The organism is Pseudomonas sp. NFPP02, from assembly GCF_900119355.1.
Classification (GTDB): Bacteria; Pseudomonadota; Gammaproteobacteria; order Pseudomonadales; family Pseudomonadaceae; genus Aquipseudomonas; species Aquipseudomonas paracarnis.
This window is the reverse complement of the sequence record NZ_FPJI01000008.1, coordinates 112,545-170,215: the sequence shown is the minus strand read 5'-3', so window position 1 is coordinate 170,215 and position 57,671 is coordinate 112,545. Positions and strand designations below refer to the sequence as shown.

General features: G+C 61.1%; 48 protein-coding genes, 1 other RNA gene and 1 pseudogene (2 of these 50 cut by a window edge). 25 read left to right on the top strand and 25 right to left on the bottom strand.

What is annotated here, in order from left to right; genetic code table 11:
* The 9 genes from ccoP to hemN all read left to right on the top strand — a co-directional run.
* Positions 1-579 carry the 3' portion of a cytochrome-c oxidase, cbb3-type subunit III gene (ccoP, locus tag BT204_RS15855; RefSeq protein ID WP_014719444.1) on the top strand. Its footprint begins 399 nt before the window's first position, so only the last 579 of its 978 coding nucleotides appear in the window; the start codon falls outside the window, past its left edge; its stop codon occupies positions 577-579.
* A 169-nt stretch (positions 580-748) separates the two neighbouring features.
* Positions 749-1,003, top strand: a complete 255-nt coding sequence (locus tag BT204_RS15850) for a type II toxin-antitoxin system Phd/YefM family antitoxin (RefSeq protein WP_057976223.1) — start codon at positions 749-751, stop codon at positions 1,001-1,003.
* Positions 1,003-1,413 (top strand): type II toxin-antitoxin system VapC family toxin, encoded by a 411-nt coding sequence (locus BT204_RS15845; protein WP_057976224.1) that lies wholly within the window; start codon positions 1,003-1,005, stop codon positions 1,411-1,413. Before BT204_RS15850 ends, BT204_RS15845 begins: the two co-directional genes overlap by 1 nt.
* Positions 1,414-1,620: 207 nt before the next feature.
* Positions 1,621-3,024 carry a cytochrome c oxidase accessory protein CcoG gene (gene ccoG / locus BT204_RS15840; RefSeq protein ID WP_057976226.1) on the top strand — a complete coding sequence of 468 codons (1,404 nt, stop codon included), beginning with the start codon at positions 1,621-1,623 and terminating at the stop codon, positions 3,022-3,024.
* Between the two features lie 14 nt (positions 3,025-3,038).
* On the top strand, positions 3,039-3,578 hold the full coding sequence (locus BT204_RS15835) for a FixH family protein (RefSeq protein ID WP_014719446.1): 540 nt from the start codon (positions 3,039-3,041) through the stop codon (positions 3,576-3,578).
* 125 nt (positions 3,579-3,703) lie between these two features.
* Positions 3,704-6,154 (top strand): heavy metal translocating P-type ATPase, encoded by a 2,451-nt coding sequence (locus BT204_RS15830; RefSeq protein WP_072447437.1) that lies wholly within the window; start codon positions 3,704-3,706, stop codon positions 6,152-6,154.
* Positions 6,155-6,176: 22 nt separating this feature from the next.
* Complete coding sequence (ccoS, locus tag BT204_RS15825) at positions 6,177-6,389, top strand: cbb3-type cytochrome oxidase assembly protein CcoS (protein ID WP_054898601.1); 213 nt, start codon at positions 6,177-6,179, stop codon at positions 6,387-6,389.
* A complete protein-coding gene (locus tag BT204_RS15820) occupies positions 6,382-7,065 on the top strand; it encodes a sulfite exporter TauE/SafE family protein (RefSeq protein WP_034128395.1) in 684 nt (227 codons plus the stop codon). Before ccoS ends, BT204_RS15820 begins: the two co-directional genes overlap by 8 nt.
* 103 nt (positions 7,066-7,168) lie before the next feature.
* Entirely contained in the window at positions 7,169-8,551 is a 1,383-nt protein-coding gene (gene hemN, locus BT204_RS15815) for an oxygen-independent coproporphyrinogen III oxidase (RefSeq protein ID WP_034128394.1), read from the top strand.
* On the opposite strand, the gene BT204_RS15810 is transcribed toward hemN, so the two are convergent.
* Positions 8,552-9,019 carry a FlxA-like family protein gene (locus BT204_RS15810; RefSeq protein WP_080757733.1) on the bottom strand — a complete coding sequence of 156 codons (468 nt, stop codon included), beginning with the start codon at positions 9,017-9,019 and terminating at the stop codon, positions 8,552-8,554.
* A gap of 152 nt (positions 9,020-9,171) precedes the next feature.
* Between BT204_RS15810 and fnr the strand changes: the two genes are divergently transcribed.
* Positions 9,172-9,906, top strand: coding sequence for a fumarate/nitrate reduction transcriptional regulator Fnr (gene fnr / locus BT204_RS15805; protein WP_005790290.1), 735 nt, complete (start codon positions 9,172-9,174; stop codon positions 9,904-9,906).
* 76 nt (positions 9,907-9,982) lie between these two features.
* Positions 9,983-10,531: an adenine phosphoribosyltransferase gene (locus BT204_RS15800; protein ID WP_034128393.1), complete on the top strand. Its 549-nt coding sequence runs from the start codon at positions 9,983-9,985 to the stop codon at positions 10,529-10,531.
* Between the two features lie 108 nt (positions 10,532-10,639).
* Here the strand turns inward: BT204_RS15800 and BT204_RS15795 are convergent, their stop codons facing one another.
* From BT204_RS15795 to BT204_RS15770, 6 genes are all read right to left on the bottom strand, one after another.
* On the bottom strand, positions 10,640-11,788 hold the full coding sequence (locus BT204_RS15795; protein WP_072447435.1) for an acyl-CoA dehydrogenase family protein: 1,149 nt from the start codon (positions 11,786-11,788) through the stop codon (positions 10,640-10,642).
* A 218-nt stretch (positions 11,789-12,006) separates the two neighbouring features.
* Entirely contained in the window at positions 12,007-12,609 is a 603-nt protein-coding gene (recR, locus tag BT204_RS15790; protein ID WP_014719453.1) for a recombination mediator RecR, read from the bottom strand.
* Positions 12,610-12,675: 66 nt separating this feature from the next.
* The gene (locus BT204_RS15785) at positions 12,676-13,710 is read right to left on the bottom strand and encodes an NADP-dependent oxidoreductase (protein ID WP_034128391.1); all 1,035 of its coding nucleotides are present in this window, start codon (positions 13,708-13,710) and stop codon (positions 12,676-12,678) included.
* Positions 13,711-13,850: 140 nt separating this feature from the next.
* A complete protein-coding gene (locus BT204_RS15780; protein WP_003193199.1) occupies positions 13,851-14,189 on the bottom strand; it encodes a YbaB/EbfC family nucleoid-associated protein in 339 nt (112 codons plus the stop codon).
* 43 nt (positions 14,190-14,232) lie between these two features.
* A complete protein-coding gene (gene dnaX / locus BT204_RS15775; RefSeq protein ID WP_054898606.1) occupies positions 14,233-16,308 on the bottom strand; it encodes a DNA polymerase III subunit gamma/tau in 2,076 nt (691 codons plus the stop codon).
* Between the two features lie 77 nt (positions 16,309-16,385).
* Positions 16,386-17,327 (bottom strand): DMT family transporter, encoded by a 942-nt coding sequence (locus BT204_RS15770; RefSeq protein WP_072447433.1) that lies wholly within the window; start codon positions 17,325-17,327, stop codon positions 16,386-16,388.
* Positions 17,328-17,425: 98 nt separating this feature from the next.
* Between BT204_RS15770 and BT204_RS15765 the strand changes: the two genes are divergently transcribed.
* The gene (locus BT204_RS15765; RefSeq protein ID WP_060772981.1) at positions 17,426-18,289 is read left to right on the top strand and encodes a LysR family transcriptional regulator; all 864 of its coding nucleotides are present in this window, start codon (positions 17,426-17,428) and stop codon (positions 18,287-18,289) included.
* A gap of 141 nt (positions 18,290-18,430) precedes the next feature.
* Here the strand turns inward: BT204_RS15765 and BT204_RS15760 are convergent, their stop codons facing one another.
* From BT204_RS15760 to BT204_RS15740, 5 genes are all read right to left on the bottom strand, one after another.
* Positions 18,431-19,021 carry a hypothetical protein gene (locus tag BT204_RS15760; protein WP_034128387.1) on the bottom strand — a complete coding sequence of 197 codons (591 nt, stop codon included), beginning with the start codon at positions 19,019-19,021 and terminating at the stop codon, positions 18,431-18,433.
* A gap of 1 nt (position 19,022) precedes the next feature.
* Positions 19,023-20,069, bottom strand: coding sequence for an N-acetylmuramidase family protein (locus BT204_RS15755; protein ID WP_034128386.1), 1,047 nt, complete (start codon positions 20,067-20,069; stop codon positions 19,023-19,025).
* Positions 20,070-20,227: 158 nt separating this feature from the next.
* The gene (locus BT204_RS15750; protein WP_072447431.1) at positions 20,228-22,189 is read right to left on the bottom strand and encodes a hypothetical protein; all 1,962 of its coding nucleotides are present in this window, start codon (positions 22,187-22,189) and stop codon (positions 20,228-20,230) included.
* 150 nt (positions 22,190-22,339) lie between these two features.
* Positions 22,340-22,436: signal recognition particle sRNA small type (gene ffs, locus BT204_RS15745), an RNA gene on the bottom strand.
* A 98-nt stretch (positions 22,437-22,534) separates the two neighbouring features.
* Positions 22,535-23,701, bottom strand: a complete 1,167-nt coding sequence (locus BT204_RS15740; protein ID WP_034128384.1) for a zinc-binding metallopeptidase family protein — start codon at positions 23,699-23,701, stop codon at positions 22,535-22,537.
* 77 nt (positions 23,702-23,778) lie between these two features.
* Here BT204_RS15740 and BT204_RS28165 point away from each other — a divergent pair.
* A pseudogene (locus BT204_RS28165) lies at positions 23,779-23,868 on the top strand (outer membrane lipoprotein carrier protein LolA); the annotation flags it as partial.
* A 120-nt stretch (positions 23,869-23,988) separates the two neighbouring features.
* Here BT204_RS28165 and ligA read toward each other — a convergent pair.
* From ligA to BT204_RS15715, 4 genes are all read right to left on the bottom strand, one after another.
* On the bottom strand, positions 23,989-26,355 hold the full coding sequence (gene ligA, locus BT204_RS15730; RefSeq protein WP_072447429.1) for an NAD-dependent DNA ligase LigA: 2,367 nt from the start codon (positions 26,353-26,355) through the stop codon (positions 23,989-23,991).
* An 87-nt stretch (positions 26,356-26,442) separates the two neighbouring features.
* A complete protein-coding gene (gene zipA, locus BT204_RS15725; RefSeq protein ID WP_054898611.1) occupies positions 26,443-27,306 on the bottom strand; it encodes a cell division protein ZipA in 864 nt (287 codons plus the stop codon).
* Between the two features lie 259 nt (positions 27,307-27,565).
* A complete protein-coding gene (gene smc, locus BT204_RS15720) occupies positions 27,566-31,054 on the bottom strand; it encodes a chromosome segregation protein SMC (protein WP_072447427.1) in 3,489 nt (1,162 codons plus the stop codon).
* A 2-nt stretch (positions 31,055-31,056) separates the two neighbouring features.
* The gene (locus BT204_RS15715) at positions 31,057-31,716 is read right to left on the bottom strand and encodes a GntR family transcriptional regulator (protein ID WP_034128379.1); all 660 of its coding nucleotides are present in this window, start codon (positions 31,714-31,716) and stop codon (positions 31,057-31,059) included.
* A gap of 280 nt (positions 31,717-31,996) precedes the next feature.
* On the opposite strand from BT204_RS15715, the gene xdhA reads away from it, so the two are divergent.
* The 4 genes from xdhA (at position 31,997) to guaD (ending at position 38,086) form a co-directional block, all read left to right on the top strand.
* On the top strand, positions 31,997-33,445 hold the full coding sequence (gene xdhA / locus BT204_RS15710) for a xanthine dehydrogenase small subunit (RefSeq protein ID WP_072447425.1): 1,449 nt from the start codon (positions 31,997-31,999) through the stop codon (positions 33,443-33,445).
* Positions 33,438-35,864: a xanthine dehydrogenase molybdopterin binding subunit gene (gene xdhB, locus BT204_RS15705; protein WP_072447422.1), complete on the top strand. Its 2,427-nt coding sequence runs from the start codon at positions 33,438-33,440 to the stop codon at positions 35,862-35,864. The genes xdhA and xdhB overlap by 8 nt, the downstream gene beginning before the upstream one ends.
* Positions 35,865-35,929: 65 nt before the next feature.
* The gene (xdhC, locus tag BT204_RS15700) at positions 35,930-36,769 is read left to right on the top strand and encodes a xanthine dehydrogenase accessory protein XdhC (RefSeq protein WP_072447419.1); all 840 of its coding nucleotides are present in this window, start codon (positions 35,930-35,932) and stop codon (positions 36,767-36,769) included.
* 12 nt (positions 36,770-36,781) lie between these two features.
* Positions 36,782-38,086 (top strand): guanine deaminase, encoded by a 1,305-nt coding sequence (gene guaD, locus BT204_RS15695; protein WP_034128375.1) that lies wholly within the window; start codon positions 36,782-36,784, stop codon positions 38,084-38,086.
* A gap of 151 nt (positions 38,087-38,237) precedes the next feature.
* On the opposite strand, the gene BT204_RS15690 is transcribed toward guaD, so the two are convergent.
* Positions 38,238-39,002, bottom strand: a complete 765-nt coding sequence (locus BT204_RS15690) for a GntR family transcriptional regulator (RefSeq protein ID WP_014719469.1) — start codon at positions 39,000-39,002, stop codon at positions 38,238-38,240.
* 222 nt (positions 39,003-39,224) lie between these two features.
* Here BT204_RS15690 and BT204_RS15685 point away from each other — a divergent pair, with 222 nt between their 5' ends.
* Entirely contained in the window at positions 39,225-40,415 is a 1,191-nt protein-coding gene (locus tag BT204_RS15685) for a benzoate/H(+) symporter BenE family transporter (protein ID WP_019820510.1), read from the top strand.
* A gap of 37 nt (positions 40,416-40,452) precedes the next feature.
* Here the strand turns inward: BT204_RS15685 and BT204_RS15680 are convergent, their stop codons facing one another.
* Positions 40,453-40,797: a YggL family protein gene (locus BT204_RS15680; protein ID WP_003193255.1), complete on the bottom strand. Its 345-nt coding sequence runs from the start codon at positions 40,795-40,797 to the stop codon at positions 40,453-40,455.
* Between the two features lie 236 nt (positions 40,798-41,033).
* Here BT204_RS15680 and dacB point away from each other — a divergent pair, with 236 nt between their 5' ends.
* A complete protein-coding gene (gene dacB, locus BT204_RS15675) occupies positions 41,034-42,494 on the top strand; it encodes a D-alanyl-D-alanine carboxypeptidase/D-alanyl-D-alanine endopeptidase (protein ID WP_034128373.1) in 1,461 nt (486 codons plus the stop codon).
* Positions 42,495-42,615: 121 nt separating this feature from the next.
* On the opposite strand, the gene BT204_RS15670 is transcribed toward dacB, so the two are convergent.
* Positions 42,616-45,000 carry a sensor domain-containing diguanylate cyclase gene (locus BT204_RS15670; RefSeq protein WP_072447417.1) on the bottom strand — a complete coding sequence of 795 codons (2,385 nt, stop codon included), beginning with the start codon at positions 44,998-45,000 and terminating at the stop codon, positions 42,616-42,618.
* 225 nt (positions 45,001-45,225) lie between these two features.
* Positions 45,226-47,490 carry a bifunctional 23S rRNA (guanine(2069)-N(7))-methyltransferase RlmK/23S rRNA (guanine(2445)-N(2))-methyltransferase RlmL gene (gene rlmKL, locus BT204_RS15660; RefSeq protein WP_034128371.1) on the bottom strand — a complete coding sequence of 755 codons (2,265 nt, stop codon included), beginning with the start codon at positions 47,488-47,490 and terminating at the stop codon, positions 45,226-45,228.
* A gap of 532 nt (positions 47,491-48,022) precedes the next feature.
* Here rlmKL and BT204_RS15655 point away from each other — a divergent pair.
* Complete coding sequence (locus tag BT204_RS15655) at positions 48,023-48,238, top strand: ribosome modulation factor (protein WP_002553055.1); 216 nt, start codon at positions 48,023-48,025, stop codon at positions 48,236-48,238.
* Positions 48,239-48,365: 127 nt separating this feature from the next.
* Here the strand turns inward: BT204_RS15655 and BT204_RS15650 are convergent, their stop codons facing one another.
* From BT204_RS15650 to BT204_RS15630, 5 genes are all read right to left on the bottom strand, one after another.
* On the bottom strand, positions 48,366-49,385 hold the full coding sequence (locus tag BT204_RS15650) for a quinone-dependent dihydroorotate dehydrogenase (RefSeq protein WP_072447413.1): 1,020 nt from the start codon (positions 49,383-49,385) through the stop codon (positions 48,366-48,368).
* 85 nt (positions 49,386-49,470) lie between these two features.
* Positions 49,471-49,890 (bottom strand): transglycosylase SLT domain-containing protein, encoded by a 420-nt coding sequence (locus BT204_RS15645; protein WP_096143572.1) that lies wholly within the window; start codon positions 49,888-49,890, stop codon positions 49,471-49,473.
* 34 nt (positions 49,891-49,924) lie between these two features.
* On the bottom strand, positions 49,925-50,314 hold the full coding sequence (locus BT204_RS15640; RefSeq protein ID WP_072447526.1) for a winged helix-turn-helix domain-containing protein: 390 nt from the start codon (positions 50,312-50,314) through the stop codon (positions 49,925-49,927).
* Between the two features lie 163 nt (positions 50,315-50,477).
* On the bottom strand, positions 50,478-50,693 hold the full coding sequence (locus BT204_RS15635; protein WP_054897186.1) for a FliM/FliN family flagellar motor switch protein: 216 nt from the start codon (positions 50,691-50,693) through the stop codon (positions 50,478-50,480).
* 14 nt (positions 50,694-50,707) lie between these two features.
* Entirely contained in the window at positions 50,708-51,628 is a 921-nt protein-coding gene (locus BT204_RS15630) for a secretin N-terminal domain-containing protein (protein ID WP_229999634.1), read from the bottom strand.
* A 246-nt stretch (positions 51,629-51,874) separates the two neighbouring features.
* On the opposite strand from BT204_RS15630, the gene BT204_RS15625 reads away from it, so the two are divergent.
* The 5 genes from BT204_RS15625 to nirB form a co-directional block, all read left to right on the top strand.
* The gene (locus BT204_RS15625; RefSeq protein WP_054897187.1) at positions 51,875-53,074 is read left to right on the top strand and encodes a CmpA/NrtA family ABC transporter substrate-binding protein; all 1,200 of its coding nucleotides are present in this window, start codon (positions 51,875-51,877) and stop codon (positions 53,072-53,074) included.
* A gap of 13 nt (positions 53,075-53,087) precedes the next feature.
* Positions 53,088-53,663 (top strand): ANTAR domain-containing response regulator, encoded by a 576-nt coding sequence (locus tag BT204_RS15620; RefSeq protein WP_003193274.1) that lies wholly within the window; start codon positions 53,088-53,090, stop codon positions 53,661-53,663.
* A 146-nt stretch (positions 53,664-53,809) separates the two neighbouring features.
* A complete protein-coding gene (locus tag BT204_RS15615; RefSeq protein WP_032903097.1) occupies positions 53,810-55,021 on the top strand; it encodes a nitrate/nitrite transporter in 1,212 nt (403 codons plus the stop codon).
* Entirely contained in the window at positions 55,021-56,688 is a 1,668-nt protein-coding gene (locus BT204_RS15610) for a bifunctional protein-serine/threonine kinase/phosphatase (protein ID WP_072447411.1), read from the top strand. The genes BT204_RS15615 and BT204_RS15610 overlap by 1 nt, the downstream gene beginning before the upstream one ends.
* 232 nt (positions 56,689-56,920) lie before the next feature.
* Positions 56,921-57,671 carry the start of a nitrite reductase large subunit NirB gene (gene nirB / locus BT204_RS15605; protein WP_072447409.1) on the top strand. The gene runs 1,703 nt beyond the window's last position, so 751 of the gene's 2,454 nt are visible here — the first part of the coding sequence; its start codon is at positions 56,921-56,923; its stop codon lies beyond the right edge, outside the window.

The window sequence follows — 57,671 nt, the reverse complement described above, 5'->3', positions numbered from 1 at the left end:
ATGCCCATTGAAGAAGTCGCCAAGGACCCGCAAGCCTTGAAGATGGGCGGTCGGCTGTTTGCCTCCAACTGCTCGGTGTGCCACGGCTCCGACGCCAAGGGCGCCTACGGCTTTCCCAACCTGACCGACGCCGACTGGCGCTGGGGTGGCGAACCCAACACCATCAAGGAAACCATCATGAAGGGCCGCCACGCGGTGATGCCAGGCTGGGCCGAAGTCATCGGCGAGCAAGGCGTGGCTGACGTAGCAGGCTTTGTGGTGACCCAACTCGATGGTCGCAAACTGCCGGAAGGTGCCAAGGCCGATGTGGCCAACGGTGAGAAACTCTTCGCCGCCAACTGCGTGGCCTGCCACGGCCCGGCCGGTAAAGGCACCCCCGCCATGGGCGCGCCGGACCTGACGCATCCGGGGGCGTTCATCTACGGTTCAAGCTTTGCGCAACTGCAGCAGACCATCCGTTATGGCCGCCAGGGCCAGATGCCCGCGCAGGAGCAGTTGCAGGGCAATGACAAGGTGCACTTGCTTGCGGCGTATGTGTATAGCTTGTCGCATGGGGATAAGAAGGCTGAGGAGCAGTAAGACCTCTGAAACAATAATGGAGCCCCGCGCAGCGAATGCTGGCGGGGCTTTTTTGTTTTAGCTGCGAAACTTTCAAAGCCAAATCTACCGTTCGTAGCCTCAACCTTGCCGCGCGCACTCGCCAAGTAGTAACGTAACTACATTCACTCCAGCGAAGGGGACCTACCCCATGACCATCACGACCATTTCCAGCCGCGAATTCAACCAAGACACAAGTGGTGCCAAAAAAGCCGCCCGCAAAGGGCCGGTTTTTATCACTGATCGCGGCAAGCCTGCCCATGTACTGCTAAGCATTGAGGACTACCAGAAGCTGACAGGTCTGAATGCCGACATCGTTGACCTGTTGGTGATGCCGGAAGCGGCCGCTATCGACTTCGAAACCGAACGTGCCGTGATCATTCATCGACCCGTGGACTTTTCTTGATGTATTTACTCGACACGAATGTGATCTCTGAACTGCGTAAACCTCAGGCTGATTCAAATGTCGTGGCGTGGGCAAAAAGTGTGGTGGCTCCACGTATGTTTATTTCGGCGATCACGCTGAAGGAATTGGAAACCGGAGTCCTGCGAATTGAGCGGCGAGACCCGGCGCAGGGGAAGGTGCTGAGAGCCTGGCTCAAGCGTCATGTGATGCCCGCCTTTGATGCCAGAATCCTGCCCGTCGATGCAGCGGTCGCGTTGCGTTGCGCACACTTGCATGTACCCGACCGAGCCAACGAAAGTGATTCATTGATTGCCGCAACTGCGCTGGTTCATGGGCTCACCGTCGTCACGCGCAACATCAGCGACTTCCAATCGAGCGGCGTTGCACTGATCAATCCATGGGACGAATGACCGGCTTACCGACAAAAACCGTCCATACTTGCCAAGTCAATTGATCCAGGTCACGTACACCATCAATTGATTTCCCCCAACGCGACCAAAGGTCGCACCCTTTGCGCACCATCGGGGGCGTATCATTAGGCCACTGCAACACCCTTAATTTGACCCCGGCTGGCACGTACTGGCCGAGGCAAATCTCCACCGCCGTGGGATGCAATGATGAGCGACCAGATACCGGTACATGACGTTACCCCGCCTGCCAAGACCGTCGACCTTTACGCTTCGAGAGAGAAGATCTACACCCGCGCCTTCACTGGCTTGTTCCGCAACTTGCGCATGGTCGGCGGTGCCGCTCTGTTCCTGTTGTACTTCGGCACGGTGTGGCTGAATTGGGGCGGTCACCAGGCGGTGTGGTGGAACCTGCCGGAGCGTAAATTCTTTATTTTCGGCGCAACGTTCTGGCCCCAGGATTTCATCCTGCTGTCGGGCATTCTCATTGTCGCGGCATTTGGCCTGTTCTTTATCACCGTATACGCCGGGCGCGTGTGGTGCGGCTATACCTGCCCACAGAGCGTGTGGACATGGATCTTCATGTGGTGCGAAAAGGTCACCGAAGGCGACCGCAACCAGCGCATCAAGCTCGACAAAGCGCCCATGAGCGCCAACAAATTCCTGCGCAAGTTCAGCAAGCACAGCCTGTGGCTGCTGATCGGCTTTGCCACCGGCATCACCTTCGTCGGCTACTTCTCGCCGATTCGCGAACTGGTGTTCGACTTTTTCACTGGCCAGGCCGATGGCTGGTCGTATTTCTGGGTGGGTTTCTTCACCCTCGCCACCTACGGCAACGCCGGCTGGCTGCGTGAGCAGGTGTGCATCTACATGTGCCCCTATGCGCGCTTCCAGAGCGTGATGTTCGACAAGGACACCTTGATCGTGTCCTATGACCCGCGCCGTGGCGAAGTGCGTGGCCCACGTAAAAAGGGTACCGACTACAAGGCCCAGGGCCTGGGCGACTGCATCGACTGCACGATGTGCGTGCAGGTGTGCCCTACCGGTATCGATATCCGCGACGGGCTGCAAATCGAGTGCATCGGTTGCGCCGCCTGTATCGATGCCTGCGACAACATCATGGACAAGATGGAGTACCCACGCGGCCTGATCAGCTACACCACCGAACACAACCTTTCGGGGCAGAAAACCCATAAGCTGCGCCCGCGCCTGATCGGTTACGCCCTGGTGTTGCTGGCGATGATCAGCCTGTTGGTGTCGGCCTTCTTCATGCGCTCGCTGGTAGGTTTCGACGTCAGCAAAGACCGCGTGCTGTATCGCGAGAACGCCGAAGGGCGCATCGAAAACGTCTACAGCCTGAAGATCATGAACAAAGACCAGCGCGACCACACCTACGTGCTCGACGCCGCTGGCCTGCCAGACCTCAAGCTGCAAGGCCGGCGCGAAATCAAAGTGGCCGCCGGCGATATCGTCAGCATGCCGGTGGAGTTGTCGAGTGCGCCCGAGCAGTTGCCGTCGAGCACCAACGAGGTGACCTTCATCCTCGAAGACGCCGATGACACCAGCGTCCATATTGAAGCCAAGAGCCGATTCATCGGCCCACAAGTCCGTTAACAGGGAACATACGCATGCCCGCAACTACTGCCGCCAGCCCTTGGTACAAGCACCTCTGGCCCTGGATCATCATCGCGATTCTGGCCTGCTCGGTGACCCTGACCTTGTCCATGGTGACCATCGCAGTGAACAACCCGGACAATCTGGTCAACGACAACTACTACGAGGCCGGCAAAGGCATCAACCGTTCCCTGGACCGCGAACGCCTGGCCCAGACCCTGCAACTGCGCGGCAAGCTGCACCTGGACGAACTGACCGGCGAGGTCGAGCTGCAACTGACTGGCTACAGCAATCCAAATACCCTGGAGCTGAACCTGATCTCCCCGACCCAGCCAGAGAAGGATCGCAAGATTAACCTCACCCGCAGCGACAGCGAGCCCGGCCGCTACATCGGCCAGGTCACCGACAAGGTCGAAGGTCGCCGTTTCGTGGAACTGCTTGGCGTGGAAGGCGGCAACACCTGGCGCCTGTTCGAAGAGGAAGAGGTCAGCCATGACAAGGATTTGTTGCTGGGTGACGAACCGTTGCAGGGCGCTGAAGACTTGAAGAAGTAGACGATGATCGTTCCCACGCTCTGCGTGGTAACGCCTTGCTGGACGCTCTGCGTCCGCTTTGTGACGCAGAGCGTCACGGGCAACATTCCCACGCAAAGCGTGGGAACGATCTGCGGAACCGAGCAATGACCCAACCCACCCCCTGCTACCACTGCGCCCTACCCGTCCCCTCCGGCAGTCGGTTCACCGCCCAGATCCTCGGCGAACGCCGTGAACTCTGCTGCCCGGGCTGCCAGGCCGTGGCCGAGGCGATAGTGGCCGGCGGGCTGGAAAGCTATTACCAACACCGCAGCGAAGCCTCGGCCAACCCCGAGGCGCTGCCCGTGCAATTGGTGGACGAGCTGGCGCTGTACGATCGCGCCGATGTGCAAAAACCCTTTGTCCGCCATCAAGGCGACCTGGCCGAAACCACCTTGCTGATGGAAGGCATCAGTTGCGCCGCCTGCGGCTGGTTGATCGAGAAACACCTGCGCAGCCTGCCTGCGGTGGCCGAAGCGCGATTGAACCTGTCCAACCACCGCCTGCACGTGCGCTGGGCCGATGGGCAATTGCCGTTGAGCCAACTGCTCAGCGAGCTGCGCCATATCGGTTACGCCGCCCACCCTTACCAGGCCGACCGCGCCGCCGAACAATTGGCCAGCGAGAATCGCCTGGCCCTGCGACAACTGGGGGTCGCCGGCTTGCTGTGGTTCCAGGCCATGATGGCAACCATGGCCACCTGGCCGGAATTCAATATTGACCTGAGCCCGGAGCTGCACATCATCCTGCGCTGGGTCGCAATGTTTCTCACCACGCCCATCGTGTTCTACAGCTGCGCGCCCTTCTTCAAAGGCGCCCTGCGTGACCTGCGCACGCGCCACCTGACCATGGACGTGTCGGTGTCCCTGGCGATTGGCGGCGCGTACCTGGCCGGCATCTGGACGGCGATCACTGGCGTAGGCGAGTTGTATTTCGATGCCGTGGGCATGTTTGCCCTGTTCCTGCTGGCCGGACGCTACCTTGAGCGCCGCGCCCGGGAGCGTACTGCCGCAGCCACCGCCCAACTGGTCAACCTGTTGCCCGCCTCCTGCCTGCGCCTCAAGGACAATGGCCAGAGCGAACGCATCCTGCTCAGCGAGTTGGCACTGGGTGATCGTGTGCTGGTGCATCCCGGTGCGGTGCTGCCGGCGGATGGGGTGATTCTCGACGGCCAATCCAGCATTGATGAATCCCTGCTGACCGGCGAGTACCTGCCGCAACCTCGGCGCACGGGTGAGAGCGTCACGGCCGGCACGCTGAATGTCGAAGGCGCGCTGACCGTCCAAGTACGCGCCCTGGGGCATGACACGCGCCTGTCCGCCATCGTGCGCCTGCTGGAGCGCGCCCAGGCCGAGAAGCCGCGCCTGGCGCAGATCGCCGACCGCGCTGCACAGTGGTTCTTGTTGTGCTCGCTGATCGCCGCCGCACTGATCGGCCTGCTGTGGTGGGAGCTGGACCCCACCCGGGCGTTCTGGATTGTGCTGGCGATGCTGGTGGCGACCTGTCCGTGCGCCCTGTCGCTGGCCACGCCCACCGCCCTTACCGCAGCCACCGGTACCTTGCACAGTCTCGGGTTACTGCTGACCCGCGGCCATGTGCTGGAGGGCCTAAACCAGATCGACACGGTGATTTTCGACAAGACCGGCACCCTCACCGAAGGGCGCCTGGCGTTGCGCGCCATCCGGCCCCTCGGCGCGCTGGACAGCGACCAATGCCTGGGCCTTGCCGCCGCCCTGGAGAACCGCTCCGAACACCCGATTGCCCGTGCCTTCGGCCGTGCGCCGCTGGCCGCCGATGAAGTGCTGAGCACGCAAGGCCTGGGCCTGGAGGGTCGTGTGGGAGAATGTCTGTTGCGCATCGGCCAGCCGGGTTTTGTCTGTGAACTCAGTGGCTGCGCGATTCCCGCCTCGCCGGACGAAGCCGGGCAATGGCTGCTGCTGGGCGACCGCAGCGGGGCGCTGGCCTGGTTCGTACTCGACGACCGTCTGCGCAGCGACGCCCCCGCCTTGCTGGCCGCATGCAAGGCGCGGGGCTGGCGCACGCTGTTGCTCTCCGGCGACAGTTCGCCGATGGTAGCCAGTGTCGCCTCTGAGCTGGGTATCGACGAGGCCCACGGCAGCCTGCGCCCTGACGACAAGCTGCAGGTACTGCAAAACCTGCACAAGGAAGGTCGCAAAGTGCTAATGCTGGGCGATGGGGTCAATGATGTGCCGGTGTTGGCTGCTGCCGATATCAGTGTGGCGATGGGCTCGGCCACCGACCTGGCAAAAACCAGCGCCGATGCGGTGCTGTTGTCCAACCGCCTGGATGCGCTGGTGCAGGCCTTCAGCCTCGCGCGGCGCACCCGCCGAGTGATCATCGAGAACCTGTTGTGGGCCGGGTTGTACAATGGCCTTATGCTGCCGTTCGCCGCCCTGGGTTGGATCACTCCGATCTGGGCGGCCATCGGCATGTCCCTCAGTTCGTTGACCGTGGTACTCAACGCGTTGCGCCTGACTCGCCTGCCGAGCGCGCAAGCCCCGGGTACCGCCCCAGCAACCCGCCCGCTGCCGGCCTGAGCCGCGTGGGCATGGAGTACAGATGCCAGCTCTCTATGTGATGATTCCGGCAGCACTGCTGTTAGTGGGCGTGGCCATCTACATCTTCTTCTGGGCCGTGGACAGCGGCCAGTACGAAGACCTCGATGGCCCGGCCCATAGCGTGCTGTTCGATGACCAGGACCCGAACCACCTGGCCGCCATCGATGAAGCCAACAACCCCGAGCAACCGCCCAAAGAGCCCCCTCATGCTTGAGCTGATGCCCTTGCTGGTCTCGGCGCTGATCCTCGGCCTGCTCGGTGGTGGCCACTGCCTGGGCATGTGCGGTGGGTTGATGGGCGCGCTGACCCTGGCGATTCCCAAGGAACAACGCAGCCGCCGTTTTCGCCTGCTGCTGGCGTACAACCTGGGGCGCATCCTCAGCTATGCCACCGCCGGTTTATTGATCGGCCTGGCCGGCTGGGCGGTGGCCAACAGCCCGGCAGCGATGTTCATGCGTGTGCTCGCCGGCCTGCTGTTGGTCTGCATGGGCCTGTACCTGGCCGGCTGGTGGAGCGGCCTCACCCGTATCGAAAGCCTGGGGCGCGGCCTGTGGCGGCATCTGCAGCCAGTGGCCAACCGTTTGCTGCCGGTGTCCAGCCTGCCCCGCGCCTTGTTGCTGGGTGCGCTGTGGGGCTGGTTGCCGTGCGGGCTCGTCTACAGCACCCTGCTATGGGCGGCGAGCCAGGGCAATGCACTGGACAGCGCCTTGCTGATGCTGGCGTTCGGGCTGGGCACCTGGCCGGTGCTGCTGGCCACCGGGCTGGCCGCCGAACGGGTGACGGCGTTGTTGCGCAAGCGCAGCGTGCGGGTGGCCGGCGGGGTGCTGGTGATGATCTTCGGCCTCTGGACCTTGCCCGGCCCCCATCAGCACTGGCTAATGGGGCATTAACAGGCCCTGTGGCATAGCGCCGCTCCCCGTTGATGCAAATCAACATGCCTTGCCTGCCCTGCCCCTAGACTCGGCCCACTAGCCAATCCGGGGGACCGCCCGCATGCTCGACGCCATTCGTTGGGACACAGATCTGATTCACCGCTACGACTTGGCGGGGCCGCGCTACACGTCCTACCCCACCGCCGTACAATTTGACAGCCAGGTCGGCACCTTCGACCTGCTCCACGCCCTGCGTGACAGCCGAAAGGCAGTGCGGCCACTGTCGCTGTACGTGCATGTACCCTTCTGCGCCAACATTTGCTACTACTGCGCCTGCAACAAGGTGATCACCAAGGACCGGGGGCGCGCCCAGGCCTACCTGCAGCGCCTGGAGCAGGAGATCCAATTGGTGGCCTGCCACCTCGACCCGCAGCAACCCGTTGAGCAACTGCATTTCGGCGGCGGTACGCCAACGTTTCTCAGCCACGATGAACTGCGCCAGGTGATGACACGCCTGCGCCAGCATTTCAATTTGCTGGATGATGACTCGGGCGACTACGGCATCGAAATCGACCCGCGCGAAGCCGACTGGGCCACCATGGGGCTGCTACGCGAACTGGGCTTCAACCGCGTGAGCATCGGCCTGCAAGACCTCGACCCCGAGGTGCAACGGGCGGTCAACCGCCTGCAAAGCCTGGAGGAAACCCGCGCCGTGATCGATGCAGCGCGCACCTTGCAATTTCGCTCGATCAATATCGACCTGATCTACGGCCTGCCCAAGCAGTCGCCGTTGAACTTTGCGCGCACCGTGGAGGAAGTTATCCGCTTGCAGCCTGACCGCCTGTCGGTATTCAACTACGCGCACCTGCCGGAACGCTTCATGCCCCAGCGGCGGATCAACACCGACGACCTGCCCTCGCCGGCAGAAAAACTGCTGATGCTGCAAACCACCATCGAACAACTGACCCAGGCCGGTTACCGCTACATAGGCATGGACCACTTTGCGCTGCCGGACGACGAACTGGCGGTGGCCCAGGAAGAAGGCAAGCTGCAGCGCAACTTCCAGGGTTACACCACCCACGGGCACTGCGACCTGATTGGGCTGGGGGTGTCGGCGATCAGCCAGATCGGCGACCTGTATTGCCAGAACAGCAGTGACCTGAACCAGTACCAGAATGCCTTGGCGGGCGCGCAACTGGCGACGAGCCGCGGCCTGGTCTGCACTACGGACGACCGGTTGCGACGGGACGTGATCCAGCAGTTGATCTGCAATTTCAGCCTGGCATTCGAGGGAATCGAACAGGCGTACAACATCGATTTTCGCGGCTATTTTGCCGAGTCATGGCCGCAATTGCAGACAATGGCCGATGATGGCTTGATCGAACTGGACGCTCAGGGCATTCGCGTGCTGCCAGCCGGGCGCTTGTTGGTGCGCTCGGTGTGCATGGTGTTCGATGCCTACCTGGAGCACCAGAACAGGCAACGGTTTTCGCGGGTGATTTGATTACATCGCCAGGGAGGCAGCTTTCATCGAATCCTCGGCACTCATGCCTTTCATCGCCTTGGCCAGCGACGTCTGAGCCGACATCAGGCCAGCCTGCAGCGAACCGATCTCGGTCTGCAGCGCGCTGGCCTTGGCACGCGCCTCTTCAGGGGAAAGATTACTGTCCGCGGCCACCGCCGCCAGTTCGGCCTGTTTTTCGGCGATCTGTTGCTTCAGTTGGCGGATCATTTTCAATACCTGTTTGACGTTGTCTTCCAGGCCACTGTCATCGATGTCCGCATTGCTGCGCTGCTCCACGCCTGCCGCTTTGAATGCCGCAGCGGAAATAGTCACTGTCACACCTTCCACGACCTTGGTTTCAGAAGATTTTTCAAGGGTGGGACCTTCGTCCTTGAGCGCAGTAACCGGCTTCGCGTCAGGCACAACAGGGATGCGAATAGCCGGGTTGTAGGCCGCTATAACAGACATGATCCGAGCTCCGTCTAAGAGATGTGCTCTTTGTATCGACCTCAAGCAACAAATCTTTATACCTGTGCAGGTTTTCTGTACACGCTGGCCTCGCTGCCCCCCAGTGCGTTACCCTTACGTCTTATGTGTGTTTTCCCACAAGGATTTAAGAAATGTCCGAGCCAGTCAAACTGCGCGCTCACAGCCAGGCCCATTGCAAGGATTGCAGCCTGGCCCCCCTCTGCCTGCCACTTTCGTTGAATCTGGAAGACATGGATGCGCTGGACGACATCGTCAAACGCGGCCGCCCACTGAAAAAAGGCGAGTTTCTGTTTCGCCAGGGCGACAAGTTTGATTCCGTCTATGCAGTACGCTCGGGCGCGTTGAAGACCTTCAGCCTCAGCGACGGCGGCGAAGAGCAAATCACCGGTTTCCACCTGCCAAGCGAGTTGGTCGGGCTGTCGGGGATGGACACCGAGATTCATCCGGTATCGGCCCAGGCCCTGGAAACCACGTCGGTGTGCGAAATTCCTTTCGAGCGCCTGGATGAACTGGCCCTGCAACTGCCGCAATTGCGCCGCCAGTTGATGCGCGTGATGAGCCGCGAGATTCGTGACGACCAGCAAATGATGCTGCTGCTGTCGAAGAAAACCGCCGACGAGCGTATCGCCACGTTCCTGGTCAACCTGTCGGCGCGCTTTCGCGCCCGTGGGTTCTCGGCCAACCAGTTCCGCCTGAGCATGTCGCGCAATGAGATCGGTAATTACCTGGGCCTGGCAGTGGAGACCGTGTCCCGCGTGTTTACCCGTTTCCAGCAGAACCAGTTGATTGCCGCCGAGGGTAAAGAAGTGCATATCCTCGACCCGATCCAGCTGTGTGCATTGGCTGGCGGTTCGCTGGAGGTCTGATCCAGGCTGCGGCCGCGCCAATCGGCGAGGCCGCAGGTATACTTCGAGTCCGTTTTCCGCTCTGGACTCCTCGACGATGACTTTTGATTCGTTCGACATCAAATCCCTGATTCGCCCCGTTATCGACTTCCCCAAGCCGGGTGTGATCTTTCGTGACATCACGCCGCTGTTTCAATCGCCCCGCGCCCTGCGCCTGGTGGCCGACAGCTTTGCCCAACGCTATGTCGAAGCCGATTTCACCCATATCGGTGCAATGGATGCCCGTGGCTTCCTGATCGGCTCGATCATCGCCTACCAACTCAACAAGCCGCTCATCCTGTTCCGCAAGCAAGGCAAGCTGCCGGCGGACGTGCTGGCTGAGGGTTACCAGACCGAGTACGGCGAAGCGTTCCTGGAAGTGCACGCCGACAGCCTGTGCGAAGGCGACTCCGTGCTGATGTTCGATGACCTGATCGCCACCGGCGGCACCCTGATTGCGGCGGCGAACCTGGTGCGGCGCATGGGGGCAAAGATCTTTGAAGCCGCGGCGATTATTGATTTGCCGGAGCTGGGTGGCTCGCAGCGCTTGGCAGACATGGGGATTCCGACGTATTGCCTGACGCAGTTCGGGCTGACTGAGAGATAAGCGTCGTCAGTACTGACGCCATCGCGGGCAAGCCCGGCTCCCACCTTGGAATGCATTCTCCTGTGGGAGCCGGGCTTGCCCGCGATGAGGCCGAAAGAACACCCCGGTTTACAACCCCATCTGCTTACAGATGATTTCATTCATCACTTCGCGCGTCCCGCCACCAATCGACAAAATCCGGTTATCGCGATACAGCCGCTCCACCAGACTGCCACGCATATATCCCTGCCCGCCCAATATCTGCACCGCGTCATACGTCACCCGATCAGCGGTATCGGTAGCCAGATTCTTGGCCATGGAAATCTCTTTGATTACGCTCTTGCCGGCGGCCATCTTCGCGGCCTGGCGATAGGTGAACTCGCGGGAAACCTCCACGGCGGTAGCCATTTCCGCCAGGCGATGCTTGAGCACCTGAAATTTGCCGATGGGTTTGCCGAATGCTTCGCGCTGGGCGGCCCACTGGAGGCTTTCCTCCAAGGCCAGTTGCGCGGTCATGTTGGCCATGAGGGCCAAGGCCAGGCGCTCGCTCTGGAAGTTGCCCATGATGCAGGCAAAGCCCATGTTCTCGACACCGACGAGATTGCCCACAGGCACGCGGCAGTCATCGAAGAATAACTCGGCGGTGTCCGACGCCCACCAGCCCATCTTCTTCAGTGGCTGGCCGACGGTAAAACCGGGCGTGTCTTTTTCAATCAGCAGCAGGCTGATGCCACCAAAGCCCGGCCCACCCGTGCGCACGGCCACGGTGTAGAAATCAGCGCGAATGCCGCCGGTGATAAAGGTCTTGGCACCGCTCACGCGGTAATGCTCGCCTTCACGTACGGCGCGGGTTTGCAGGTTGGCTACATCCGAGCCGCCGCTGGGCTCGGTGACCGCCAGGGCGATGATCTTCTCGCCGGCGAGCACCAGAGGCGCTATGCGCTCACGCACGTCGGGCCGGGCCCATTTGACGATGGGCGGCAGGCCGATATCCAGGGAGCCGAGCCCTGCCACCACGCCGCCGGAGCCGCAGCGCATCAGCTCTTCGCTGGCGGCGACCTTGGCGAACAGATCGCCTTCGTGGCTGCCACCCAGCGCCTCGGGGTAGCCGATGCCCAGAATGCCCGCCGCACCGGCCTTGAGGTAAAGCTCACGGGGAAAGCTCTCAGCTTCCTCCCAGTGCTCGATGCCCGGCAGCATCTCGCGCTCGACGAAGCGGCGCACGCTGTCGCGGACCAATTGGTGGCTGGGATCGAAGTATTCCTGATAGGCAGACATCGGCAAGCTCCATGGCGAGATGGAGCGAACTTACCAAGCGCTTGCTTGGTTATCAAGTCATACACAGGGACTGTGTCTGCGCTAATCCTGTAGGAGCGAGCTTGCTCGCGAAAAACGTCAACGATAACGCGTGCTTCCTGAGTGAACGCGGCGCCTATTAGTTTTTCGCGAGCAAGCTCGCTCCTACAGGGTTAGGAAGCTCCAGATTGCAGTGGCTTTTAGAGGGCGATGGGTTTGCGGCCTGCGAACGAGTGCGCCAGGGTGCCGCCGTCCACCAATTCCAGCTCGCCCCCCAACGGTACGCCATGGGCGATCCGTGAAGTAATCAAACCTTTATTGGTCAGCAACTGGGCGATGTAGTGCGCGGTGGCTTCACCTTCCACCGTCGGGTTGGTTGCCAGGATCACTTCGGTAAAGGTGCCCTGCTCTTCGATTCGCGCCACCAGTTGTGGAATACCGATGGCTTCCGGCCCCAAACCGTCGAGCGGCGACAGGTGGCCCTTGAGCACAAAGTAACGCCCGCGGTAACCGGTTTGCTCCACGGCGTACACATCCATCGGCCCTTCCACCACGCACAGCAACGTGTCGTCGCGACGCGGGTCGGCGCATTGCGGGCAGAGTTCTTCTTCGGTGAGGGTGCGGCACTGGCGGCAGTGGCCCACGCCCTCCATGGCCTGGCTCAGGGCCTGGGCCAGGCGAGTGCCGCCGCTGCGGTCACGCTCCAGCAGTTGCAGCGCCATGCGCTGGGCAGTTTTCTGGCCAACGCCGGGCAAGGTGCGCAAGGCGTCGATCAGTTGGCGAATCAGGGGGCTGAAGCTCATGGGCGAAGGGTCCGACAAAACAACGAGACGCGGTTTATACCCGCGCCCCGGATTAGCGTCAAATACTCAATCCTGCGCGACGCGCACCACCAACTTGCCGAAGTTGCGCCCTTCGAGCAGGCCGATAAAGGCTTCGGGCGCCTGCTCCAGGCCGTCGACCACGTCCTCGCGGAACTTGATCTTGCCCTCGCGCACCCAAGGCGCCATGGCACTGAGGAACTCCGGCTGGCGGTCGCCGTAGTCATCGAACACGATAAAGCCCTGGATGCGCACCCGCTTGGTCAGCAAGGTGCGTTGCAGGGCCGGCAAACGGTCAGGGCCGCTGGGCGCTTCATGGGTGTTATAGCCGGCAATCAACCCGCACAGCGGCACGCGCGCTTTGGGGTTGAGCAAAGGCAGCACGGCATCGAAGACTTTACCGCCGACGTTTTCGAAATAAATGTCCACGCCTTTGAAACAGGCCAGGGCCAGCTCATGGGCAAAATCTTCGCTCTTGTGGTCGATACAGGCGTCAAAGCCCAACTCATCCACCACGTAGCGGCACTTGTCTGCGCCACCGGCAATGCCCACCACGCGCAAGCCCTTGAGCTTGGCCACTTGGCCCACCACCGACCCCACTGCGCCAGACGCAGCCGCCACCACCAGGGTTTCCCCGGCCTTGGGCTGGCCGATATCCATCAAGCCCATATAGGCCGTCATGCCCGGCATACCCAGTACGCCCAAGGCCATCGACGGACTCGGCAACCCCTTGGGCAGCGGGATCAGGTTATGGCCTTCGCAAATGCAGTGGCTTTGCCAGCCGGTGGCGCCGACCACCAGGTCGCCCACTTCGAATTTCGGGTTGCGCGATTGCTCGACACGGCTGACAGCCCCACCGGTCATCACCTCGCCGATTTCCACGGGCGCGGCGTAGGACGGCGCGTCACTCATGCGTCCACGCATGTAAGGGTCCAGGGACAGGTACAGGGTCTTGAGCAACACCTGACCGTCTGCCAGGTCCGGCAGGCTCACACGTTCCAGGCGAAAGTTTTCCGGCGTGGGTGCGCCTTGAGGGCGTGAGACCAGAACGATGCGTTGGTTGAGCGTCATTTCTTGAGGCATCAGCGGGGCTCCTTTATCGGTGAGTGGTTTCAACGGTATAGGGTGCAGACCATCGGTGAAGGCCTGGGGTTCGATGTTTCGACCGGCCAAAAAAAATGCCAGGCGCGATGCCTGGCATTTGAGTCTAGCTAAAACCTGTATCAGAACGGCAGTTTCATGCCCGGTGGCAGTTGCATACCAGCGGTCACGCCGGACATTTTGTCCTGGCTGTTGGCTTCGATCTTGCGCACAGCGTCGTTGACGGCTGCGGCGAACAGCGCTTCGAGCATTTCCAGGTCATCTTCACCCACGCCTGGCAATACGCTTGGATCGATGCTGACACGCTTGATGTCGTGACGACCGGTCATCACCACGCTGACCATATCGCCACCGGCTTTACCGGTGACTTCGGCGTTGGCCAGCTCTTCCTGCATCTTGGCCATTTTTTCCTGCATCTGCTGCGCCTGCTTCATCAGGCCGGCCATGCCACCTTTCATCATGGGAATCACCTCAAAAGTACGTGGATCAATGAGTAGCCCGGTGTCATGACGCTTGGGGCACCGGGGCTTCGACAGGTTCAATAGTATCGTGGCGGACGACCGCACCGAACTGTTGCATCATTTGTTGGATAAGCGGATCTGCGTGGATCGAGTCCTCGGCCTCGCGCTGGCGGTTAAGGCGCCGACGGGTCGCTGCCTGGGCCGGGGTTTCCTGCTCGGGCTTGATCAGCTCGATGGCGATGGTCAGCGTGCGCCCATGGTACTGGTTGAGTGCGTCGTTGAGCCGGCGCTGCTGGGTGGCGTTGAACAAGGCGCTATGGGCCGGGTCCAGGTGCAGCAGCCAGTGGTCGCCTTCGATGGAAATCAGGGTGCAGTTGGCGGCGATACTGCCGGTCATGCCGGAGATCGGCAATTTCGGAAACAATTCCAGCCATTGCAGGGCCAGGCCGGTAGCCGGGGCCGCGGCAGGTTCTGCCTCGGGCTCGGGCGCAGGTTCCGCGGTGTGCTCACTGGCCAAATCATCCAGGTAGCTGTAGGCCGAATCCATGTCCGGCTCGATGTAGTCTTCATCCAGCGGCGGTTCGTCGTCCAGGTCAATGCCGGGAGTGGCCGCGTCGACCTGGGCGACCGTCGGTTCAGGAACGGGGGCCGATACCCACTCAGGGGCATCCGGCACCACGCTGTCCGGAGTCGGCGCAGGCATCGGCGTCAGCTCGGGTTGCTCGCCGGTGGTTTCCAGCACGGGCTCCACGGCGGGCTGTTGCTCGGGCTCTACTTGCGCTTCGACCGGGTCATTCCAAGGCAAGTCGACCACGGGCTCGGGCTCGATGACCGGCTCGGGCTCGACCACCGGTGCGACGGCAACCGGCGCAGGTTCGGGCTCAGGTGCCGGCGCAACCGGCTCAGGCACAGCAACCGCAGGCGCAGTAACTACTGGCGCGACAACGGCCGCGCCAGCCACTGGTTTGGCGGAATCAACTGTGGCCTGGCTGATCCCCACTGGCTTTAGCGGCTGTCTCGGTGCGTCTGCCGAATCTGCCGGCCGGAATGCCAGCATGCGCAGCAGCACCATTTCAAAGCCACCCCGAGGGTCGGGTGCCAGGGGCAGGTCGCGGCGACCGATGAGGCCCATCTGGTAGTAGAACTGTACGTCTTCGGCCGGCAAGGCCTGGGCCAGGGCCAATACGCGATCTCGGTCGCCATGGCCGTTGTCCACGCCTTCCGGCAGGGCCTGGGCGATGGCGACGCGATGCAATACGTTGAGGATTTCCGAAAGCACGCCATTCCAGTCCGGGCCTTGCTCCGACAGGTGGCGCACCGCTTCGAGCAACGCCTTGGCGTCTCCTTCGATCAGCGCGTGCAGCACGTCGAACACCTGGCCGTGGTCCAGGGTACCGAGCATGGCGCGCACGTCGGCGGCCATGACCTTGCCTTCACCAAACGCGATGGCCTGGTCGGTGAGGCTCATGGCATCGCGCATCGAACCGTCGGCGGCGCGGCCCAGCAACCACAGCGCGTCGTCTTCGAACGGTACGTTCTCGACGCCCAGCACATGGGTCAAATGCTCGACCACACGCTCGGGGGTCATGTTTTTCAGGGAGAACTGCAGGCACCGCGACAAAATCGTTGCCGGAAGTTTCTGCGGGTCGGTGGTGGCCAGGATGAACTTGACGTAGGGCGGCGGCTCTTCCAGGGTTTTCAACAAGGCGTTGAAGGAGTGGCTGGACAGCATGTGCACTTCGTCGATCAGGTAGACCTTGAAGCGGCCACGGCTCGGCGCGTACTGCACGTTGTCCAGCAGCTCGCGGGTGTCTTCGACCTTGGTTCGGCTCGCGGCATCGATCTCGATCAGGTCGACGAAACGCCCCTCGTCGATCTCACGGCACACCGAACAGGTGCCACACGGCGTCGAGGTAATACCGGTCTCACAATTCAGGCACTTGGCGATGATGCGCGCAATCGTGGTCTTGCCCACCCCACGCGTACCGGTGAACAGGTAGGCGTGGTGCAGCCGTTGGCTGTCCAAGGCATTGATCAGAGCCTTGAGCACATGGGTCTGGCCGACCATTTCGCGGAACGAGCGCGGGCGCCATTTACGTGCAAGAACCTGATAACTCATCGAAAACCGTCGCAACTGGGAAGCAGAAGCCGGTAATGCTAGCGGAGCAAGGGGGAAATTGCATCCGGCACGCTCGTCTAATCTGACGAAGCTTGTTCGATTGGCCTCCCGGAGGGCACCTGCGGGCGTTTTGCTGGCAGCTTGGAGCGCCAATGCCCTTCCAGGCTGATAGCGGCGACACTTGCCAGCACGATCACCGCGCCCAGCATCACCTGCAGGGTGACGTGTTCGCCAAGCAGCGTGGCGGCCATCAGCATGGCAACCGGTGGAATCAGGTACATCGCCACCGACGCACGACTGACCTCGACGTGCTTCAACACGTAACCCCAGGCCAGATAGGCCAAGGCACTGGGAAAAATGCCCAGCACCAGCACGGCAAGATTCTCCACCATCGGTGCCTGCACGATGGCGACGGGCAGGCCCGGCAGGTTCACGCACAGCATCAGGGTGCCGGACCACACCATGTAGCACGCCATCGTCAACGGGCTGTAGCGATGGGCGTAATGTCGCTGAATGGCGAAGTACACACTCCATGAGCAGGCCGCCAACAAGATCAGCAAACCCCGTGGGTTGATATCGCCTATGCCCCGGTCGCCCCAGATCACCACCACTACGCCGGCCAACCCCAACAGCACGCAGCCCCAGCGCCAGGCGCTGACCTGCTCCTTCAAGCACAAAAACGCAATCAACACACTGAACAACGGCGCCGACTGTGCCAACACACTCGACGCAGCCGCCGTCACCCATTGCTGCCCGTAATTGAGACTGGTGTGGTGCAGGAACACCCCGAAAAAGCCCAGCACCAACAACCACGGCAGGTCGCGCAATGGTGGCCGTCCAATTCCCACCACCGAGGCCACGCCGCCCATGAATACCGACGCGATCAAAAACCGCAGCAGCGCCAATTGGCCGGGGCTGTAACTGTGCAGCCCCATGTGCACGCCGATGGGGGAATACGCCCAACAGAGGATGACGCTGGCAATGACTAGCGTAAGCTTCAGAGGTGACGGAGTATTCATCGACAGCATCCACGCAAAAGGAATGCTGCCAGTCTTGGCCCAGGCAAGGCATAGGACAATTAAGCGTTTCTGACTTCTGAAATCATTGGAACTGAGCAATGGAACTGGCCCAACTGAAAATGGTGCGAGCCGTGGCGCAAACCGGCAGCGTGGCCCAGGCTGCGCTGCAATTGCACTGCGTGCCGTCCAATATCACCACGCGCATCAAGCAGCTGGAAAGCGAGTTGGGCACACCGCTGTTTATCCGTGCTGGCCGAGGGCTGGCGATCAGCGCCGCGGGAGAGATCTTCCTGGATTACTGCGAACGTATCCTGGCCTTGGTGGATGAATCCAAACGCGCCGTGGATGCCAGCGCCATTCCCCGTGGCACCTTGCGCATCGGTGCGGTGGAATCCAGCGCCAGCGGGCGCTTGCCGCCGCTACTGGCGGAATACCACCGGCGTTATCCCGATGTCAGCCTGGAACTGGTCACCGGTGCCTGGGCGCAACTGCTGGACGACCTGCAGCACCACCGCCTGGATGTGGCGCTGGTGGCTGCCGGCGGCAAACGCACGAAGCTGGAACAGAGCGTGGTCTACAGCGAGCGCCTGGTGCTGATCGCCAGCGCGTGCAGCGCACCTATCAACAGTGCCGAGGACCTGGCCGGCCGAACCCTGCTGGTGTGGCCGCCGGGCTGCCCTTATCGCGCCGCCCTGGAAAACTGGCTCAAGCCCCATGACATCAAGCCAGCAATCGCCAGCTACGCCAGTTGGGGCACGATCATCGGATGCGTGAGCGCGGGGATTGGCGTGGCGTTGGCGCCCGAGGGGATCCTGGCGCGCTATGAACAGGCCAATCAGCTGGCATCGTATCGCTTTGAAGCACTGGCGCCCGTGGACAACCTGTTGTTCTGGCACACGGACACCCAGCGGCACCTGGCGCGAGATGCGTTTGCCGGGCTACTGCGCGAGACCTTTGGCTGACACAGTCCTAAATGTGCGACGAAAATCGCCCTGATACCAAGTAGGAGCGAGCTTGCTCGCGAAAAACTCACAAGCGCCGCGTTTATTCAGGAGGCACGCGTTATCGTTGACGTTTTTCGCGAGCAAGCTCGCTCCTACAATTCAGGGCTTCGGCGCAGCCAACCGTGCGTACTGGCCCTGGCTGATCCAGCCCGTGAACGAACGGTCGTCAGCGTTGATGAACTCCACCTGCGCCCAACCGTCCTTGAACGCCAGTACGCCCACCACGTCATGCTTGACGATGTAGGGCCGCTTTGCCGCTTTGGCGCCCGGCGTTTTCAGCAAGTAAGCCTTGTCGGCAGACACCGTCACCAAGCCTATCCATTGTTTGCTGGCCGTCTGGCTCAGCTCCAGGCCGGTGGCGATTTCCGGCATCAGCACATTGATGCAGCCGGGGTGTTGACGGCCCTGCGCCACGGTCAGGGTCACCCCGTCGGACGCCGCTGCCACACTGCCTGGGTAGGCAGCGTCCAGCCAGGTGGTGAGCGCTTCGGGTTTGCCTTGCAAGTAGAACGTGCAACCACGGGCCACACCCTCGCCCATCGACTCCTGGTAGAAACCCTCCACCTGATGCCCCGGCGTCACCGCCAGCATCAGCCCTTCATATTTGCCTGAATGCAACGCCGCCGAGCCGGCCAACGCAGGCGCCACGGCGCACCACGACAACACTCCCATCGCCAGATAACGAATCATCTTATTTCTTCCCTTCAAAGGCTTCGTAGGCTTGTTTCATCAGGACGTCATAGTTGCCGTAATCATCGCCGTTATAGTTTCGGGCCATGGCGGTAAAATCCTTGTTTTTCATGGCACTCAATAATGCCGAGTTGTGGCTGCAAAGGCTGAGATAGGCTTTGAGTTGGTTACCGGCATTGATCTTTAATGACGCCACGAACTCAAACACCGTCTTGAATCCGCACGCAGCAAAATTGAACCCCATGATTTGAAACATGCCCCAGGAGGCCGACATCAAGGCGGCTTCCTGGTCCAGCGCAAAGGCAGTGGCCATGGTCTCCCAGGCCTTGACCTGATCCTTATTGTTCGTCTGCCATTGCGGGCCGGCTTTTTTCTTGTAGATATACGACAGCAACGGCTGCGACTGGTCGTAGATGTGCTTGGTGTACTTGCGAAAGTGGTGCCCTTCAAAAGCGATGATCGGCAACTTGGCGGGCCCGAACCCCACCTTCCCGCCCGACTCCACCGTGGCGAACGCCTTGACCACATTCACCGAAATGCCGTTGCCCAATTGCTTGGCGGCGTTCTGGAAATCCGTGTCGCTCAATGTCGTCCCGCCATCGCAGGTGGACTGCATCATCAACTGCCGGTTACGCCGCTCGGCCTCGATCACCGCACGCACGCGGTCCAGGTACACATTGACCGTGGCCTGTACCGCATCGACGTTGTTATTGCCGAAAATGTTGAGAAACGTCGGAATGCGCGTATTGGGAAAAGCCCGCACCGGTACCTTCAGCGCCTCTTCGATCAGACTGTTGAACGTCCGCCCGGTGGGGTCGATCACGCCATCGGGATGGGCGTACTTGAGATGGCGAAACTGATACTGGCTGATGCATTGCACCAACTGGCCGTCGCACTTGCCGTTTTCCAGCAAGGCAAACCCCATCTTGGGAATGATCAAATTGAATAAATACTGGATGCACTGAACATCGGCGGGCAAGTTGCGGGCTTTGCCGGGCGTCCCTACCGACGCGCTGATAAGACGAGGCAACCCTTGCAGGCTTTTCATGACAGACATCCTTGTGAGTGAAAGAAGTGATAGCACTTCAATATCAAATCCATGCCCTTGTCATATTCTGAAACAAGTGGCCGGCGCAAGCTAACAAGGCGGTCTGCGGATTGTCCAGAGGGCTTTATGAAAGTTGTGAAACAGCCGGATTAAATCCGTCAGTAACCGTGGGATTCACGGGTCTTTTGATACTTGTGGTAGTCGAGCCACTCGACCACATCGTAGGGCAGGTACAACTGCACCCTGGCCCGTGAAATCGCGATATACACCGCACAGAGTCGTTGATCGAACGCGTAAGCGTCCTGGAACTTCACATTGGTCAACAATTCCGGGGTGAGCAGTACCCGGTCGAACTCCATGCCGCCCGCATCCTGCGCCAGCATCAACAGGACGCGCTCGTCCGGATGGCCAATCAACCTGTTCAAACGCGTGACATCCGCCACGTTAAAGCCTTTTTCCAGCTCGGCCTCGACCCACAGAAACGCCTCATCGAACTGGCAGGCTTCGCGCACCTGCTGCCAATCGGCCATGTCGCTGAAAAACGCATGGGGGCCGAGGTCATTGAACTCATTGCTATAGAAATCGGGTTTGAACAACGCGATAACCGTGTCCATGAAATGCTTGAGCGACTGCTGGGCCTCTTTGCTCGCGAGGCCGAACGCACAGCGGGCGTGGCTCAACTGGATCGCCCACTGCATGGTGTCCCAATGGGAAGCGGTCAACACCACGCAACCTTGCGGGGGCACGAAACCCTGCGGATAAAACTCAATGCCGACATCGGCATCGCGCGCGCCCTCGAAAAGCGATTTGCTTTTTTCCGAGTGCAAGCTGATCAACGGGTTGACCAGGCGCTCGACATTGCGCCCGGAACGCACGGAGTAGCACACGTCGGTATGGCGAACCTCACGGGCACGCTTGACCACGCCGCCACTGGCCTGCTGATATTCATCCCCCAAAGTGATCAGCACCTGGCGCCCGCGCTCGATGATTTGCAACAGCGGCGCCGGGATGTCCTGGCTCTCATCGATGAGCACGTGGGTATAGCGCTCGGGCACCACGCAGCCTGCAAGGCTGGCGCGCTTGATCATCAACAAGGCTTCAAACCCGGTATGCCGGCCCCAGGCCGGGTTAGCCTCTAGGTAGCCCCATAACCGGCTGGCATATTCGAGCAGCGCCCTGGCATCGACGTCGGCGAGCGGTTGCTTGAAATGCGGCAAATGCTGGGCCGACAAGCTGTACTCCCAGGAGCGGCAGTAGGCCTCAAGCACCTTGAGGCACACCTCCACCACCGCTTGCCCTTCCAGGCGGCGGAAACCAAAGATATTCAGTTCTTGAGCGAGCGCCTGCTTGGTCGGCACCCTCACCGGCGTATTCAGCGGCTTTGGCCTCGGGCCATGCAATAGAGCATGGGCGAAGTCCTGGAAGGTATGCCCGGCCTTACGCTCCCGCGCTCCCACCATGCGCGCACGCAGGGTTTCGAGTTTTGCCGGGGTGCGTGCCAACAGTAAGGTCTTTTCCGGGCGCAGGTGCTCCAGCAAGGCCACCAGCAGGTGACTCTTGCCAATGCCTGCATAGCCTTGAACATGCAGGTCTTCGTTCAGGTTGGCGCGGAAGGTTCTGAGCAGCTTGTCTTGCTCGGCGCTCAACCAGCGCTCGCGATGCCTGGGCGTGATTACCTGCTGGCTGAACGGATCATTGGCCTTGAGGTGGCGGACTTTATACTCGACGTCCCATTTGCCACTGGGCAACAGATAGTCCCGAGCCTGTACTTCCTCCTCCAGCAGAAAGCGCAGCTTCAGGCTTTTGACCACATTGAGGCCGAAATACAGCTTCCTCTGATCGAACAGCCGCTGCGCTTCAGAGAGCAGGGACACACTGGCCGAATGGCTGGCATCGACTGCCCAGTCAACCAGTTTGGCCAACACTTTTTCAGCACCATTGGCGCTCAGCTCGCTTTCGGGCACCTGCGCCAGGTTCTGGATCACCAACACCGCCGCCAATTCGGGCTCACTCAGGGCTACAAGCGCATCGATACCCTCGCCGCCCAACAAACCCGCACAGGTGTGCTCGGTGATCGGCAAGAATACGGGGCTGGATAAGTCGAAATGTTCCGAGTGCATAGAGCCTCGTAGCCAGGGAAAGAGACGCTTGGGAGTATGCCACTAGACGCGAAATGACCGTCATGCACTGTGCAAGAAGCATCACAGATGACTGGCTGAAAATAACTTGAGTTTTAGAAGGGACTGCAGGAGGGAGCGTTATGGAGGCAACCCCACCAGCCACACCCCGGCACACAATGTTCCCGCTGTGGCTGCTGCCTTCCGGCTCTGACCAGGTTCACGGGTAATCGTTGCGGGGGGACCGATGGGGTCACCATAACGACGCTGCCTCTCGGCAAGCCGCGCCATTGTACCCATCTCATCGGAAGTTACAACCGTTGGTTCCGGATTAAAAAATGAGAAGGCTCAAGCACTTGCCATAACCCCATCGGCCCTGCCGCCCTCTTCCTGGATGACCAGGTGAATAAAGTGCAGCTTGGCAATCACCGCGGGCGGCAGCACGAAGGGGTAGAAATCCGGCTGGCCCATGGCGCGGGACAGTTCGTTGAGCATGCCGGCCAGTTCGATCCAGGCATTGACGAAGCAGAGGAATGCCGGGCCGCCAGGGTGTTGAGGGTCGTAGAGCGTGGTCAGGGGGAATGGCTGGTAATCCAGGTCCATCTCGCGGGCGCTCATACCAAAGCCCAGGGCCGTGTCCACGGCGTCCATCATGTGCAGGTAGTGAGCCCAGGTTTCGGCCCAGTCTTCCCAGGGGTGCATGGTGGCGTAGGCGCTCACGCAGGTGAGTTGCCAGTCCGGGCGCGGGCCGTTCTGGTAGTGCCGGTCGAGGGCCTCGGCATAACTGGCGCGTTCGTCGCCGAACAGGTTGCGAAAAGGTGTGAGCCAGTGACTGTTGGCGATCAGGCGATCCCAGTAGTAATGGCCGACTTCATGGCGAAAATGGCCAAGCAAGGTCCGGTATGGCTCGCGCATCTGTACACGGACTTTTTCGCGGTGGGCGTCGTCGGCTTCCTTGATGTCCAGGGTGATCAGCCCATTGGCGTGGCCGGTGGTGGGCGCGTTGCCTTCCAGGTCGATACCGATGAAGTCGAAGGCCAGGCCAGCCTCTTCGTCAACGCTTTTGGGCACCACTTGCAGGCCTAGACTGATCAGTTGCGCCACCAAGCGGCGCTTGGCGGTTTCAACCTTGCGCCAGCGTTCGGGGTTTTCCGGAACCGAGAGATCAGGAATGGTGCGGTTCAGGCTACAGGCCACGCACAACGGCGCGGTGCTGTGGGCAGGAATCAGCCAGTTGCAGGCGGCGGGTGAATCGAGGTTTGCACAGCGCCGGAATGCGCCGGCATCGAGATTATCGTCCGCCAGCCAAGTACCGACCGCCGGCCCAGGTTGCAAGGACGACAGGCGGCTTTGCTGCGGCTGGTAACCCAATGCCGCCTGGCAGGCCAGGCACTGGCTGTTGCGAAAAAACAGCGACTGGCCACACCGGCATTGCCACACCTTGCTGTTGCGCGAGGTTTCGGCCATGAACGGAGCGGCGATGCGCGTGCTGAGTTGCTCGAAGTAGCGGAACATGGCGATCTCTCCCTGGGTGACAGAGACTAGATCATTTCTCGCTCGGGATCGTTCAACTGCTCCCTGTAGGAGCGAGCTTGCTCGCGAAGATCATCAACGATAACGCGGGCTGCCTGGTTCACAGCGGCGTCCTCCGGTTCTTCGCGAGCAAGCTCGCTCCTACAGTGTTGAGAGATCGTTCCCACGCTCCGCGTGGGAATGCCGCCTTGGACGCTCTGCGTCTGCGCGAAGGCCGTGACGCGGAGTGTCACAGGATGCGTTCCCACGCGGAGCGTGGGGACGATCAATCAGACGGTGATGTTGTGCTTGGCCAGGAAGGCGACGAAGGCCTCTTCGTCCAGTACTTTCAGGCCCAGCTCATTGGCCTTGGCCAGTTTCGAGCCAGCGCCCGGTCCCGCCACCACACAGTGGGTTTTCGCCGAAACGGAACCGGCCACCTTGGCCCCCAGGCTTTCGAGCTTGTCCTTGGCCACATCGCGGCTCATCAGCTCCAGGGAGCCCGTGAGTACCCAGGTGTGCCCGGCTTCGGGCAAGCCTTCAACGACCTTTTTCTCGCTCTGCCAATGCATACCAAAGTCCTTGAGCTGCTGCTCGATGGCCAAGGCATGGCTGGCGTTGTCGGCATTATCGAAAAAGTCCCGCACAGCCTTGGCTTGCTTCTCGGGCAGCGCCTGGCGCATATCGAGCCAGTCAGCCTTGATGACGCCTTCCAGCGAACCGAACTTGTCCGCGAGTTTCTGCGCAGCACCTGGCCCCACCGACGGCACGTGCAGCTTGTCGAGCAAACCGCCCAAGGTGGTGCTGGCGGCGAATTCCGCGCTGAGTTCGCCTTCCTCCTGCAATTGCAGGCCGCATTCGTCCGGTGACAATAGCGCGCCAATCACCTGCTGATTGTGCCCGTCTTCAAAGAAGCTATGGATCTCATGGGCCACTTCCAGACCTACATCCGGCAAGTACGTCAGCACCTCTGGCAACGCCTTTTGAACGCGCTCCAGGGACGCCAGCGAGCGCGCCAGGACCTTGGCCGTCTCCTCGCCCACATCGGGAATGCCCAAGGCGTAGATAAAGCGTGCCAGGGTCGGGGTTTTGCTGTTTTCGATGGCACTGATCAGCTTCTTGCTGGAGATATCGGCAAAGCCTTCCAGGTCGATGATCTGTTCATATTTGAGTTTGTAGAGATCGGCCGGCGAACCAATGAGCTGTTCATCCACCAGTTGCTCGATGGTCTTGTCGCCCAGGCCGTCGATGTCCATGGCCCGGCGCGAGACGAAATGAATGATTGCCTGCTTGAGTTGCGCACCGCAGGCCAGGCGCCCGACGCAACGGTACACCGCGCCTTCGCTGACGGTTTCCTTGCCCTTGCTACGCTTGACCAGTTGCGTGCGCTCCACATGGGAACCGCACACCGGGCAATTTTGCGGGATCTGCACGGCGCGGGCGTTTTCCGGGCGGCGCTCGGTGACCACCGAGACCACCTGCGGAATCACATCACCGGCGCGGCGGATGATCACGGTGTCGCCAATCATCAGCCCCAGGCGTGCCACTTCGTCCATGTTATGCAGGGTGGCATTGGACACGGTCACGCCGGCCACCTTGACCGGCTTGAGGCGCGCCACCGGCGTGACCGCACCGGTACGACCGACCTGGAACTCCACGTCGAGCAGCTCGGTGAGTTCTTCCATGGCCGGGAATTTGTGCGCGATCGCCCAGCGCGGCTCGCGGGCACGGAAGCCCAGTTCACGCTGGTAGGCAATGCTGTTGACCTTGAACACCACGCCGTCGATTTCATAGCCCAGCGCATTGCGGCGCTCGCCGATGTCGCGGTAGTAGTCCAGACATTCCTGGATACCCTTGGCCAGCTTCAATTCGTGGCTGATCGGCATACCCCACTTCTGCAACTGCTTGAGGTTGCCGATATGGGTGTCGCTGATATCCGCGGTCACCTGGCCGATGCCATAGCAGCAGAATTCCAGCGGGCGACTGGCGGTGATCTTCGAATCCAGTTGGCGCAGGCTGCCCGCCGCGGCGTTGCGCGGGTTGGCGAAGGTCTTGCCGCCCACTTCCAGTTGCGAGGCGTTCAACCGCTCGAAACCGGCCTTGGACATGAACACTTCACCGCGCACTTCCAGGGTGGCTGGCCAGCCCGTGCCGTGCAGTTTCAGGGGGATATTGCGCACGGTGCGCACATTGACGCTGATGTCCTCGCCGGTGGTGCCGTCGCCCCGGGTGGCACCGCGCACCAGCTCGCCATCCTGGTACAGCAGGCTGACCGCCAGGCCATCCAGCTTCGGCTCGCAGCTGTATTCCACCGCCGCGCCAGCGCCAAATAGATCGCCCACCGGCAGATCAAGGCCCTCGGTGACCCGGCGATCAAACTCCAGCATGGTGGTTTCATCGAAGGCGTTGCCCAGGCTGAGCATCGGGATCTCGTGCTTGACCTGGGTGAACGCCGACAATGCCGCACTGCCGACCCGCTGCGTCGGTGAGTCACGCGTCACCAGTTCCGGGTGCTCGGCCTCCAGGGCCTTGAGCTCGTGGAACAGGCGGTCGTATTCGGCGTCCGGAATGCTCGGCTCGTCGAGGACGTGGTAGCGATAGTTGTGCTGATCCAGCTCAGCGCGCAGTTCGAGGATGCGGGTTTGGGCGGCGGTCATGGGTGTTCTCTCATAAAGCAAAAGAGCAGCCGAAGCTGCTCAATATGTTAGTGCACGGATTCTACAGACAACGCTTAAGATCGATCCTCAGCGTTTCTGTGTCAGGGCGCGACGCTCGAACTCGACGATGCGCTGACGGTAGTGTTCGATGGTCTGGGCGGTGAGCACGCTGCGCTGGTCGTCCTTGAGCTCGCCGTTGAGCTCCTGGGACAGCTTGCGGGCAGCGGCCACCATCACGTCGAACGCTTGTTTCGGGTGACGCGGGCCTGGCAGGCCAAGGAAGAAACTCACCGCCGGGGTGCTGAACAGGTCAATATCGTCCAGATCGAACGTGCCCGGCTTGACCGCGTTGGCCATGGAGAACAGCACTTCGCCGTTACCGGCCATGCTTTCGTGACGATGGAAGATATCCATCTCGCCAAAACGCAGGCCGCTTTCGAGGATGTTCTGCAACAGCGCAGGGCCCTTGAAGCCACCGGCATCGCGGCAGATCACGCTGATGACCAGGACTTCTTCGGCAGCCGGCTGATCGTTGACCGATTGGCGAGCCGCACTCTTGGCGGACGTCTCGTCCGGGAAATCGTCATCGCGGCTGCTGAAACTCGGGCCATCATCGACGTCGAGGTTCAGGTCGCCCTGGTGCGGCTCGGCAACCGCCGCGCTACCGCGCTTGCCACGCTTGGACGACGGCTCGCGGGCTTCACGCAGCGGGGCGCTCATCGACGGCAGGTCGTGCTCGTCCAGTTGCGGCTCTTTATGGGTATCCAGCACACGGGGCGGCCCCAGCAGCTCGGCGGCGCCATCGTCATCAGGCAAGTTGGACAGGTTTCGGTCCAGCCGGAACTTGAGCTTGCCCTTGCCACCGCGCATGCGGCGCCAGCCATCAAAAAGAATACCGGCAATGACAATAATGCCGATGACGATCAGCCACTCGCGCAGACCGATTTCCATGTAATCCCGTGCCTCTAATAAAAAATGCTGAAAAATAAGGGGTTTAGCACCGTGCAAACCGCTTTAAAACGTGGCGCCAACTCTATGTTCTGACTGACGTTTTGCCCACGCACACGAAAAATTGACATTAAACTAGCACGACCAAAGATAACTTTACACCGTCTGTCAAAATGCCTTGAACAAATATGTCCATTTGCCACTTTCCCCAGACCGGTAAATCGCCCTACAGCGTGCTGTAAATTCTCTCTCCCGGCGTGGCTCAGGATTCCACCATCGCCATCGCCTCTTCCACATCCACCGCTACCAATCGCGAACATCCAGGCTCATGCATCGTCACCCCCATCAACTGGTCGGCCATTTCCATGGCGATCTTGTTGTGGGTGATATAGATGAACTGCACGGTCTGGGACATCTCTTTGACCAACCGAGCGTAGCGTCCAACGTTAGCGTCATCCAGCGGCGCGTCAACTTCGTCGAGCATGCAGAACGGCGCCGGGTTCAACTTGAAGATGGCAAATACCAGGGCCAATGCGGTCAGGGCTTTTTCGCCGCCAGACAATAAATGGATGGTGCTGTTCTTCTTGCCCGGAGGCCGCGCCATGATCGTTACCCCTGTATCGAGTAGATCTTCGCCCGTCAGTTCCAAGTAGGCGCTGCCACCACCGAAAACTTTTGGGAATAACGCCTGTAAACCGCCATTAATCTGATCAAAGGTATCTTTGAAGCGGTTGCGGGTTTCCTTGTCGATCTTGCGGATCACGTTTTCGAGGGTGTCCAGGGCTTCAACCAGATCGGCGTCCTGGGCATCCAGATAACGTTTACGCTCGGACTGCTGCTGGTACTCATCGATAGCGGCGAGGTTGATCGCGCCCAGGCGTTGAATACGTGCGGCAATCCGTTCAAGTTCTTCTTCGGCGTCTTTCTCGTTGGCCTGGGCGGTCAGGGTGTTGAGCACGCCGTGCAGGTCATAGCCGTCTTCCAGCAATTGGTCTTGCAAGGTCTTGCGGCGCACGGTGAGGGCTTGCCATTCCATACGCTGTTGTTCGAGCTGGCCGCGGATCAACTGCGATTGCTGCTCGGCCATGGTGCGACGCTTTTCGGCGTCGCGCAGTTCACGGTCGGCGTCTTCCAGGGCGATCTGGGCGGTCTTGAGTTCGACATCGACGGTCATGCGCTTGTCGAGCAATTCCTCAAGCTTGAGGCGCAGCTCTTCCAGCGGCGCCTCGCCCTCCTCCAGGTTGAGGCTCAGTTGCTCGCGCTTTTCGGTCAGGCGTTCGGACTGCATCTCCAGGCGCTCAAGGGCCTGGCGCGTGGAATCATGCTGGGCGCGCAACGAGCCCAGGCGTACGGCCAACTGATGGGCGTGGTCCTTGTGCTGCCGGGCTTCCTGGCGCACGCGGTCAAGGCGCTCGCGCAGGCTGTCGCGCTGGGCCAGCAGCAACTCGCGCTGTTCGGTGTCCAGGGCCATGCTGTCGAGGGCCTCCTGCAAGTGCAGGCGCGCTTCACCGATCTGTTCGTGTTCCAGGGCGCGCTGTTCGCCCATTTCGGCCACTTCTTCGTCAAGACGGGTGCGGCGCAGGGTCAATTGCTCCACCTTGGCTCTGCTCGCGGAAAGTTGGGCTTTCAACTCGCCTTGCTGGCGCGCTTCGTCCTGCAACAGCCGACGCAGGTGTTCGCGGCCGGTTTCCTGCTGGCGCTGGGTAGCGCGCAGGGTTTGCAGTTCGGTTTCCAGGCTTTCCAGTGTGGCTTCGCGTTCTTCACGCTCGGCGCTCAGGTTGACGATTTCCTGGCCACGGGCCAATACGCCACTTTCCGCCTCACTGGCGCGGCGCACGCGCAGGAAGTGGCGGCCGACCCAATAACCATCGCGGCTGATCAGGCTTTCACCGGCCGCCAATTGGCCGCGTTGGGCCAAGGCTTGCTCGAGGGTCTCCACGGGCCTGACCTGGCCCAGCCATGGCGACAGATCCATCGCCGCCTCGACCTTGTCCAGCAAGCTGCCCGGCACCCGTGCACCCTCAGGCGCCGGGCTGAGCAGGCGCAAATCGCCCTGGGCAAACCCGGCCAGGTCGAAACCCGCAAAATCATCCACCAGCACCGCTTGCAGATCGGCACCCAACACGGTTTCCACCGCCAGTTCCCAGCCGGCTTCGACTTTCAAGCCTTCAGCCAGGCGCGGGCGCTCGGCCAAATGCTGGTCGCGCAGCCATTCGGCGGTGCCGGTGCCTGGGTCGAGCGCGGCTTGCTGCAAGGCTTCCAACGAAGCCAACCGACCATTGAGCCGCTGCAAGTCGCCCTGGGCTTGCTGCTGCGCCTGGGTCGCGGTGTGCAATTGCTGACGCAGTTGCTCCAGGCGCTCCACTTGCTGTTCTTCGCTGGCCTCCAGCTCTTCCAGGGTCATTTCGCTTTCGGCCAGTTGTTCGCTCAGCGCCATGATCGCCGCGTCTTCCGGATCGGCAGCGAGCAATACGCGCTCCTCCTGCAACCGACGCTGGCGCTCGGCCAGGCGTTCCATGCTGGTTTCCAACTGCTGGATGCGCGACTGCTGCACCTCGGCCTGGCGGCGTGGCTCGGCGGATCGCAGGTTGAAGGCGTCCCACTGTTCCTGCCAGCCGTGCATGGTGGCTTCGGATTCTTCCAGGGCGGCGGCGGCTTCTTCGGCGGCGGCGCTGGTGATTTCCTGCTCGGGGGTGAGCATGTCCAGCTCTTCGCCCAGGGTCAGCAGCAAGGTACGGTCATGGCCCAGGTGCGATTCGGTTTCCAGGCGCGCGCGTTCAGCTTCCTTCAAGTCATCCTGCAACTGGCGCAAACGCTGCTGGCCGTGCTGGATACTCTGCTCGACCCGGGCAATGTCACCGCCCACCGAATAGAAGCGGCCTTGCACCAGATTGAAGCGCTCGGACAACTCATGGTGGCCGTCACGCAAGCGCTCAATGCTGGCGTCGGCATTACGCTGCTCGGCCACCAGCGCTTCAAAACTGACTTCCTGGGTGCCAATAATCGCTTCGCGCTGGCCCACCTGGTCATTCAATGCTTGCCAGCGCAGGGCCGACAATTGCGCCTTGAGCTGGCGCTCTTCACCCTTGTATTCCTGATACTTCTCGGCGGCCTGGGCCTGGCGGTGCAGGCGTTCGAGCTGGCGCTCCAGCTCTTCGCGCAGGTCGGTCAGCCGGGCGAGGTTTTCGTGGGTGCGGCGGATACGGTTTTCAGTCTCGCGGCGGCGCTCCTTGTATTTGGAGATGCCAGCCGCTTCTTCGATAAAGTTGCGCAGGTCTTCGGGCTTGGCTTCGATCAGCTTGGAGATCATGCCCTGCTCGATGATCGAGTAGCTGCGCGGGCCCAGGCCAGTGCCAAGGAAGATATCGGTGATATCGCGACGGCGACACTTGGTGCCGTTGAGGAAGTAACTGTTCTGGCTGTCGCGGGTGACTTTACGACGGATGGAAATTTCCGCGTAGGCTGCGTATTCGCCGATCAGGGTGCCGTCGGAATTATCGAATACCAGTTCGATACTGGCCTGGCTCACCGGCTTGCGGCTGGTGGAGCCGTTGAAGATGACGTCGGTCATCGACTCGCCGCGCAGGTTTTTCGCCGAGCTCTCGCCCATCACCCAGCGCACGGCGTCGATGATGTTCGACTTGCCGCAGCCATTGGGCCCCACCACCGCCGCCATGTTGCTGGGGAAGTTGACGGTGGTCGGGTCGACAAAGGATTTGAACCCCGCCAACTTGATGCACTTGAGCCGCACGCTTAGGCGTCCGCCAAGGCTGCGATGACCAGCGAACTGCTGCGCTGGCAATAGGCTGTGAGCACCAGGCGAATCTGCACCAGGTCACGGGCCAGTACTGCGGCGAGCAATTGCTCGAACAGCGCCAGGAACTCGCTCATGGACGCCTTGCGCTGATCCAGCGCCAGGTAATAGGCGCGGTTCATCGCCGGTTGCAGGTTTTCGACGGTTTCCTGCAAATACGGGTTGTTGGCGAAGGGGTACGCGGCGCGCATCACATTGAAGCTTTCTTCGACGAAGGCGCGGATGTCCTCGCGCTCCAGGCTCAGCTGCAGGCGTTGCTGGATCTGCAGGAACGGAGCCATGTCGGCCTGGGTCTGCCAGCCTTCGGCAACCGCATTGCCGAGCAGGATGTACATCTCGCCCATCAACGTACACAGGCTCTGCACCTTGTGCGCGGTGAGTTCGGTGACGTGGGCGCCACGGCGCGGCAGGATCGCAATCAGATGGCGGCGCTCAAGGATCAGCAAAGCTTCGCGCACGGAACCACGGCTGACGTTGAGCGCCAGCGTGACTTTCTGTTCCTGGATTCGCTCCCCAGGCATGAGATCGCCGCGAATGATACGTTCGGCGAGGTGGTGAGCAATTTGCTCGGCGAGACTGTCCGGCGCCTTGAACGTCATGTTTTCCCTTCGAAATCTGCTATCGGTACAAGCGCGGCAGTGTAGCGCATTGGCCCGCTGATGGCGCTACGCCCACCTTGGCGAATTTGGCACGAAATAAGCAACGTTGAAAGCCTGTAAGCCGCCAAAAACGCCGGTTCCAGAAGACTGGACCATAATTGAAAGTGTTGTGATCGTATTTTCTTGACCCTTAGGTCAGAAAACCATTGACCGAAAAGTCAGACATGACTAGATTCGGCGCAAAGCGGTTAACAACAATAATGAGTCTGCGAGGCCTTCCGTGATCCAGTTTTTACTTAACCAGGAACTCCGTAGCGAGCACGCCCTGGACCCCAACCTGACCGTGCTCAATTATCTGCGCGAGCATGTGGGCAAATCCGGTACCAAGGAAGGTTGCGCCAGCGGCGACTGTGGCGCGTGCACCGTGGTGGTCGGCGAGTTGCACACCGACGAGCAAGGCGTCGAGCAGATTCGTTATCGCAGCCTCAATTCCTGCCTGACGTTCGTGTCGTCACTGCACGGCAAACAACTGATCAGCGTCGAAGACCTCAAGCACCAGGGCCAACTGCACAGCGTGCAACAGGCCATGGTCGAGTGCCACGGTTCGCAGTGCGGCTTTTGTACCCCAGGTTTTGTGATGTCGCTGTTTGCCCTGCAAAAGAACAGCGATGCACCCGACAGCCAGAAAGCCCATGAAGCCCTGGCCGGCAACCTGTGTCGTTGCACCGGTTATCGCCCGATCCTCGCCGCCGCCGAACAGGCCTGCTGCAACAAACCCCAGGATCAATTCGACAGCCGCCAGGCTGAAACCATCGCCCGCCTCAAAGCCATCGCGCCGACGCAAACCGGTGAACTCAACAGCGGTGACAAGCGCTGCCTGGTGCCACTGACCGTCGCCGACCTGGCCGACCTCTATGACGCCTACCCGCAAGCCCGCCTGCTGGCCGGCGGCACTGACCTGGCGCTGGAGGTCACCCAGTTCCACCGCACCCTGCCGGTGATGATCTACGTCGGCAACATTGAAGCCATGAAGCGCATCGAGCAGTTCGACGACCGCCTGGAAATCGGCGCGGCCACCGCCCTCTCCGACTGCTACGCCGCGCTGCACCACGAATACCCGGACTTCGGCGAACTGCTGCAGCGCTTCGCCTCCCTGCAAATCCGCAACCAGGGCACCCTGGGCGGCAATATTGGCAACGCTTCGCCGATTGGTGATTCGCCGCCGCTGCTGATTGCCCTGGGCGCCCAGATCGTGCTGTGCAAAGGCAACACCCGCCGCACCCTGGCGCTGGAAGACTACTTCATCGACTACCGCGTCACCGCGCGCCAGGACAGCGAGTTCATCGAGACCATCATCGTGCCCAAGGGCCACACGCTGTTCCGGGCCTACAAGGTGTCCAAGCGCCTGGACGACGATATTTCCGCGGTGTGCGCAGCGTTCAACCTGAACATCGACAACGGTGTGATCAGCGCGGCTCGCGTTGCCTTCGGAGGCATGGCCGCCACACCAAAACGCGCAAAAAATTGCGAGGCCGCGTTGGTGGACGCCATCTGGAACTTGGCCACGGTCGAGAAAGCCTGCGCCGCCCTGGCACAGGACTTCACCCCACTCTCGGACTTCCGCGCCAGCAAGGAATATCGCCTGCTCAGCGCGCAAAACCTGCTGCGCAAATACTTCATCGAACTGCAAACGCCGCACATCGAGACTCGGGTGACCGCTTATGTCTAACCATCACGCCGTGGTAAAAACCCAGGCCGAACTTGCCGCACTCTTTGCCCAGGACCTCACCACCGGGGTAGGTCGCAGCGTCAAGCATGACAGCGCCGCCAAGCACGTCAGCGGTGAAGCGCAGTACATCGACGACCGCCTGGAATTTCCCAACCAGTTGCACCTGTATGCGCGCATGTCCGACCGCGCCCATGCCCGGATCATCAGCATCGACACCGCGCCCTGCTACGCCTTCGACGGCGTACGCATTGCCATCACCCATGAAGACGTACCGGGACTGAAAGACATTGGCCCGTTGATGCCCGGCGACCCGCTGCTGGCCATCGACACCGTGCAGTTCGTCGGCCAGGTGGTACTGGCCGTGGCCGCCCGCGACCTGGAGACCGCACGCAAGGCGGCGATGGCGGCGGTGATCGAATATGAAGACCTGGAACCGGTACTGGATGTGGTCGAGGCGTTTCGCAACAAGCACTTCGTGCTCGACAGCCACACCCACCAGCGCGGCGATTCGGCCACTGCGCTGGCAAGCGCCAAGCACCGTATCCAGGGCACCTTGCATATCGGTGGCCAGGAACACTTTTATCTGGAAACCCAGATCTCTTCGGTGATGCCCACCGAAGACGGCGGCATGATCGTCTACTGTTCCACGCAAAACCCCACCGAAGTGCAGAAGCTGGTGGCCGAAGTGCTGGATGTGTCGATGAACAAGATCGTGGTCGACATGCGCCGCATGGGCGGTGGCTTTGGCGGCAAGGAAACCCAGGCCGCCAGCCCGGCATGCCTGTGCGCCGTGGTGGCACGCCTCACTGGCCAGCCGACCAAGATGCGCCTGCCACGGGTCGAAGACATGCTGATGACCGGCAAGCGCCACCCCTTCTATATCGAATACGACGTGGGGTTTGACGACAACGGCCGACTGCACGGCATCAACCTGGAGCTGGCGGGTAACTGCGGTTGTTCGCCGGACCTGTCCAACTCGATTGTCGACCGCGCCATGTTCCACGCCGACAACTCATATTACCTGGGCGACGCCACGGTCAATGGCCATCGCTGCAAGACCAACACGGCCTCCAACACGGCCTATCGCGGCTTCGGCGGCCCCCAAGGCATGGTCGCCATCGAAGAGGTAATGGACGCCATCGCGCGCCATCTGGGCCAAGACCCGCTGGCGGTGCGCAAGGCCAACTACTACGGCAAGACCGAGCGCAACGTCACCCACTACTACCAGACCGTCGAGCACAACATGCTCGAAGAAATGACCGCCGAACTGGAAGCCAGCAGCCAATATGCCGAGCGCCGCGAAGCAATCCGCCTGTACAACGCCCACAGCCCGATCCTGAAAAAAGGCCTGGCGCTGACCCCGGTGAAATTCGGTATTTCGTTCACCGCCAGCTTCCTCAACCAGGCCGGCGCGCTGATCCATATCTACACTGATGGCAGCATCCACCTGAACCACGGCGGCACCGAGATGGGCCAGGGCTTGAATACCAAGGTCGCGCAAGTCGTGGCCGAGGTATTCCAGGTAGAAATCGACCGCGTCCAGATCACCGCCACCAACACCGACAAGGTACCCAACACCTCGCCCACCGCTGCCTCCAGCGGCGCCGACCTGAACGGCAAGGCCGCGCAGAATGCGGCCGAAACCATCAAGCAGCGCCTGGTGGAGTTTGCGGCGCGCAAGTATGACGTAAGCGAGGCGGACGTGGAGTTTCGCAACGGCCATGTGCGCGTGCGCGAGCAGATCCTGAGCTTCGAGGCGTTGATCCAGCAGGCGTATTTCGCCCAGGTATCGCTCTCCAGCACAGGTTTCTATAAAACCCCGAAAATTTTCTACGACCGCAGCCAGTCACGCGGGAGACCGTTCTACTACTACGCCTTCGGGGCGGCTTGCTGCGAAGTGATCGTCGACACTCTGACCGGTGAATACAAGATGCTACGCACCGACATCCTGCATGACGTCGGCGCTTCGCTGAACCCGGCCATCGACATCGGCCAGGTGGAAGGCGGCTTCATCCAGGGCATGGGCTGGCTGACCATGGAAGAGCTGGTGTGGAACAACAAGGGCAAGCTGATGACCAACGGCCCGGCCAGCTACAAGATCCCGGCCGTGGCCGACATGCCGCTGGACCTGCGGGTGAAGCTGGTAGAGAACCGCAAGAACCCGGAGGACACGGTGTTCCATTCCAAGGCCGTGGGCGAGCCGCCGTTCATGCTCGGGATTGCTTCGTGGTGTGCGATCAAGGATGCGGTAGCGAGCTTGGCTGACTATCGCCAGCAGCCCAGGATCGATGCGCCGGCCACGCCCGAGCGGGTGTTGTGGGGGTGTGAACAGATGCGGCAGTTGCGGGCGCTAAAGGCTGTTGATCGTTCCCACGCTCCGCGTGGGAATGCCGCCCTGGACGCTGTGCGTCCGCTCTAGTGACGCTGAGCGTCACGGTATGCATTCCCACGCGGAGCGTGGGAACGATCTGACTGGAGGTAGACATGGACAACTGGATCAGCGCCCTCGCCACCCTGCAAAACCAGGGCGAACCCTACGTGCTCGTCACCATCATCGAAGAACTCGGCTCAACCCCGCGCAACGCCGGTTCCAAAATGGTCATCAGCGCCGCGCACACCTTCGACACCATCGGCGGCGGGCACCTGGAATACAAGGCGATGCAGATCGCCCGGGACATGCTGGTGCGCGGCCAGCAGAACACCCATCTGGAGCGCTTCAGCCTCGGCGCCAGCCTGGGCCAGTGCTGCGGCGGCGTGACCGTGCTGCTGTTCGAACCCATGGGCCAGGCGCAAGCGCACATCGCCGTGTTTGGCGCCGGCCACGTCGGCCGTGCGTTGGTACCATTGCTGGCGAGTCTGCCCTGCCGGGTGCGCTGGATCGATTCCCGCGAGCAGGAATTCCCGCAGCACATCCCCGAAGGCGTGCGTAAAATTGTCAGCGAAGAGCCGGTCGACGAAATTGCCGACCTGCCTGCAGGCAGCTACTGCATCGTCATGACCCACAACCACGCGCTGGACCTGGAACTGACCGCCGCCCTGCTCAAGCGCAACGACTTCGCCTACTTCGGCCTGATCGGCTCGAAAACCAAGCGGGTCAAATTCGAACACCGCCTGCGTGATCGCGGCTTTGACGCCGCGCAGTTGCAACGCATGCGTTGCCCCATGGGCCTCCCCGAGGTCAAGGGCAAGCTTCCGGTGGAGATCGCCATCTCCATCGCCGGTGAAATCATCGCCACCTATAACGCCAATTTCGGCCAGCATCTTGCCGGCGCCGAACCTATTGCCAAACTGCTGCCGGCTTCGCGCCGCAGCCACGCTATCTGAATTGAGACGATCATGCCTTTGACTCGCAAAGCCTACCGTGCCGCCATCCTGCACAGCATCGCCGACCCTGCCATCGTGGGGATCGAAGCCTCTTATGAATATTTCGAGGACGGCCTGCTGGTGATCGACAACGGCCAGATCAGTGCCCTCGGGCACGCCAGCGACCTGCTGCCGAGCCTGCCCGCCGATATCGACATCACCCATTACCAGGACGCGCTGATCACCCCTGGCTTGATCGACACCCATATCCACCTGCCGCAGACCGGTATGGTCGGCGCCTATGGCGAGCAGTTGCTGGACTGGCTCAACACCTACACCTTCCCCTGTGAAAGCCAGTTTGCCGACAAGGCTCACGCCGAAGAAGTCGCCGATATCTTCATCAAGGAACTGCTGCGCAACGGCACCACCACAGCGCTGGTGTTCGGCAGCGTGCACCCGCAATCGGTGAATGCATTCTTTGAAGCGGCCGAGAAACTCGACCTGCGCATGATCGCCGGCAAGGTGATGATGGACCGCAACGCGCCGGACTACCTGACCGACACCGCCGAATCCGGCTACCAGGAAAGCAAGGCGCTGATCGAGCGCTGGCACGGCAAGGGGCGCCTGCATTACGCGGTGACGCCACGCTTCGCCCCTACGAGCACGCCGGAGCAACTGACGCTGGCCGGTCAGTTGCTGGGCGAATACCCAGACCTGTATATGCAGACCCACATCAGCGAGAACAAGCAGGAAATCGAGTGGGTCAATGAGCTGTTCCCGGAGCGCAACGGCTACCTGGATGTCTACGACCATTACAAGCTGCTCGGCGAGCGCTCAGTGTTTGCCCACGGCGTACACCTGTGCGACGACGAATGCGCACGGCTGGCAGAGACCGGTTCGGCGGTGGCGTTCTGCCCGACTTCGAACTTCTTCCTCGGTAGTGGGTTGTTCAACCTGCCGATGGCCGAGAAACACAACTTGAACGTGGGCCTGGGCACCGACGTGGGTGGCGGCACCAGCTTCTCGCTGCTGCAAACCCTCAACGAAGCGTACAAGGTCATGCAGCTGCAAGGTGCGCGCTTGAGCCCGTTCAAGTCGCTGTACCTGGCAACCCTGGGCGGCGCTCGAGCGCTGCGCCTGGAAGACAAGATCGGCACGTTGCAGCCGGGTACCGATGCAGACTTCCTGGTATTGGATTACAACGCCACGCCGCTGCTGAGCTATCGCCTGAAACAGGCCAATAACATTGCCGAGACGTTGTTTGTGCTGATGACGTTGGGGGATGACCGGACGGTGTTGCAAACCTATGCAGCCGGGCAACTGGTGCACCAGCGCTGATTCAAGCTACATACAACCAATGTGGGAGCTGGCTTGTGTGGGAGCTGGCTTGCCTGCGATAGCATCACCGCGGTGTAACTGATACACCGCGGCGCCTGCATCGCGGGCAAGCCCGGCTCCCACACAAGCTCGCTCCCACATTTGATTGGGTTTACAACTTTACAGACGAGCGCCCAGGTTTTTTAGTCTGTAAAAGATGCGAAAACACCGCATGCAAATCATCCGACGCACTCTCTTCATCGAGGTTGAGCTTGCTGTCGATGTGATCCATGTGATGCATCATCAAGTTCACCGCCAACGTCGCATCCCGGGCTTCGATCGCGTCGATCAACTGGGTGTGCTCATCGTAGGAACAGTGCGAGCGGTTGCCGCTTTCGTACTGGGCGATGATCAATGACGTCTGGGACACCAGGCTGCGCTGGAAGCTGATCAGCGGCGCGTTCTTCGCGGCTTCGGCCAGCTTCAAATGGAATTCGCCAGAGAGACGGATACCGGCGCCGCGATCACCGCGCGAGAAGCTGTCGCGCTCGTCGTTGACCATCTGGCGCAACTCGGCCAACTGCTCGGCCGTGGCGTGCTGCACCGCCAACTCCGTGATCGCCCGCTCCACCAGGCGCCGGGCCATGAACACCTGGCGTGCTTCTTCAACGCTTGGGCTGGCAACCACCGCACCGCGATTGGGCCGCAGCAGTACCACGCTTTCATGGGCCAGGCGCGACAGCGCGCGGCGAATGATGGTGCGGCTCACGCCGAAGATCTCGCCCAGTGCCTCTTCACTCAATTTGGTTCCGGGCGCCAGGCGTTGTTCAAGGATCGCCTCGAAGATATGCGCATAGACGATATCGTCCTGGGTTCCGCTGCGACCGGCCTTGCCGGCTCGCGGTTGTTTCTTGAGAGGTTGCAACTGTTCGTTCATGGGCACTCGGGTTTGAGAACGGCGAATTAACGGTAATACGGCAACAGCGTGTCGCTGGCAAGTATCACCTAAAAACAGCGCACATTGTACACAACCCACTGCGCCAACACACTGTACGGCTGTTTGCGGGCTCGGCTGTATTGCAATGACTCGTTACGTTTGAGTTTAGGCTTGAATCAGAGCCGCCAGCGGCAAATTCCCGGCAATAAGGAACACCTCTCCATGACCGACGCCACCCAAGCGCCCTTGCGCCCGCTGGCCGACACTTCTGCGTCGGCCGTCGTCGCCGGCTTTATCGCCATGATGACCGGCTACACCAGCTCCCTGGTGCTGATGTTCCAGGCCGGCCAGGCCGCCGGCTTGACCACGGCGCAGATTTCTTCGTGGATCTGGGCGATTTCCATCGGCATGGCGGTGTGCAGCATCGGCCTGTCCCTGCGCTATCGCACACCGATCACCATCGCCTGGTCCACCCCTGGCGCGGCGCTGCTGATCACCAGCCTGGGCGGCGTGAGCTATGGCGAGGCCATCGGTGCCTACATCACCTGCGCGGTACTGGTGACGCTCTGCGGGTTGACCGGCAGCTTTGAGAAACTGGTCAAGCGGATTCCGGCGTCACTGGCGGCGGCGTTGCTGGCGGGGATCCTGTTCAAGATCGGCAGCGAGATTTTCGTCGCCGCCCAGCATCGTACCGGGCTGGTGCTGGGGATGTTCTTCACCTACCTGATCATCAAGCGCCTGTCGCCGCGTTATGCCGTGCTGGCCGCCTTGCTCATCGGTACCGCCTTGTCAGGGCTGATGGGGCTGCTGGATTTCAGCGGTTTTCATCTGGAGGTGGCGACGCCTGTTTGGACGACGCCGCACTTCTCGCTGGCGGCGACCATCAGCATCGGCATTCCGCTGTTCGTGGTGGCCATGACCTCGCAGAACATGCCCGGCGTAGCCGTGCTGCGAGCCGACGGCTACACCGTGCCGGCGTCGCCGTTGATCACTACCACTGGCCTGGCGTCATTGGTGCTGGCACCGTTCGGCTCCCACGGCATCAACCTGGCGGCGATCAGCGCCGCGATCTGCACCGGGCCGCACGCCCATGAAGACCGCAACAAGCGCTACACCGCTGCGGTGTGGTGTGGGGTGTTCTATGGGATTGCCGGGGTATTCGGCGCCACGCTGGCAGCATTGTTCGCAGCCCTGCCCAAGGAACTGGTGCTGTCGATTGCGGCGTTGGCGTTGTTTGGCTCGATCATCAATGGCTTGAGCATCGCCATGAATGAGCCGAAGGAACGGGAAGCGGCGCTGATTACCTTTATGGTCACGGCGTCAGGCTTGACGTTGTTTTCCATCGGGTCGGCGTTCTGGGGGATTGTGGCGGGGGTGTTGACGCTGCTGATTCTGAATTGGCGCAAGGCATAAAAAAACGGCGACCCTCAGGTCGCCGTTTTTTTCAGTATCACTTAGCCGCGTTGATCGGCTTTTCCGGATACCACACGTCCAGCAACGGGCTGACTTCAGCCTTGGTCAGCTCGGAACGGGTTTTCAGCCAGGCTTCGACCGCAGCACGCTGCTCTTCGGAGACCGAGCCACGCTTTTGCAGGCAAACCAGACCGTAGTCATCGCCGCCGACATAGCCCAGGCCATTGGCTTCCATGGCTTCTTTGATGAATGCTTCGAGGAAAGCGTCGATAGCTTCTTCACTCAGGCCTTCGTTGAAGTCCAGGTTCAGTTCGAAACCCAGCTCTTGAAATTCATCAACGCACAGTTTTTTGCGCAGACGCTGGGAACGGTTAGTCGCCATTGGAACAATCCTCATAAGTATTAACGGGCGGCACTTTAGCAGTTTAAGGCGGCAATTGCCCGACTCTCTGGGACCGACGGGCAAATGCGCGCAAAAAAACCGCAATTAGCGGCTATCGTTCAGCTACAAGCAGCGCCAGCTTGGGGCATAATGCCGACACTTTCGTGACCAATGAGGGATTTTCTTCCGTACCCCTCGCCTTTTTCACCCTCCTCAGCAGTAGGGTTTTATTTCTTATGATCAAATCTTTGCGTTCAGTGTTACTTGCCAGTGTTGTCTTGCCCCTGGCCTTTTCCGTTTCCGCTGCTCCCGTCAATAACACCCTGCCACCCAGCGTTGCGCAGGCCTTGCAGAAGGCCAAGCTGCAAAATACCGCGCTGTCCCTGGTGATGCTGCCCCTGAACGGCCCTGGTACCCCTACGGTTTTCAACGCCGACGTCTCGGTGAACCCGGCTTCCACCATGAAGCTGGTCACCACTTATGCGGCCCTGGAAATGCTCGGCCCCAACCATCAGTGGAAGACCGAGTTCTACACCGATGGCACTCTCAGCGGCGGCGTATTGCGTGGCAACCTGTACCTCAAGGGCGGCGGCGACCCCAAGCTGAACATGGAAAAGCTCTGGCTGCTGATGCGCGACCTGCGCGCCAATGGCGTTCAGCAAGTCACCGGCGATCTGGTCCTGGACCGTAACTTCTTCAACCAGCCGCAATTACCCGAGTTCAACGACGACGGCAACGATGAGAACAAGCCGTTCCTGGTCAAGCCCGACGCTTTGCTGGTCAACCTCAAGGCCTTGCGCTTCGTGACCCGCAATGATTCGGGGCGGGTGATCGTATCGGTCGAGCCGCCGATTGCCAGCATTCGCATCGACAACCAGGTGAAAGTCACCAACGCCAAGCAGTGCACCGGTGACGTGCGCTACAGCCCGGTGACCGCCGCCGACGGCAGCGTGACCGTGACCGTCAGCGGCCAATTGGGTGATGGCTGCAGCTCGCAGACTTACCTGTCGCTGCTCGACCACGCCACCTACACCGCAGGCGCCGTGCGGGCGATCTGGAAAGAGTTGGGCGGTACCATCCAGGGCCGTGATATCCAGGCACCGGTGCCCAAGGATGCAAAAGTCCTGGCTCGCGCCTTCTCACCGGACCTGGCGGAGATCATCCGTGACATCAACAAATACAGTAACAACACCATGGCCCAGCAGTTGTTCCTGAGCCTGGGTGCACAGTTTCGCAACGATGCCGATGGCGACGATGCCAAGGCCGCGCAACGTGTCGTGCGCCAGTGGCTGGCCAAAAAAGGCATCACCGCGCCGCACCTGGTGATGGAAAACGGCTCCGGCCTGTCCCGCGCCGAACGGGTCAGCGCCCGAGAGATGGCGGCCATGCTGCAAGCGGCGTGGAAAAGCCCTTATGCAGCAGAGTACATCAGCTCGATGCCGATCGCCGGCACCGACGGCACCATGCGTAAACGCCTGAAAACCACAGCCCTGCGCGGCGAAGCCCATGTGAAGACCGGCACCTTGAACACCGTACGCGCCATTGCCGGTTACAGCCGCGACAACAATGGCAATACCTGGGCGGTGGTGGCTATTCTCAACGACTCCAAGCCTTGGGGGGCGTCATCGGTGTTGGATCAGGTGCTGCTGGACCTGTATCGCCAGCCGAAGGCCGTTGCGGCCGCGCCGGTCCTCTAAGCACCCCTCTGATCGTTCCCACGCTCTGCGTGGGAATGCTTTTTTGGACGCTCTGCGTCCGCGCTCAAGGCGTGACGCGGAGCGTCTTAGGAATGGATTCCCACGCGGAGCGTGGGAACGATCACTCAAGCATCAGGGCTTCCTCGACCCGATCCCTGCCCGCCTGCTTGGCCACATACACCGCCGAATCAGCGCGCAGCAGCAACCCATCGATGCCTTCGTCAACCCGCCAACTGGCCACGCCGAAGCTGGCGGTGACCACTCCCACCGGTTCCATCGCCGCATCGCGCAACGACTGCCACAACTGTATCGCCAGGCTGTAGGCCTGAGCGCCATCGGTGTTGGGGCACAGCACCACGAACTCTTCCCCGCCGATCCGGCAAAACACATCGGTGCGGCGCAAGCGTTGGCCGATACGCTTGCACAACTCCTGCAACACGCTGTCGCCCACGGCATGGCCGTGCTGATCGTTGATGCGCTTGAAGTGGTCGATATCGAGCATGATCAACGACAGCGCGCCAGATATACGGTTGAGCCGAAGCATTTCGCCCTTGAGACGATCCTGGAAATAGCGCCGGTTATAGATCCCTGTCAGGGAGTCGGTGATGGACAGCGCGCGCAGTTCTTCCTCGACCCGTTTGAGATCAGAAATATCCGATACATAACCGTGCCAAAGCGTACCGCCTCCCGGCAACTCTTCCGGCGTCGCTTCGCCGCGAATCCAGCGCAGGCCTCGCTGGGGTAATTGCACGCGGTACTCTTCTCGCCAATGGCTCATTTGCAACGCAGAAAGGCGTATCGACGCACGCACTCGCTCCAGATCCAAAGGGTGAATGCGCTCCAGCACCGTGTGCGCATCCTTCTGCAGCATGCCCAGCTCGATTTCATAGATATCGCGCATGCCTTCGCTGGCATAGATGAAACGCCCGTTGTCCTGGGGCTCCAGGGTGAACTGGAAGATGCCACCAGGCACATGGGCGCTGAGTTTTTTCAGCAGGCGGTCGCGGACGGCAAGGGCCTCATAGGCGCGCTTTTGCTCGGTGACATCCAGGTAAATCGCCAGGTGCCCGACCCATAGGCCATGGTCATCCAAGAGCACGGTCGGCAACATGTTGACCGTCAACTGGCTGCCATCCTTGCGCACCAGCGTCCACTCACGTCCTTCATGTTGACTGTCCGGGCTCTCCACCAGCATCGCCTGACTCGCTGGAATGCGCTTGCCCAGCGCCCTGCTCAACGCCTCGGCGCGGGCGTCGAGTTCCACGGCCACATGCAGACGGTCCAAGGTCATATGCCCAAGCACCTCCTCGGCCTTGAAGCCCAACATCTGTTCGGCACCGGCATTGAAGGTGTTGATCACACCGCGCAGGTCAGTGGCAATGATCGCCACTTGAGTCGCCGCATTCAACACGCTGCGCAGTTGCCCATGGGCGCCACGCAACTCCTGCTCACGGGCACGCAATTGAACGGTGCGTTGCTCCACCAGTTTCAGTGCGCGCTGGCGCTGGCTGACCAACATGTAAAGCAGCGCACTGAGCAAGGCGCTGAGCAACACGCCCATCGCCAGAATGGCGTGCATCGAAGAATGGTTGGCCCTGTCGAACACTTCGCTGGCGCTCAGGCTAAGAGCGTAGACATGATCGCCCAGGGAGAGGCGGCGTGCAGCCGTCAAGCCACTGCTGCCCAACGCGTTACTGGACGCATATAACACCCGTTGCTGAGTGTCGGAGGTGTCTACGATCTGCATCACCAGGTTGTCACGGTTGGGCCTGGGCAACCCCTCGGCCACCAGCTGGCGCATGCTGATCACCGCCATCACAAAACCATAAGGCTCGGCCCCCGCGACTTTGCTCACGGGCGCCACCAATAACACGCCTGCCGCATAAGCGGGCTCCACCCCCACCAATTGCATGGGCTGTGACACCGCCAACTGGCCGCTTTGTTGTGCACGCTCCAGCGCTGCACGGCGCAGGGGCTGCGCCAGCAAATCAAAGCCCAGCGGCGAGCCCAGCAAACTCTGCGTCTGGCTGTACAGCACCGGTACGTATTCATCGCGCTCGGCCGCTGGCGCCAATTCACCGGAGGTATTCAGTTCGCGGATACTGAAGGGAATGCCACGCTGGCGAGAAATGTCCTGTTCAAACAGGCTGCGCTGCGTGCGAAATATCCGTGGTGCCCAGGCATAAGCACGGGCATGCAACAACAGCGGTTTGGCGAAACCGTCGAACTCGTTGCGGGACACCTCGCCGGAATTGACGAAGAAACGCTGCAGGCTGCCCAGGCGTTGTTCCTGGTCTTCAAAACGTTCCTGGATGCGGCTGTAGCGCTCGTTGACCAGCAACTGGAACCGCTGGCGCACCTGTTGCTGATACAGGTCGGACGCCGCCCACGCGACGACCACCGTCAGCGCGCTACCAACCACTAACACCACCAATGCCACCAGCCAAGCCGATGCCTGCTCACTGATAAAACCAAGGATTTTCGGGCGAACGACTTGCATCGGCATAGGCAACACTCACAGCGCCAGTGTGCGGGGGTGTCACTTTGGCTAGGGCTTAAGTTATAGCCATCGGTCATGGGTTTGACCAGCGCAAAACCGTCAACGGGCTTATTGTGGCGAGGGAGCTTGCTCCCGCTCGGGTGCGAAGCGCCCGCAAGTTTCCGGGGGCCGCTGCGCAGCCCAGCGGGAGCAAGCTCCCTCGCCACAGAAGCTCGCTCCTACAGGGAAAAATCAGCGTGCTGTGATTTTCCAGGCGCGGTGGATCTTGGCATTGCGCGCAAAATCCGGGTCGATGGTCTTGTCGCTGATCTCCTCGACCGCATAGCGTTCGCTGAGGTTGTCTTCCAGCTGGAACTTGCGGAAGTTGTTGGAGAAGTACAGCACGCCACCCGGCGCCAGGCGCGCCATGGCCAGGTCGAGCAACTGCACATGGTCACGCTGCACGTCGAAGATGCCTTCCATGCGCTTGGAGTTGGAGAAGGTCGGCGGGTCGATGAAAATCATGTCGAATTCATCGCGGCTCGCTTCCAGCCACGCCATCACGTCACCCTGTTCCAGGCGGTTCTTGTCGGAGAAGCCGTTGAGGGAGAAATTGCGACGCGCCCAGTCCAGATAGGTCTTGGACAGGTCGACGCTGGTGGTGCTGCGCGCGCCGCCCTTGGCAGCATGCACACTGGCTGTGGCGGTGTAGCAATACAGATTGAGGAAGCGCTTGCCCGCCGCTTCCTTCTGGATGCGCATGCGCATCGGGCGATGGTCGAGGAACAGGCCGGTGTCCAGGTAATCGGTGAGGTTGACCAGCAACTTAACCCCGCCTTCACTGACCTCGGTGAACTTGCCTTGGGCACTCTGACGCTCGTATTGCTTGGTGCCGCTCTGACGCTCACGACGCTTGACCACCACACGGCTCTTGTCGACGTTCAGTGCCTGGGGAATTGCCGCCAAGGCATCGAACATGCGCGCCGAGGCTTTTTCCGGGTCGATGGATTTAGGCGCGGCGTATTCCTGTACGTGCACCCAATCGTGGTACAGGTCGATAGCCATGGAGTATTCAGGCATGTCGGCGTCATACACACGGTAGCAATCCACCCCTTCGCGCTTGGCCCATTTGCCCAACAGCTTGAGGTTCTTCTGCAGGCGGTTGGCGAACATCTGCCCGCCTTCGCTCAAGCGCGCCTGTTCCACCACGGGGGCCGGGGCGGGCTTGATCGGGTTGCCGTTCTTGTTGTACTGACGCTCTGCCGGCTCGCTCGGGGCCTGGTCGTAGGCCGCTTGCTCACGTTCGGCCTGGCGCTGTTCAGGAGTGCGGCGCTCACCCGTGACGAACTGATCCGGGTTGACCTTGATCAGCAGCAACTTGCACGGCAATGCGCCGTTCCAGAACGAATACTGTTTGTGGCTACGGATACCCATGCGCTTGCCCAGGTCCGGCGCGCCGGTAAACACCGCCGCTTCCCAGCCCATGCACGCCTGGCGCAGGCGCTCGCCGAGGTTCTGGTAGAGGTACAGCAGGCTGGCTTCATCACCCAGGCGCTCGCCGTAAGGTGGGTTGCAGATGACCAGGCCTTTCTGGTTCTGGTCCGGGCGCGGCTCGAAAGTACCGACTTCGCCTTGGTACACCTTGATCCAATGGCTCAGCCCGGCGCGCTCGATGTTATTGCGAGCAGGCTGGATCAAGCGTGGGTCGGCTTCATAGCCACGCACCCACAACGGCGGCTTGTTCATGCCGATAGCGGCACGCTCAGTGGCTTCTGCGTGCAGTTTTTTCCACAACGCCGGGACGTGGCCCAGCCAGGTGGTGAACCCCCACAGTTCACGATTGAGGTTGGGGGCCATGTCGGCGGCGATCATCGCGCCCTCGACCAGAAAGGTACCCACACCGCACATCGGGTCTGTCAGCGCGCCGCCTTCGGCCGCAATACGCGGCCAGCCGGCGCGGATCAGGATCGCCGCCGCCAGGTTTTCCTTCAGCGGTGCCGCGCCCTGCTGCAGGCGGTAGCCGCGCTGGTGCAGGCTGTGGCCGGAAAGGTCCAGGGACAGGATGGCTTCGCCACGGTCCAGGCGCAGGTGAATGCGCAGGTCAGGGTTAATCTTGTCGATGGACGGACGTTCGCCGGTCGGGGTGCGCAGTTTGTCGACGATCGCATCCTTGACCTTCAGCGCGCCGAAGTGGGTGTTGTCGATGCCCGAGCCGTGCCCGCTGAACTCCACCGCAAGGGTACCGTCGGGGACCATGTGGTCAGCCCATTCGATGTCCAGCACGCCGTGGTAAAGATCCTCGGCGTCCTTCATCGGGAAGCGTTTGAGCACCAGCAACACACGGTTGGCCAGGCGCGACCAGAGGCACAGGCGGTAGGCGGTTTCCATGTCGGCCATGCCGCGCACGGCCGAGGTGTGCTCGCGGGCTTCCTCAAGGCCAAGCCCGACGGCTTCCTCGATCAGCAGGCCTTCGAGGCCCTTGGGGCAGGTGAGGAAGAGTTCAAAACGGTCCGACATGGGGCATTCCAGGCTTTTCAGCAATAAGTGAACAGGCGACGCATCGCCGGTTCGGTTTTCAATCAAGCACTTTTCTCGAAGAGTGCTCGCGTGGCACGAATGTGCCGTTCCACCCCGTCTGACGGGCCCTTGAGCCTTTATTGGCGAGGCAGAAGAAGAATGTTGTGCAATAAAAAGAAATATTCCGACCCTTCGTCGAATAATAACCGACTGCAACAGGCGGTCATTCTCACCAAGGGATTAAACCTTTCCTCTGTGCAGGGCACATCATAGCTGGCTTTGCCCTATAAAAGGGGCGAATAACCATCCCAGCTTATGGCTATAGCATCGTTATCGTTACGTGCTTATGACAAAACGATCATTGAATACATGTGACCTATTGGTTAGAACTCAACACAGGTTGGCGCCGTAACGGTGCCGACACATCGGCTCGCCACGCCGGCAGCGAGCCCACCAACGGCAGAAAAACTCTGCCCGGCCTTGGACAAGGCCGAAGGATATCTAGACAGTCAACAAGTGAGGGAAACACCCTATGAGAAGACTTAAGCGTGATCCGTTGGAAAGAGCATTTTTACGCGGATATCAATATGGCGTTCATGGAAAATCCCGTGAGCTTTGCCCATTTACTCTACCGTCGGTACGCCAAGCCTGGATCAACGGCTGGCGAGAAGGACGCGGCGACAACTGGGACGGTATGACTGGCACTGCGGGCATCCACAGACTCAACGAACTTCACGCCGTCGGCTAATCAGGGGCACTTTATTCCGACACACATCTCTGAACGAGTAACGACTTAACCACGCGCGCCCCATCCGGGCGGCGGGCTTCGGCCCAGGGGCTCCTTTATGGAGCCCTTTTTATTGCCCCGCAGATTGTCAGCGCAAGGCAGCGATGGCATCCACCGACTGGCGAATCAACGCCGGCCCTTTATAGATAAAGCCGGAGTACAACTGCACCAGGCTGGCGCCAGCCGCGATCTTCTCGGCCGCGTGCTTGCCTTCGGTAATACCGCCCACCGCGATGATCGGCAAACGCCCGGCCAACTCGGCCGCCAGCACCTTGACGATATGGGTGCTCTTGTCACGCACTGGCGCGCCCGACAGGCCGCCCGCCTCGTCACCATGGGCCAGGCCTTCGACGCCCACGCGGCTGAGGGTGGTATTGGTTGCAATCACCGCGTCCATCCCTGAATCCACCAGGGCCTGGGCCACCAGTACGGTTTCTTCATCGCTCATGTCCGGCGCGATCTTGATGGCCAGGGGCACACGCTTGCCGTGACGCACGGCCAGGTCTTCCTGGCGCTGGCGCAAGGCTTCGAGCAGTTGCTTGAGGGAATCGCCAAATTGCAGGCTGCGCAGGCCCGGAGTGTTGGGCGAGCTGACGTTGACGGTGACATAGCTGGCGTGGGCGTAGACCTTGTCCAGGCATATCAGGTAGTCATCCACCGCACGTTCCACAGGGGTGTCAAAGTTCTTGCCGATGTTGATACCCAGGATGCCGGTGTATTTCGCCGCCTGAACCCGCGACAGCAGATGGTCGACGCCGAGGTTATTGAAGCCCATGCGATTAATGATCGCCTCCGCTTCCGGCAGGCGGAAAATGCGGGGCTTGGGGTTGCCCGGTTGCGGCCGTGGGGTCACGGTGCCGATTTCGACAAAGCCGAAACCCAACTGCGCAAACCCGTCGATGGCGGCGCCGTTCTTGTCCAGGCCGGCTGCCAGCCCGACCGGGTTGGGGAAGTCGAGCCCCATCACCGACACCGGCATTTTCGCCGGTGCCTTGCATACCAGGCCATTGAGCCCCAGGCGGCCACCAGCGCCGATCAGGTCCAGGGACAGATCGTGGGAGGTTTCCGGGGAAAGTTTGAACAACAGCTGGCGGGCCAGGTTATACATGGGCGGGCTAGACTCGGATGGCGGTAAAAGGTGGCGGTGATTATAGCCGCGGCGGTGGGTTGCATGCGAGGCATGACACTCGATCTCATTGACGCTGCGCCATCAAGGCCTCATAGCGCACCCAGATCCTCTCGGCGTAGCGCAGGCGTAATGCCTCACGCTGAGGGCCGGGGCCGGGCCCAACGTTGTAAGCGCCCACTGCCGTCCAGTTGTAGCCAAAACGCTGTATAAAATCGGCAAGAATCGAGGCGCCTACTTCCACCGACAGGCAAGGTTCGTTCAACAACCGCTCTTCGGTAATACCCTGCTTGAGCAAACGAGGCAGGTGAATACTGTTTATCTGCATCAAGCCAATATCCCGTGTGCCGTTTCGGTTGCTGTAGTTCATTGCTTGCGCACGGTAACCCGACTCGACTGAGGCGATAGCCTGCAGTAACTCTGGCTCGAGATCGTAGCGGCTGGCCGCCTCTTCCCAGCAATAGGCCCATGCCGGGTTACAGCCCATCAGCACACTGAACAACAGGCCTCTGCCCCCGACCCTAACCTTTAACATTACTGGCCTGACCACAGACGGCGCACAGGTGCAGGACAGCCCTCGGTTGATCACCCACCCGTACCGGGCATGTAAAGCGATAGCCCTTGCCATAAATAGTCTTGATAAAGCCTTTGTCGGCCCTCAAGTGCTTGCGCAGGGAATAAATACAACGCGTAAGTGACTCATCGGCTACCTCGCCCCGAGGCCAGGCCAGTTCCAGCAAGCGGTCCTTGGTCATCAGTGCGCCACCGGAGGCCAGCAGCAACCTCAGCACCTGCCCCTCCTTGGGAGGCAGCTGTATATCCGCATCCGCGCCTATCAACCGACCATCGCCGTGCAAGGTCCAGCGAGCGAAGACCAGGGATGCCGCCGCTTCTTGCGTCACGACGGCCATACGCACCTCTGTATCGACTACTGACATTCAAATCCTTACTGTGTGAACCGGCTCACCTGCCATTGGCACGACTATAAAAACCGCCCCGCAGACTCGCGTTAGGAAAAAACCCATTCAATGGTTTTTTTTGGGCCGCTGCCGGTCAGACAAATCGCTTGCCCCCTTATCGCGACAGCCATTCCTGAAAGGTCTCCTGCAACTCGACCCCTAGCCGGTCCTCCAACTGCACCAACTCACCTAACGCCATCAATTGTCCATTGACCCGCACCTCCACACATCGTGTGACGCCTGGGTCCAAGGGCAGCACTTTTCCCGGCGCGAACGCGGCCAAACGCTTGCGGCTGATCAATCGCTCCTGCAGCAGTATTTCCAGGTGCATGGACAAATGCCTTTTCAGGGGGAAAACTCGCGCTCCGTCCGTAGGAACGCACGTTGCACACGCTCATATTGCGCGGCGGTCAACTGAGGTGGCCCGACCTGCGGGTCGCCACCACCGGCATGCGCCTGCCCTGGCAAGGTTTCACTCAGCACCTGGGCCACATCCAGCTCGGCCAGCAGTTTCTCGATAACTTTCACCTGGGCAGGCGAGCCCTTGATCAACACACTGTTGGTATCCGGATAGGCCAGCAACGCAAGGCGGCCGTCGGCCAACCGGACCCTCTGCGCCTGGGATAGCCGGGCATGGATCATCGAGAGCATGCCTGGTACCAGGCCCCTGTTGGTACCCACGCCGTGCGGGTGATCTTCCACCGGGAAATTGACCACTTGCACCACGCCAAATGCAGGCGGGCGCTCTGGCAACTTGCGAGGGGGTCGATCCATCAGTTGCGTCAGCCGCAATATATGATCGACATAGCTGGGAGGCCCGGACACGTAGAACATGCGAGCCCCGTTTGGGCGCAGCGGATAACGCGGCTCATCCAGCCCTGCACGCCGCATGATGCCACGCAGCCTGTCGACACTAATATGTTGCAGCGCCACCGCCGAGCTTCTCGCTTCGTCGGCAGCGTAGACGTGCAACACTTGGCCATCGCTGTGCCAGATCAAGCCTTCGCGCGCGGCGAGCGTTTCAATGACCTGTTGCGGCGCCGCAAAATCGAACGCTCCGCTCACCTGCCTACTAGCCACGGCACGGCTGGTCACCACGGGCAGGCCCAATGACACAGACAACGCAGCAAAGAAAGCCGGCAGCCCCTCATCCTGTGCCTGGTACACCTCGCCACAGGCCGTGCGACTGCCCAGCAACAGCGCGGCGCACAGCAGCACGCTGTACAGCCAGCGGCAATTGAGGGTTGCGAGGAAATCAGCGTGCACCGTGGGAATGCCTGGCGGTCTGGCCTGAGGAAGCGGCCATACTGCGAGGCGCACGAGGTTCAATCATGATGGAAAGTTGACGGCCAGTTGCACCGGCCCACCCATGGCATGTGCCTTGCTATGCACTCTGTATCAGGCTCGCACCAACGGCGGTACGGGCCTACGGACAGAGGCGTCGTTTCCCTGCAATGGCCTGTAACGCCAGCCTGGGAAACGGCGCTTTTTTTTCAGAAAAGGCAGGTATTGATGAACGATCCGCTGGCTTGGGTACACGGCAGCGATGCCCCGGAAAAGAGCAGCCTGGACCTTGGGTTCATGGCCCTGACCGATTGCGCCTCGTTGGTGGTCGCCGCCACCCAGGGCTTCGCCCAACCTTACGGCCTCACACTCAACCTCAAGCGCCAGGCGTCCTGGGCCAACCTGCGCGATAAGCTGGTCAGCGGTGAACTCGACGCCGCCCACAGTCTCTACGGGCTGATCTATGCCGTACACCTGGGCATCGGCGGCGTCGCCGCCAGCCCCATGGCAGTGCTGATGGGGCTGAACCAGAATGGCCAGGGCATCAACCTGTCCCACGGCCTGCAACAGCAAGGCGTGATCACTCCTGAGGCGTTGAAAGGCCATGTGCACCAAAGCCGGACAAAACTGACCTTCGCTCAGACGTTTCCCACCGGCACCCATGCCATGTGGTTGTACTACTGGCTGGCGAGCCAAGGCATTCATCCATTGCAGGATGTGAACAGTGTGGTGGTGCCGCCGCCGCAAATGGTGGCGCACCTGCAAGCCGGACGCATCGACGGACTTTGCGTGGGTGAACCCTGGTGCGCCAGCGCAGTGCAACAAAACCAGGGCTTTACCCTGGCGACCAGCCAGGCAATCTGGCCGGACCACCCGGAAAAAGTCCTGGGCTGCACCCAAGCCTTCGCTGACGCGTACCCCAATACCGCACGCGTACTGGTCATGGCGATCCTCGAGGCCAGCCGGTTTATCGAGCAGAGCCGTGAAAACCGCCGCTCTACCGCCCAGTTGCTCAGTGCCAGTGAATACCTCGACGCACCTGTGGCCTGCATCGAACCGCGCCTGCTGGGGCACTATGACGATGGCCTGGGCAACCACTGGCAGGATCCCCATGCACTGCGCTTTTTCGCCGACGGCGAGGTGAACCTGCCTTACCTCAGCGATGGCATGTGGTTCATGACCCAGTTCCGGCGCTGGGGCTTGCTGCGGGAAGACCCTGACTACCTGGGCGTTGCCCGGCAAGTTCAGCAATTGGCACTGTATCGCCAGGCTGCCGAGGCGCTGGGCATTAACGCAGGCGACTCGGACATGCGCCGCAGCCAGTTGCTCGACGGCAAGACCTGGGACGGCAGCGACCCCGCTGGCTACGCCCGCAGCTTCCACCTGCATGCCCTGGCCGATGATGCCAATCGCCAAGCGCTGCGCTGACAGGAGCCCGACGATGCTGCGAATCCTGTTGATCAACGACACCCCGCGCAAGGTCGGGCGCCTCAAGGCCGCATTGACCGAGGCCGGCTTCGAGGTGATCGATGAGTCCGGCTTGACCATCGACCTGCCCGCACGCGTCGAAACAGTGCGTCCTGATGTGATCCTGATCGATACCGAGTCACCCGGGCGCGATGTGATGGAGCAAGTGGTGCTGGTCAGCCGCGATCAGCCACGGCCCATCGTGATGTTCACCGACGAGCACGACCCTAATGTGATGCGCCAGGCCATCAAGTCCGGCGTCAGTGCCTATATCGTCGAAGGCATCCAGGCCCAGCGCCTGCAACCGATCCTCGATGTGGCCATGGCGCGCTTCGAGAGTGACCAGGCCCTGCGCGCCCAGCTCCATGCCCGCGACCAGCAACTGGCCGAGCGCAAGCGCATCGAGTTGGCCAAGGGCCTGCTGATGAAGATGAAGAGCTGCAACGAGGAAGAGGCCTACACCCTGATGCGCCGCCAGGCCATGAGCCGTCAACAGAAACTGATCCAGGTGGCGGAGCAGATTATTGCCATGAGCGAGTTGCTCGGCTGATCTGGCTCAGCTCTTGCTAAAGAATTATCACAGGTAGCCAACGGCGGTTGCCCCTTCACGACAAAGACGTCGCCCACCCGGTTTGCCCTCGCGAACCCGGTGGCGGCGTTTTTTCGTTTCTAGACCCCCAACCGTTGAGGTGCGTGATGAAATCAAGCTTCTGGAAATCCGGGCACACCCCGACCCTGTTTGCCGCGTTCCTGTATTTCGACCTGAGCTTCATGGTCTGGTACCTGCTGGGCCCCCTGGCGGTGCAGATTGCCGCTGATTTGCACCTGACCACCCAACAGCGCGGCCTGGTGGTGGCCACCCCAATCCTGGCGGGCGCGGTACTGCGCTTCTTGATGGGGATGCTGGCCGACAAGCTGTCGCCCAAGACCGCCGGGCTGATTGGCCAGGTGATTGTGATCGTGGCGCTGTTCTGCGCCTGGAAACTGGGGATCCACAGCTACGAACAAGCGCTGCTGCTGGGCATGTTCCTGGGCATGGCCGGTGCGTCCTTCGCGGTCGCCCTGCCTTTGGCGTCACAGTGGTACCCCGCGGAGCACCAGGGCAAGGCGATGGGCATCGCCGGCGCCGGTAACTCCGGCACCGTGTTTGCGGCGTTGCTGGCGCCCGTGCTGGCGGCCGCCTTTGGTTGGAGCAATGTATTCGGCTTTGCGCTGATACCACTGGTGCTGACCCTGATCGTATTCGCCTGGCTTGCGCGCAATGCGCCTGAACGGCCGAAAGCCAAATCCATGGCCGACTACTTCAAGGCCCTGGGCGACCGCGACAGCTGGTGGTTCATGTTTTTCTACAGCGTGACCTTCGGCGGGTTTATCGGCCTGGCCAGCGCCCTGCCCGGCTACTTCAACGACCAGTACGGCCTGAGCCCGGTGACCGCCGGCTATTACACCGCCGCCTGTGTGTTCGGCGGCAGCCTGATGCGCCCATTGGGTGGCGCCCTGGCAGACCGGTTCGGCGGGATCAAGACCCTGCTCGGCATGTACAGCGTGGCGGTGATCTGCATTGCGGCAGTGGGGTTCAACCTGCCCAGTTCCTACGCGGCGCTGGCGCTTTTCGTCTGCACCATGCTCGGCCTGGGCGCTGGCAATGGGGCGGTATTCCAACTGGTGCCGCAGCGTTTTCGCAGTGAGATCGGCGTCATGACCGGCCTGATCGGCATGGCCGGTGGCATCGGTGGCTTCGCCCTTGCGGCGGGCATGGGCGCGATCAAGCAGAGTACTGGCAGCTATCAACTGGCCCTGTGGTTGTTCGCCAGCCTCGGTGTGTTGGCCTGGTTCGGCCTGCATGGGGTGAAACGGCGCTGGAGAACCACCTGGGGTTCGGCCGCCGTGACCGCCGCCCGCGTCTGATGAGCCTGCAACTGAGCGTCGCCCAGGCCAGTGCCATCGGCCCGCGCAGCGAGAACCAGGACGCGCTGCGGGTGGTCACGCCCATGGCGGAACTGGCCGCGAGCAAAGGCTACCTGTGCGCACTGGCCGACGGCGTCAGCCAGTGCGCCGACGGTGGCCTGGCCGCACGCTCGACCCTGCAGGCCCTGGCCCTGGACTACTACGCTACGCCACAGACCTGGGGCGTGGCCCAAGCGCTGGAGCGCTTGTTACTGGCGCAGAATCGCTGGTTGCAAGCCAACGGCGGCGGCCAACCGTTGCTCACCACCCTGAGCGCCCTGGTGTTTCGCGGCCAGCGTTTCACCCTGGCCCATGTCGGTGATTGCCGGGCGTATCGTTGGCTTGACGGAGAGTTGCAACGCATCAGCGAAGACCATGTGTGGGAACAGCCGGGCATGCAACATGTGCTCAAGCGCGCCCTCGGCCTGGATCAGCATCTGGTGCTGGATTTCCTCGATGGCCCATTGCGCGAGGGCGAGTGTTTCCTGCTACTCAGCGATGGGGTGTGGGCCACGCTGGGCGATCACAGCATCGGCGCGATCCTGCGCGAACAAAGCGAACTCGAGCTGGCCGTCAACACCCTGGTCAACGCCGCCCACCTGGCGGGTAGTCAAGACAACGCCAGCGCCTTGCTGGTGCGCATCGATCAACTCGGCGCGGCCACCCTCGGCGACGCCTTGGTGCAGTTGCAGCAATGGCCACTGCCGCCACCGCTGAAAGTCGGGCAAACCTTTGAAGGCTGGCAGGTGCAAAGCGTGCTGGCGCAGAGTCGGCAGTCGTTGCTGTACCGCGTGCACGACGCCCAGGGGCAACCCTGGCTGCTCAAGACCTTGCCGTTGCGTTGCGACGATACCGACGCCGCCCAGGCCTTGTTATCGGAGGAATGGTTTCTGCGCCGGGTCGCCGGCCGGGCCTTTCCCGAAGTGCATGCCGCCAGTGGCCGTCAGCATTTGTACTACGTGATGCGCGAATACGCCGGGCAAACCCTGGCCCAACTGTTCCAACAACAAGGCCCGCTGCCGTTGGCACAATGGCAGTCGATTGCCGAACGCTTGCTGCGCGCCGTGGGCCTGTTGCATCGCCGGCAGATCCTGCACCGCGACATCAAGCCAGAAAACCTGCTGCTGGGAGAAGATGGCGAACTGCGGGTGCTGGACTTCGGCCTGGCCTATTGCCCCGGGCTCTCCGAGGACCGCGCGCAACTGCTGCCCGGCACCCCCAGTTTCATCGCGCCCGAGGCGTTCGCTGGCGAGCAGCCTACGGCACAACAGGACTTATATAGCGTCGGCGTGACCTTGTATTACCTGCTGACTGGGCATTACCCCTACGGTGAAATCGAGGCCTTCCAACGGCCCAGGTTTTCCCAACCCGTCAGCGCCAGCCGTTATCGCCCCGACTTGCCGGAATGGTTGCCACACAGCCTGGAACGAGCGGTGACCGCTGTCTCGGCCCAACGTTATGAAACCGCCGAAGAATGGCTATTGGTGCTGGAGCAGGCCGATCGCCGCGAATTGAGCGTACGCCCACGCCCTTTGCTCGAACGCGAACCCTTGAAAGTCTGGCAGACCCTGGCGATGGCCTCGCTTTTGCTCAATCTGGTGCTGCTGTACTGGCTGATGCACCACTAGCGGGCAGAATGCGCCGACGCTCCGTGTAAACGCCCAGTAAACCTGGGCTATAGGGAGTTGGCACAGCTGCTGCATTAACGTTCTCAACACCCCACATATAGCCGCTCCTTCAACGACGAAGGGCCGAGCTTCCCGAGAGAACGGGACCAGGACAAAGGCGTCCTCGCTAGCTGACTAGCGGGGATGCCTTTTTTGTTTGCGCACGATTTGTCGAGCCATTGCGGAGAACGACATGAAAAAACTCAAACTGGTGATGATCGGCAACGGCATGGCCGGGGTTCGCACCCTTGAAGAACTGCTCAAGCTGAGCAACGAGCTGTACGACATCACCGTGTTCGGCGCCGAGCCTCACACCAACTACAACCGCATCCTGCTGTCGCCGGTACTGGCCGGTGAACAAACCTTCGAAGAGATCGTGCTCAACGACTTGGATTGGTACCTGGACAACAACGTCAAACTGCTGCTCAACCGCAAAGTGGTGCAGATCGACCGAGTCAAGCGCAAAGTCATCGCCGAAGACGGCACCGAGGCCGAATATGACCGCCTGCTGATCGCTACCGGGTCCACGCCGTTTATCCTGCCAATTCCCGGCAACAGCTTGCAGGGCGTGATTGGTTACCGCGACATTGCCGACACCCAGGCGATGATCGACACCGCCAAGACCCACAAGCATGCGGTGGTGATCGGCGGCGGCCTGCTCGGCCTGGAAGCGGCCAACGGCCTGATGCTGCGCGGCATGCACGTGACGGTGGTGCACATCGGTGAATGGCTGCTGGAGCGGCAACTGGACAAGACCAGCGGCCAGCTACTGCAAACCGAACTGGAAAGTCGCGGCCTGGTGTTTCGCCTGTGCGAGCAAACCCAGGCCCTGCACGATGCCGGCAATGGCCGCGTCGGCTCGGTGCAGTTCAAGAATGGCGACATCATCCAGGCCGACCTGGTGGTGATGGCTGCCGGCATCCGCCCCAATACCGAACTCGCGG

Excerpts from the sequence above, each read along its gene's own strand:
- BT204_RS15850 (WP_057976223.1), top strand. The coding sequence starts at position 749 with ATGACCATCACGACCATTTCCAGCCGCGAATTCAACCAAGACACAAGT.
- BT204_RS15845 (WP_057976224.1), top strand. The coding sequence starts at position 1,003 with ATGTATTTACTCGACACGAATGTGATCTCTGAACTGCGTAAACCTCAG.
- ccoG (WP_057976226.1), top strand. The coding sequence starts at position 1,621 with ATGAGCGACCAGATACCGGTACATGACGTTACCCCGCCTGCCAAGACC.
- BT204_RS15835 (WP_014719446.1), top strand. The coding sequence starts at position 3,039 with ATGCCCGCAACTACTGCCGCCAGCCCTTGGTACAAGCACCTCTGGCCC.
- BT204_RS15830 (WP_072447437.1), top strand. The coding sequence starts at position 3,704 with ATGACCCAACCCACCCCCTGCTACCACTGCGCCCTACCCGTCCCCTCC.
- ccoS (WP_054898601.1), top strand. The coding sequence starts at position 6,177 with ATGCCAGCTCTCTATGTGATGATTCCGGCAGCACTGCTGTTAGTGGGC.
- BT204_RS15820 (WP_034128395.1), top strand. The coding sequence starts at position 6,382 with ATGCTTGAGCTGATGCCCTTGCTGGTCTCGGCGCTGATCCTCGGCCTG.
- hemN (WP_034128394.1), top strand. The coding sequence starts at position 7,169 with ATGCTCGACGCCATTCGTTGGGACACAGATCTGATTCACCGCTACGAC.
- BT204_RS15810 (WP_080757733.1), bottom strand. The coding sequence starts at position 9,019 with ATGTCTGTTATAGCGGCCTACAACCCGGCTATTCGCATCCCTGTTGTG.
- fnr (WP_005790290.1), top strand. The coding sequence starts at position 9,172 with ATGTCCGAGCCAGTCAAACTGCGCGCTCACAGCCAGGCCCATTGCAAG.
- BT204_RS15800 (WP_034128393.1), top strand. The coding sequence starts at position 9,983 with ATGACTTTTGATTCGTTCGACATCAAATCCCTGATTCGCCCCGTTATC.
- BT204_RS15795 (WP_072447435.1), bottom strand. The coding sequence starts at position 11,788 with ATGTCTGCCTATCAGGAATACTTCGATCCCAGCCACCAATTGGTCCGC.
- recR (WP_014719453.1), bottom strand. The coding sequence starts at position 12,609 with ATGAGCTTCAGCCCCCTGATTCGCCAACTGATCGACGCCTTGCGCACC.
- BT204_RS15785 (WP_034128391.1), bottom strand. The coding sequence starts at position 13,710 with ATGCCTCAAGAAATGACGCTCAACCAACGCATCGTTCTGGTCTCACGC.
- BT204_RS15780 (WP_003193199.1), bottom strand. The coding sequence starts at position 14,189 with ATGATGAAAGGTGGCATGGCCGGCCTGATGAAGCAGGCGCAGCAGATG.
- dnaX (WP_054898606.1), bottom strand. The coding sequence starts at position 16,308 with ATGAGTTATCAGGTTCTTGCACGTAAATGGCGCCCGCGCTCGTTCCGC.
- BT204_RS15770 (WP_072447433.1), bottom strand. The coding sequence starts at position 17,327 with ATGAATACTCCGTCACCTCTGAAGCTTACGCTAGTCATTGCCAGCGTC.
- BT204_RS15765 (WP_060772981.1), top strand. The coding sequence starts at position 17,426 with ATGGAACTGGCCCAACTGAAAATGGTGCGAGCCGTGGCGCAAACCGGC.
- BT204_RS15760 (WP_034128387.1), bottom strand. The coding sequence starts at position 19,021 with ATGATTCGTTATCTGGCGATGGGAGTGTTGTCGTGGTGCGCCGTGGCG.
- BT204_RS15755 (WP_034128386.1), bottom strand. The coding sequence starts at position 20,069 with ATGAAAAGCCTGCAAGGGTTGCCTCGTCTTATCAGCGCGTCGGTAGGG.
- BT204_RS15750 (WP_072447431.1), bottom strand. The coding sequence starts at position 22,189 with ATGCACTCGGAACATTTCGACTTATCCAGCCCCGTATTCTTGCCGATC.
- BT204_RS15740 (WP_034128384.1), bottom strand. The coding sequence starts at position 23,701 with ATGTTCCGCTACTTCGAGCAACTCAGCACGCGCATCGCCGCTCCGTTC.
- ligA (WP_072447429.1), bottom strand. The coding sequence starts at position 26,355 with ATGACCGCCGCCCAAACCCGCATCCTCGAACTGCGCGCTGAGCTGGAT.
- zipA (WP_054898611.1), bottom strand. The coding sequence starts at position 27,306 with ATGGAAATCGGTCTGCGCGAGTGGCTGATCGTCATCGGCATTATTGTC.
- BT204_RS15715 (WP_034128379.1), bottom strand. The coding sequence starts at position 31,716 with ATGACGTTCAAGGCGCCGGACAGTCTCGCCGAGCAAATTGCTCACCAC.
- xdhB (WP_072447422.1), top strand. The coding sequence starts at position 33,438 with ATGTCTAACCATCACGCCGTGGTAAAAACCCAGGCCGAACTTGCCGCA.
- xdhC (WP_072447419.1), top strand. The coding sequence starts at position 35,930 with ATGGACAACTGGATCAGCGCCCTCGCCACCCTGCAAAACCAGGGCGAA.
- guaD (WP_034128375.1), top strand. The coding sequence starts at position 36,782 with ATGCCTTTGACTCGCAAAGCCTACCGTGCCGCCATCCTGCACAGCATC.
- BT204_RS15690 (WP_014719469.1), bottom strand. The coding sequence starts at position 39,002 with ATGAACGAACAGTTGCAACCTCTCAAGAAACAACCGCGAGCCGGCAAG.
- BT204_RS15685 (WP_019820510.1), top strand. The coding sequence starts at position 39,225 with ATGACCGACGCCACCCAAGCGCCCTTGCGCCCGCTGGCCGACACTTCT.
- BT204_RS15680 (WP_003193255.1), bottom strand. The coding sequence starts at position 40,797 with ATGGCGACTAACCGTTCCCAGCGTCTGCGCAAAAAACTGTGCGTTGAT.
- dacB (WP_034128373.1), top strand. The coding sequence starts at position 41,034 with ATGATCAAATCTTTGCGTTCAGTGTTACTTGCCAGTGTTGTCTTGCCC.
- BT204_RS15670 (WP_072447417.1), bottom strand. The coding sequence starts at position 45,000 with ATGCCGATGCAAGTCGTTCGCCCGAAAATCCTTGGTTTTATCAGTGAG.
- rlmKL (WP_034128371.1), bottom strand. The coding sequence starts at position 47,490 with ATGTCGGACCGTTTTGAACTCTTCCTCACCTGCCCCAAGGGCCTCGAA.
- BT204_RS15655 (WP_002553055.1), top strand. The coding sequence starts at position 48,023 with ATGAGAAGACTTAAGCGTGATCCGTTGGAAAGAGCATTTTTACGCGGA.
- BT204_RS15650 (WP_072447413.1), bottom strand. The coding sequence starts at position 49,385 with ATGTATAACCTGGCCCGCCAGCTGTTGTTCAAACTTTCCCCGGAAACC.
- BT204_RS15645 (WP_096143572.1), bottom strand. The coding sequence starts at position 49,890 with ATGGGCTGTAACCCGGCATGGGCCTATTGCTGGGAAGAGGCGGCCAGC.
- BT204_RS15640 (WP_072447526.1), bottom strand. The coding sequence starts at position 50,314 with ATGGCCGTCGTGACGCAAGAAGCGGCGGCATCCCTGGTCTTCGCTCGC.
- BT204_RS15635 (WP_054897186.1), bottom strand. The coding sequence starts at position 50,693 with ATGCACCTGGAAATACTGCTGCAGGAGCGATTGATCAGCCGCAAGCGT.
- BT204_RS15625 (WP_054897187.1), top strand. The coding sequence starts at position 51,875 with ATGAACGATCCGCTGGCTTGGGTACACGGCAGCGATGCCCCGGAAAAG.
- BT204_RS15620 (WP_003193274.1), top strand. The coding sequence starts at position 53,088 with ATGCTGCGAATCCTGTTGATCAACGACACCCCGCGCAAGGTCGGGCGC.
- BT204_RS15615 (WP_032903097.1), top strand. The coding sequence starts at position 53,810 with ATGAAATCAAGCTTCTGGAAATCCGGGCACACCCCGACCCTGTTTGCC.
- BT204_RS15610 (WP_072447411.1), top strand. The coding sequence starts at position 55,021 with ATGAGCCTGCAACTGAGCGTCGCCCAGGCCAGTGCCATCGGCCCGCGC.